A 54,766-nucleotide genomic window follows, 5' to 3' on the forward strand; every position below is an offset into this window, starting at 1 on the left:
GGGCAACGCCGACGTGGAAGCGGCGGTGCGCGCCAAAGTGGCGGACCTCTGCGCCCGGTTCCCGCTTTACCCGAACCTGTAAGCCCTTCCGGGACTGACATTGAACCGCCGCGGCCTCAAAGCCGCGGCGGTTTTGCTTTGGCAGGGCAATGCGGATCGCGGTCCGCGGGGGCAGCGTTACCGAAAAGGGGTTTCGCTGCGAAACCTTGTTTGTTAACAGCAAATTACGCGGAATCTCGCAGCATTAACMATCCCGGCSCGRCGCCTAAGGGCCTGCCGCAGCCAGGCCGGAAAGCGGCGGGGGCGGCTCGTACTGCAATGCGCTCCTGGCGAGGCACCCGCAGCGAAAAGAAGCCGCCCGCAAATGCAGCGGGCGGCTTGCGACCAGGGTCACCCTGGCTGAACTCAGAAGTCCTTCTTGGTATCCATCAGCGCGTCTTCCAGCAGCTTTTCATTGCGGGCGTCCTCGATCTTGCGGATGCGGTCCTCGCTGGAGCGGTGGTCGAAGCGGTATTTCACCACGTTGATCAGGCTCAGCGTCAGCAGCAGAACCGCCATGCCCCAGTAGCCCTTGGTCGCTAGCGGCACATCAGTCGAGAGCCACAGGGATATTCCAAGCATGCCATAGGCGATAGCGACGCCGGCGGTGTTCAGAAGAATGATCAGCTTGTTGTCGGTGTTGTCGGTATACATGTGTTTTCTCCGTCAAATTGAATGGGTCAGCCCGGCCCGGCCGGCTGCGCGGAAATAGAAAGGGCGGTTCAGCCTTTGGTCTTCAGGCGGTTCAGAACGTCCGCGGCAGTGCTGCGGCTGCGGGGGCCGAAACCGGCGTCGGCCAGATCGTCGGCAATCGTGGTATTGTTAAGTTCGCCGTCGATCTCGCGAAGGATCTCGCCCTGCTCGAAGGGGTCGTCGCGCTGCAGCACGTCGCGGATCAGCGCCTCGGCCTCCTCTGCCGGGCTATCGCCGCTGGTGTGGCGGCGCAGGCGGCGCTGGATGTCCTGCTCGCGCCGGGTGGCGCGGGCGGCAATGGCGCCCTGCTTGAGGTCGGTGATGCGGCGGCTGGCGGTTTCCACCGACTGGCGCAGCTGCAGGATACGGGTGTCGAGTCGGTCCAGGGTCTGACGGCGTACCGTCAGCTCGTTTTCCATATCCGCAACCGCCTGGGCGGCGTTCCTGGCCAGATCCTCGCGCCCTGCCTCCAGCGCCTCGCCTGCCCGCGCCGTCAGGTCGCGAATGCGCTCCTCCAGGGTGTCCACTTGGCGCTGTTCTGCCCGCTGGCGCTGGATCAGGCTGGCCAATGTCAGTTTAGCCGCCTTCAGGTTGGCGTCCGCCTCGCGGATCTTCTGGGTGATCAGCTCGATCGAATAGGTCTCGCGCAGCTGTTCTTCCGCGCGGGCATTGGCGCCGGTGATCAGGGTCTTCAGAGTATTGAACATCATTTCCCCCGCAAAGTGAACATCGTTCACGGAGAATCATGTAGCAAAAATGTGAACACTGTTCAAGAGTTTTCTTGAACAGTGTTCATAGCTCACCTGCTGCCGATTTGCTCCAGCACCTGGGCGATCATCTGCTCGATGCGCTCCGGCGGCACGCCGGAGATGCGCTGCTCCAGCCCCAAGAGCACGATGCCGTGGACGGCAGAGAACAGCGCCCGCACCATCAGGGCCGCCTCGCCTGGGTCCTTGTCCGGGAACAGTTCCCCCACCGGGCGGGCAATATTGGCAAACAGGTCATCGAGTGCGGTCATATACCACTCCGGCACTGCATCTCCGGCAGCCATCCGCAGGTCGAACATCGCCCGCCACAGCTTGGTGTTTTCCACAGCGAAATGAAGGTAAGCGTTGCTCATCAGGATCAGGCGGCGGCTGGGCGGCTCCGCCTCTGCTCCCGCAACCGAAGCCTCGACCGCGGCGCCGAGCTTCTGGAACGTGCGCCCGTTCACTGCCATGATGATGGCAGTGAGATCGTCGAAAACGTTGTAGATCGCTCCGACCGCGCAGCCCGCATCCTGCGCTAGGTCGCGGGCGCGCAGCGCCCCGGCCCCGTCGCGTGCGATGCGGATCTCTGCCGCTTCCACCAGTTTCTGCCGCAGCGCGGCCTTGCGCGCCTCCACCTTGCCTGCCATGGCTCCCTGCCCTTTGTCTTGAACCGCGTTCAAAATACAGCGGGCAGACGGGGCGTAAAGCAGGAAATCAGATCAGGCCGCGCCAGCGCAGCACCACCACCAACAGGATCAGTACGCAGAGAATGGAAAACGCCATACTGCCAAGGACACCGAGCCAGAAGCCCTTCCGGCGGTCGGCAAGGTCGATCTTCTGAAGATGCGCTTTCACCTCACGCGCCGCGCCCTGCAGCGGTTTCTCGTTCACCGTCATTCGCAGTTTGGGATGCGACAGCAGAGGCATCGCAGTGGCGAGGCGCATGCCCTGTTTGTAAACCCGCCGCGGAATGCGGCGGCGGACGTGTTTCAGCGCGGCGGCCAGGTCGCCGGAGGCGTGCTCGCGCTCCTTCAGGAGGGTGCGGATCTCTTCAATATCCTGGTCCAGGCTGGCGGCCATTCCGGCACTCTCCCCTTGCTGTGCTTTGGCGCTACCCTAGCCCGCTGCCGCGGCTGCCTCAATGGGGGTGGCAAGGCTCCGCCTGCGCGGCTATCAAGTGCTCATGCTGAACACGATCATTCATGGCTCTGCCACCGCAAACACCCCGCTTTTGATTGCCCATGGCCTTTACGGATCCGCCCGAAACTGGGGCGTCATCGCCAAGCGCCTGTCGGATGAGCGGCAGGTAATTGCGGTGGACATGCGCAACCACGGCGACAGCCCGCGCGAGGACAGCCACACCTATCCGGAGCTGGCGGAGGACCTTGCCGGGGTGATTGCGTCGCATGGCGGGCGGATGGATGTGATCGGCCATTCGATGGGCGGCAAGGCCGCGATGATGCTGGCGCTGAACCACCCGCAAGCGGTGCGCAAGCTGGTGGTCGCCGACATCGCGCCGGTCGCCTATGGCCACACGCAGATCCAGTATATCCACGCAATGAAGTCGCTGGACCTGAAGTCCATTGAGCGCCGCCCCGAGGCCGCCGCAAGGCTAGCCGAGGCCGGGGTGGAGCCTGCGCTGCAGAGCTTCTTCACCCAGTCGCTTGACCTGCCGAACAAGCGCTGGAAGCTGAACCTCGACACGCTGGCGGATCAGATGCCGAACATCATGTCGTTCCCGCAGACGGACGCCGCCTGGGATGGGCCTGTCCTGTTCCTGTCAGGATCGGAATCGGACTACGTGCTGCCGGAGCACCGTGAGGAGATCCGCGCGCGCTTCCCCAATGCCCGCTTTGCCAAACTGCCCGGCGCGGGCCATTGGCTGCACGCCGAGAAACCGCGGGAGTTCGAGGCCGCCGCGCGGGTGTTCCTGAACGCGTGACGCGTCAGGCTCCGCGTGCGTAGAGCTGTTTTGCCACCAGCCAGGCCACTGGCAGTGCCAGCACTGCACCAGCAGCTGCGGCCGCAAGAATTGCCTGTGTGTTAACCAGCCCGGCTGCCAGAACCGCAATCACAGCGACCCCGGCCAGGCTGCTGCCGATCAGCGAATAGAGGATGGATGCAAGGCGCAACATGGGCTTTCTCCTATGCCTTTGACTGTCCTGCGGTCAGGCATAGGGAATCGCGAATATGTACGCCTTGATCCTGATCAGAATCTGAAAACCTCAATTCTAGCGGGTGTACATCTGCTTCTTGAAAGCCCGGGTCCGCTCTGTCGCTGAGGCAGAGCCGTCGTGGTAGGTGCCGAACCACTTGTCAAAGGGGATTTCAGAGGTGCCGTAGTTGCACTCGAAATAGCGATGGTGCAGCTGGTGGAAGAAATCGCCGGCCTTCGCGGCCTCTGTTTCCTTGGCAATCACCCGCTCGAAGCCGGAGTGCGAGAGTACCGGGCTGATCTGCTGGAACATCGCATGGAAGGTCAGATGCAGCGGGTGCGACGGCACGATCAGGTGGATGAAATAGGTGGTGAAGTAGAGCAGGTTTTCATACCAGTGGTTTGAAATCCCTGACCACGGCCCGATGTTGACGTTGCGGTGATGCACCGCGTGCACATGTTTGTAGAGCCGCGGGTGATGCTCCAGCCGGTGCACCCAATAGAAATGCAGGCCGGACCACATCGGGATGAACAGCATCCAGACCACGCACCAGACCGGCGCTTCGGCAAAGGTCACGGTGGGAACCCAGCCGTTGGCCATCCCCCAATAGATGCCCCACTGATAGACGGTGGCCACGGTGATGGCGCTGCCCAGCGTCCACCAGATATTGTCCAGCACCTGATTCTTGAAGGTGAAGGTGCCGTTGCCGCGCGAGAGGTCGCGTTTGTCGAACTTCTTTTGCATCCCCTGGCCCTTGCGCATGTAGAGCCACCAGTGCAGCCCCCCGGCCACCGCGGCCTGCGGCAGCAGGTTGGCCAGCCAGACCTGAAGCATCCAGCCGGGGCGGAATTCACCCATCTCTGCCAGCGGCGGCAGCATCCAGGCATAGATCGCCAGCGCCAGCAGGAAACAGAGCGTCAGCGATGTGATCTCCATCCAGGCACCGCGGTACCATCTGAGGACCGCTGCCGGGCGCGGCGGCCAGCTGAACAGCGGGTTGAGCGGCACCGGCCCCTTGGGGTGGTAGTGCCAGCGCTCGGCCTCTCGGTCGCGTTCCGCGGAGTGCAAAGTTCCGTCCATTGTGCCGCCTCCCTTGCTGGCGCTCAGCTTGCGTAGTTGGAGCCTTCGTCGTCGAGAATCGCCTTCAGCTCCGCCAGGTGTCGCTCAGCCTGGTCCGGGTAATCCTCCAGCTCCTGCGCGGTCTTCTCGGCGATCTCATCGCTCAGCACACGCAGCTTCTGGCCGGTTTGCAGAGCGCGGATATAGGTCTCTGCGGCGCGTTCGAAATAGTAGAGGCGGTTGAAAGTGTCCGCGACGCTGTCGCCGATCACCAGCACGCCGTGGTTGCCCATGATCATGGTCTTGACCTTGGGATCGGTCAGCATCGACGCGCAGCGGGCGCTCTCGTCCTCAAACGCCAGACCGCCGAAATCGCCGTCGACCACATAGCGGTTGTAGAAGGTGGCGGTGTTCTGCTCGATCGGCGGCAGGGTGCTGTCGGCCAGGCAGGCCAGGACGGTGGCGTGGATCGAATGCACATGCATCACGCAGCGTGCGTGCGGGCACAGCCGGTGGATGGAGCCGTGCAGGCCCCAGGCCGTCGGGTCCGGCGCATCGGGGCGGTCCATGGTCTTGGGGTCGTTTGCATCCAGCAGCAAGAGATCCGAGGCTTTGACACGCCGGAAATGCGCCTGATTGGGGTTCATCAGGAACTGGGTTCCGTCATCGTTGACCGCCAGGCTGAAGTGGTTTGCGACGCCTTCGTGCATGTCCAGCCGCTCGGTCCAGCGGAAGGCCGCGGCCATGTCGACGCGCTCCTGCCAATAGGTGAGGTTCGGGCTCAGTTCCGCTTGCTTGTTCATCTTGGGCCTCCAAATCCGCTTTTCCTAGTGGTGCCAGCCGAAATTCCTGCTGACAAACGATGGATTCAGCCGCTATGCATTAATTCAACTAATGCATAGGTCTTGCATCCATGCCGTCACCCGGATCACCCTCCTCTTCCCTGCCACCGCTCACCTGGCTGCGCGCCTTTGAGGCCAGCGCCCGGCACCTGTCCTTCACCCGCGCCGCGGCGGAGCTGAACCTGACCCAATCGGCAATCAGCCAGCATGTGCGCAGCCTGGAGAACTTTCTGGGCCGGGAGCTGTTCATCCGCAAAACCCGGGCGCTGGAGCTCAGCGAGGCCGGGGCCAACTACATGCCTATCGTGCGGGAGGCCTTTGAGCTGATTGCTGCGGGCACCCAGGCCTTTACTGGCGGCGATCAGGGGCGGCATCTGGTGCTTCAGTGCAATATGGCGTTCTCAGTCTTCTGGCTGTCGCCGCGTCTGCCGCGATTGTACCAGAAGTTTCCATGGCTGGTGCTGAACATCGTGACGCCGATCTGGGACCCGGAGCGCCATGCAGCCTTTGCCGGGACCGAGATCCGCTTTGGCCGCCCGAACGACATGTCGGCAGCAGCGGTGCGGCTGACCTACGACCGGTTCTACCCGGTCTGCGCGCCGGGATTTCAGGATGGCAAAGCGGACTTCCGCACCGCCACACTGCTGGATTGTGCCGGTGTGACAGGGTCTTGGGGGGCGTGGTTCAAGTCGCAGGATCTGCCGTTTGAGCGCAATCACGAGATCAACCTGGCCTCCACTTATGTGATTGCCATGACCGCAGCACTGAACGGGGCTGGGATCTCCATGTCCCATGACACGCTGGCGGGCGGGCTGCTGGAGAGCGGCCAGCTGGTCCGGGCCAGCGATCACTCGGCGGAACTTCTGGAGAACTACTTTCTGATGCCGCCACCCAGCCATGCCAGCACCCCGGCATCGCGGGCGTTTCTGGAGTGGCTGGAAGGAGAGCTGCCGCCGGTTTAGACTGCACCGCCCGTCGGCACGCCGGGCAGCGCCCTTCCGCCCCATGGGCGGGCGCTACGCTTCCGCCCCCGGACAAGCACTGCCCTCACAAAGTGCCCTCCAACGCCAAACTTTCAAATTTCCCCAACAAGTCCTGCCGAATGTTCGCAATACGCCCGCGGCTTGCGCCATTTGCTGCTTGCTGCTAAACGCGCGGCACCGGTCGCAGCCTACCCGGTCACCAAAACAAGGGTTCAAAAATGAAAACTATCGTTATCTGCTCGGGCGGGCTGGATTCCGTTTCGCTTGCCCATATGGTCGCTGAAGAGCATCAGCTGACCCGTCTTGTCTCCTTCGATTACGGCCAGCGCCACAAGAAGGAACTCGACTATGCCGCCGCCGCTGCCAAACGTCTGGGCGTGCCGCATGACATCATCGACATGAGGGGCATCGGCGCCGCGCTTTCCGGCTCGGCCCTGACCGATGACATCGACGTGCCGGACGGCCACTACGAGGAAGAGACCATGAAGGTCACCGTGGTGCCGAACCGGAACGCCATCATGCTGACCGTCGCCTATGGCATCGCCGCTGCAAACGGCGACGACGCCGTGGCCACGGCGGTGCATGGCGGCGACCATTTCATCTATCCGGACTGCCGCCCGGCCTTCACCGAGGCCTTTGATGCGATGCAGCGTGCGGCGTTGGACGGCTATGCGGACGTGCGGCTGTATACGCCGTTTGTGCACCGCACCAAGGGCGACATCGTCGCCGCGGGCGCCAGGCACAACACCCCCTTTGCCGAGACCTGGTCCTGCTACAAGGGCGGCGAGAAGCACTGCGGCCGCTGCGGCACCTGCGTGGAGCGGCGCGAGGCCTTCCACCTGGCAGGCGTCGAAGACCCGACAGACTATGCCGACCCGGATTTCTGGAAAGCCGCCATTGCCGGGAAGGACGGCGGCTGATGTTCCGGATCACCAAGGAGTTCCACTTCTCCGCCTCGCATCAGCTAACCCATCTGCCGCCGGACCACCAATGCGCCCGGATGCATGGGCACAACTACATCGTTGTGGTGGAACTGGCAGCCAAAGAGCTGAACGCGGACGGCTTTGTGCGCGACTATCACGAGCTAAAACCGCTGAAGGACTACATCGACGGCACCTTCGACCACCGGCACCTGAACGACGTGCTGGAGGGTCATTCGACGGCGGAGAACATGGCCAGGCATTTCTACGACTGGTGTCATGCGCGCTGGCCGGAAGTGACCGCTGTGAAAGTCTCGGAGACGCCCAAGACCTGGGCGGAGTACCGGCCATGACCCTGCGCATTGCAGAAATCTTCGGCCCCACGATCCAGGGCGAAGGCGCCCTGATCGGGGAGCCCACGGTGTTTGTGCGCGCCGGCGGCTGCGATTACCGCTGCTCCTGGTGCGACAGCATGCATGCGGTCGACAGCGCCTACCGGCACAACTGGGCGGTGATGGCGCCAGAGGAAGTCATGGCAGAGGTGCGCCGCCTGTCGGGCGGCAAGCCGTTGACGGTGTCGATTTCCGGCGGCAACCCGGCGATCCAGGACTTCGCCCCGGTGATCGCCTATGGCAAGGCCGAGGGCTACCGGTTTGCCTGCGAGACTCAAGGATCGGTGAGCAAGCCCTGGTTTGCGGATCTCGACACGCTGGTGCTGAGCCCCAAGCCGCCCTCCAGCGGCGAAACCGTGGACTGGAAGGCCTTTGACCAATGCCTTCAAGCGGCCAAGGGCTGCGGCCAGGCGGTGATGAAGATCGTGATCTTCGACGACAAAGATTACGCCTGGGCCAAGGCCGCTGCCGAACGCCACCCGGAGCTGCCGCTGTACCTGCAGCCCGGCAACCCTGAGGTCGACCCGGAGCTGCCGGTCGATCTGAACCAGGCCACCGAGCGCCTCCTGTGGCTCATCAAAAAAGTGACCGGCGACGGCTGGTTCACCCCCCGCGTCCTGCCCCAGCTGCATGTGCTGGTCTGGGGCAACAAGCGCGGCGTCTGACAACAAGGAACCCTGACATGTCCGACAGCATCTACAGCAACCTGAAACAGCTGGGCGGCGACACCATCGTGCCGCAAAACCCGGAAGAGGCGGAACTGGAGCGGGTGCAGAACCCGCAGTCCGACGTTGCCTACAACGTGCGTTTCACCGCGCCGGAATTCACCTCGCTCTGCCCGATGACCGGCCAGCCGGACTTTGCCCATCTGGTGATCGACTATGTGCCGGGCGAGTGGCTGGTGGAAAGCAAATCGCTGAAGCTGTTCCTCACCTCCTTCCGCAACCACGGCGCCTTCCACGAGGACTGCACCGTCTCCATCGCCCGCCGCCTGGCGGATTTCCTGGAGCCCAAATGGCTGCGCATCGGCGGCTACTGGTACCCGCGCGGCGGCATCCCGATCGACGTGTTCTGGCAGACCGGCCCGATGCCGGAGGGCGTCTGGATCCCGGACCAGGGCGTGCCGCCCTACCGCGGCCGCGGCTGATACAACCCTGAGCAATCTTTCAACAGAGTGCCCGGCAGCCCGGCTGCCGGGCTTTTTCTTTGCAAAACAAACCCTGACCGCCGAACCCGACCTGCCGCAGCAAGTTGCGGCACGTCCGATAGAAACAAACAATTTACCGCAAAAGTGGTTTTAAGTTTAGTTGATCTGAACTCTCCGGAGACACCGGGAGGGGTCCGGCAGGACCGGACGGACAACAATGAAACAGGGGAGCTTCATGAACTCTTTGGACTTGGGGAAAACGCTTTCGGGCTACTTACAGGCGCTGTCGCAGGCCGGACTGCAGGTCGAAATGTTCACGGATTTCGAGAAAGTGCCTGAGACAGCTGTCGCAACAGGACGTCAATTCCAGATGCCGGGATTCGCCATCGAACGGGCCGACCACACCGAAAACTCCGCCTTCTGGCTGTTCCTGAAGGACGGCGACAGCTACATCGGCGGCGCGGCCTCAATGCTGCAGGACCTGGGCCGGGAGACGCTGGCCGAGTACCTGCTGCGCACATCGCGCCACCAGTTCCCCAATGATGCCGGCGGCGGGGTTGAAAGCGTTGCCGAGCCGCTGGCACGCGAGGTGCGCGGGCGGCTGGCCTATGTCGGCGAGCTGACCTTCCTGCCCGGCCACCGCGGGAGGCGGTCGGAACGGCTGGCACCCTTCATGCGGATCTTCCAGATTCTTGCGATCCAAAAATGGGATGTGGACTGGATCTATGCCTTCATCCCCGACCGCCACATGCAGGCGCGGCTGGATCTGGTCTATGGCTTCACCCGCGCCATCCCCCGGGCGCAGAAATGGCGCGCCCCGGAACCGGAGGTACGCAGCAGCACCGAATGGTTTGTCGGCGCACCCCGGCTGGAGATGGAGCATATGCTGCAGAGCGACCTAGCTGGTTTTGATGTCCTGTGAGAAGTTGACCACCAGCAGCTTTCCGTCCGGCAGATAGACTGGTGCCAGCACCCGGCGGTACTGGCGGGTGAACCGGCGCCCGTTCAGCAGTTTCACGTCCAGCGAGGGATGGGTGATCACCGGCTCGCCCCGGCTGATGGCTTCGCTGTGGGCCATCACCAGATCCGCGTTCACCTGTTCGCTGAACCCGTTTAGCGTGCTGCGCAGCTGGTTGCTATCGGACACTTCAAAACAGATAGAGGCGAGGCTGGCCGGACCGGAGCGGATCGGCTGAATGCGGTTCTGTTCCGAATCCGGCGGGTCGAACATGTCGACCGCATGCTGCAGCCGGTCAAAGCCCTCCAGGCGGCCGCTGTTGGCGAACCACCAGTCCAGGAAGTCCTGCAGCGACACGTCGCAGCCACTGTACTGGCGGGTTCTTGCAGCGGCCTGCAGCCGTGCATTGAGAATCTCGAATGCCTTCGCAGCTGCCGCGTCAGCGCGGATATCCGGCAGCAGCTCCAGCCCGGCCGTGTCCGAGGAAAAATACTGGAACGACACCCCCAGACCGCGCGCCAGCGCATCCAGCGTGCTCCAGCCGATCTCGCGCTCGTGCTTCAGCGCGCTGTTGAAGGTGCCATAGGGGATGCCGCACTTCAGCGCCGCCTGCCGGTTGGACAGGTTCATGTCGTTTAGAAGAGCCGTGATTTTCTCGTGGATGAGCGCCATATGTGCTGGATCTTTCACATTTCGCGAAACATCTTGCACAAAATCATCGTCGCAGCAACGCAGTCTCAGCGCGATCCCTGGAAGCGCCACCAAAGTGGCGGGCAGCCCCCTGCTTTGCCCGGCGCCAGGGGCCGTGCAGAAGGCTGCCATCAAGACAGCGCCGTAATTGAATTGAGAGAGCTGGTGCCCGCGGCCGGACTCGAACCGGCACGGCCATACGGCCAGGAGATTTTAAGTCTCCGGTGTCTACCATTCCACCACGCGGGCACGGGGTGCCATAACCGGGCACCTAAAACGCAGGTCTAGCCGCCTGATTTCACGCGGACAATGTGTTTTCGGCCAGATCGGCTAAAATTTCCCGCAGCGCGGGCAAAGCTACAACTCCACATCGCCGGCTCCGGGCGGCGCCAGCGGCCCGCCGGGCTCCGCCAGATAGCGCTCCGGCAGCCACGGGTTCAGCGCCAGCGCCTCCGCCAGCGCGGTGCGGGCTTCCTCCAGCCGGGACAGGCCGTAAAGCGACAGCGCCCGCCCGCTCATCGCGGCGATATGGCGGGGCGACAGCTCCAACGCGCGGTCCAGGTCCGTCAGGGCAGACGCGAAATCCCGGCGCAGGTAATGCACAAAGGCGCGCTGGTTGTAGCCCTCGGCATAGTCCGGGCAATAGGCGATCAGCTGGTCGAAGTCCGCCAGCGCGCCGAGGAAATCGAAGGCGGAGCGTTTGGTCATGCCGCGGTCGAGAATGGCCTGCGCCTGCGCATTTGGCGCATCGGCCCAGTATTCCCACATGCGATTGGCGATTTCCCGTGCATGGGATTCCGTTTCAGCTTCCTGCACCTCGGTCAGCAGCGCTTCCAATGGTGTGCTGTGGTCGGGGGCGTCGGGGCATTCCGACGCCAACACCGGGAAAGAAGCGGCAGCAAGAACCGCAGCACAGGCGGCGAAGGAAAACGGGGCGCGACGAAAGGCAAACAACATGCCCCATGCTCGCACAATTCCGGTTTCAATCAAGTCAACTGGGCGTGCGCCGCCCCTGCCCCTCCTAAAGCGGACCCAGGGCGCCGTCTTCCTTGACCGCCTGCATCGCCACATAGGTCGAGGTGGAGGCGACATGCGGCAGCGAGGAAATCTTCTCCCCCAGCACCGCCCGGTAATCGGTCATCGAGCGGGTGCGCACCTTCAGCAGGTAGTCGAAATGCGAGGCCATCATATGCGCCTGCTCGATCTCAGGCAGCCGCGCCACGGCTGCGTTGAACTTGGCCAGCGCAGCCTCGCGGGTGTCGTCCAGCTTCACCTCGACAAAGGCCACATGGTCCAGCCCCAGCCGGATCGGATCCACCAGCGCCCGGTAGCCGGTGATGATGCCCTCCGCCTCCAGCCGCTTGAGCCGGGTCTGGGTCGGGGTTTTCGACAGTCCGATCCGCCGCGCGAGGTCGGCGATGGAGATGCGGCCGTCCTCGCTCAGCACATTCAGAATCGCCCGGTCGAAGCGGTCAAGATCTATGGAGTTCATTTGGACTACCTGAGGGTCAATAATTCACTCATCTAAACTAGCCTTATCACATCTTTAGGCGATTGTCCTTCTGGAAAGGGTGTATTCTCAACAAAAGCCCTGCACACCTTTTGTGGAGTTCCCCGCATGACCGCTCAAACCAAGCTGCGCTACCGGATCGACGCCGGCACCTATGCCGATCAGACCGCGATGCGCGACCAGCTGGTGGCCCAGGCCGCCCTCACCGAAGCAGACCGCGAAAAAATCTGCGCCAACGCCGCTGCGCTGGTGCGTGACATCCGCGGCCATTCCGCGCCGGGGCTGATGGAGGTGTTCCTCGCCGAATACGGCCTCTCCACCGATGAGGGCGTTGCCTTGATGTGCCTGGCCGAAGCGCTGCTGCGGGTGCCGGATGCCGACACCATCGACGCGCTGATCGAGGACAAGATCGCACCGTCCGACTGGGGCAAGCACCTGGGCAAATCGACCTCCTCTCTGGTCAACGCCTCCACTTGGGCGCTGATGCTGACCGGCAAGGTTCTGGACGAGGAGCGCAGCCCGATCGGCGCCCTGCGCGGTGCCATCAAGCGTCTGGGCGAGCCGGTGATCCGCACCGCCGTCAGCCGCGCGATGAAGGAAATGGGCCGCCAGTTCGTGCTGGGCGAAACCATCGAAAGCGCCATGAACCGCGCCGCCGGGATGGAGGCCAAGGGCTACACCTATTCCTACGATATGTTGGGCGAGGCCGCCCGGACCGAGGCCGATGCGTCGCGCTATCATCTGGCCTATTCCAAGGCGATCTCCGCCATTGCTGCCGCTTGCAACAGCGATGACATCCGCAAGAACCCCGGCATCTCGGTCAAACTGTCGGCGCTGCATCCGCGCTATGAGCTGGCGCATGAGCACAGCGTGATGGAAGCGCTGGTGCCGCGCCTGAAGGCGCTGGCGCTGCTCGCCAAGGCCGCCAAGATGGGCCTCAACGTCGATGCCGAAGAAGCCGACCGCCTGTCACTGTCGCTGGAAGTGATCGAAGCCGTGGTCTCTGACCCCGCACTGGCGGGCTGGGACGGATTTGGCGTGGTGGTGCAGGCCTATGGGCCGCGCACCGGGCTGGCGATTGATGCGCTGCATGGGATGGCGGAGAAATACGACCGCCGCTTCATGGTGCGGCTGGTCAAGGGCGCCTATTGGGACACCGAGATCAAACGCGCCCAAGTCGAGGGCGTCGACGGTTTCCCGGTATTTACCTCCAAGCCGCTGACCGATGTGTCCTACATCTCCAACGCCCGCAAGCTGCTGGGCATGACGGACCGGATCTATCCGCAGTTCGCCACACACAACGCCCATACCGTCGCCGCCATCCTGCATATGGCCGAAGGCGTCGGCAATGAGCGCTATGAATTCCAGCGCCTGCACGGCATGGGCGAAACCCTGCACCAGATGGTGCTGGAGCAGAACAAGACCAACTGCCGGATCTACGCGCCCGTCGGCGCCCACCGCGACCTGCTGGCCTATCTGGTGCGCCGCCTGCTGGAAAACGGCGCCAACTCCTCCTTCGTGAACCAGATCGTCGATGAAAACGTGCCGCCGGAAGTGGTCGCCGCGGACCCGTTTGCTGCCGTCGCAGATGTGACCCGCAAGATCCCGACCGGGCCGGAGCTGTACGCGCCGGAGCGCCCCAACTCCAAGGGATTCGATCTGGGCCACGCGCCGACGCTGGCAAGGATCGAAGAGGCCCGCGCGCCCTGGCGCAGCCACCAGTGGCAGGCTGCGCCGCTGCTGGCGGGCGACGCCCAGCCGGAAGCTGCCAAGGATGTGACCAGCCCCACCGACCAGAGCGTGGTTGGCACCGTCGCCCAGTGCAGCCCAGAGGATATTGAACTGGCGCTGGCATTGGCAGATCCCTGGGACGCCCCGGCAGCGGAGCGGGCTGCTGTGCTGAACAAAGCCGCCGACCTCTATGAGGAAAACTTCGGCGAGCTGTTCGCCATCCTCGCCCGCGAGGCCGGCAAGACCATTCCCGACGCAGTGGCCGAACTGCGCGAGGCAGTGGATTTCCTGCGCTACTATGCGGCGCGTATTCCCGATGCGCCGCCTGCCGGCATCTTCTCCTGCATCTCGCCCTGGAACTTCCCTTTGGCGATCTTCACCGGCCAGGTCTCGGCCGCTCTGGCTGCGGGCAACGCGGTTCTGGCAAAACCCGCCGACCAGACGCCGCTGATTGCCCACCGCGCCGTGCAGCTGTTGCATGAGGCCGGTGTGCCGCGCAGCGCCCTGCAGCTGGTACCGGGCCGCGGCAGCGTGGTCGGGGCCGCCATCACCTCTGATCCGCGTGTGAACGGCGTCGCGTTCACCGGCTCCACCGCCACCGCCCTGCGCATCCGCAAGGCGATGGCCGAAAACCTGCAGCCGGGCGCGCCGCTGATTGCGGAAACCGGAGGGCTGAACGCGATGATCGTCGACTCCACTGCGCTGCCGGAACAGGCCGTGCAGGCGGTGATCGAAAGCGCCTTCCAGTCGGCCGGCCAGCGCTGCTCGGCGCTGCGCTGCCTGTATCTGCAGGACGACGTTGCCGATAACGTGCTGAAAATGCTGAAGGGCGCGATGGACTGCCTGCAGCTGGACGACCCCTGGCACCTGTCCACCGACAGCGGGCCGGTTATTGACGAAGGCGCCCGCGCAGGCATCCTGACGCATGTCGGCAAGGCCCGCGCCGAGGGCCGGGTGCTGAAGGAAATGCGCGCGCCGCAGGGCGGCACCTTCGTGGCGCCGACAATGATCGAGGTTCCCGGCATCAGTGCGCTGGAAGAAGAAATCTTCGGCCCGGTGCTGCATGTCGCGCGGTTCAAGTCACAGGATCTCGACAAGGTGATCTCCGACATCAACGCCACTGGCTACGGCCTCACCTTCGGTCTGCACACCCGCATCGACGACCGGGTGCAGCATGTCTGCGACCGGGTGCATGCGGGCAACATCTATGTGAACCGCAACCAGATCGGCGCCATCGTCGGCAGCCAGCCGTTCGGCGGCGAGGGATTGTCGGGCACCGGCCCCAAGGCAGGCGGCCCGCTCTACCTCAGCCGGTTCTGCGCCCCGGACCGCCAGTCCAGCGCCAGCGGCTGGGAGCAGAATATCACTGAGCTGAAAGCACCCAGCGGCGTGCCCAGCCAGCCGGTCACCACCTCCCTGCCCGGCCCGACCGGCGAGTCGAACCGCCTGACCGTCTCTGCCCGCCCGCCGCTGCTGTGCATGGGTCCGGGGGCCGAGGCCGCTGCTGCGCAGGCCAAGGAGGTGATCAGCCTCGGCGGCACCGCAATTGAGGCGCATGGCCTGCTGGACCTAAGCCAGCTGGAGAGCATCCACGGCATCGCAGGCGTCCTGTGGTGGGGTGACGAAGCCACCGGCCGCGAGATCGAACAGAGCCTGGCCAAGCGCGACGGTGCGATTGTGCCGCTGATCCCGGGCAAGCCGGACCGCGCCCGGGTGCTGGCGGAGCGCCATGTCTGCGTCGACACCACCGCCTCCGGCGGCAACGCGCAATTGCTGGGCGGCATGGCCTGAGCTTTCCGCGCTAAGCACTTGACGCTGGGCCGTTTCCGGCCCAGCGTTCCCCCATGTTTCCGATCCGCGACCACAACCCGTCCGGCCGCCGGCCCTATGTCGTCTATGCGCTGATTGCCGTAAATGTCCTGGCCTATATCTATTACACGGCCAGCTACGCCTCCCCCCGGGCGCTGGCCTATTTCTATGACGCCTATGCGGTGGTGCCTGCCGAGATCAGCCACGGCTACGGGTACGGGACGCTGTTCACCTCCCTGTTCATCCACGGCGGGCTGATGCACCTGGGCGGCAACATGCTGTTCCTGTGGATCTTCGGCGACAATCTGGAGGAGGAGATGGGCCACCTCCTCTTCCTCCTGTTCTACCTCCTCAGCGGGTTTGGCGCCGGGCTGATCCATGTGATGTCGGCGCCGGGGTCGATGGTGCCTACCGTCGGTGCCTCCGGCGCCATCGCCGGGGTGATGGGCGGCTACCTGCTGATGTTCCCCAAGGCGCGGGTCGATATCCTGCTGGTGCTGATCATCTACTTCCGCATCTTCACCATCCCGGCCTTTGTGATGCTGGGCGTATGGCTGGCGATGCAGTTCTTCGGCGGCCTCGGTTCTGACCCCAACCAGGGCGGCGTCGCCTACTGGGCCCATGCCGGCGGCTTTGCGGTCGGTCTGATCCTGTGCCTACCCCTGTGGCTGCGCCGCGGCGGCCCGGCATTCTGGAACCGGACGCATGGCACTCCGCCACATCCTGAGAATGAGTACGAATACTCCGCCAGCCGCATCCCGAAACTGCCGCGAAAGAAGCGTAATCCGGGGCCGTGGGGGAAATGAAGCGCCCCGCAGTCCGGTGTTCGTTTGCAGGAAGGAAGTATCAAGACGGCCTGCGGAACCATGGGAACAGGCTACTGATTAAAACGCAGGCCGCCGCCCCGACGGACATCGGGGTAAGGGAATGGTAGATCCGCTCCGGAGAAATTTACGGGGAATTATCGAAGGTTTTACTCAATGTTTGCCAAGCAAGGGGAATAGCCGTGACACTTTTGAAAGCCACCTGCCACTGCGGCGCCGTTGAGATCGAGGCGGAGTTTCCCGAAGGCCTCGCCTCGGCTGCGCGCTGCGACTGTTCCTTCTGCCGCCGCCGCGGGGCGGCGGCCGTCACCGCTCTTACCGCCAGCCTGAAAGTGCTGAAGGGAGCGGAGAACCTCAGTCTCTACACCTGGGGCACCCATACGGCGAAGCACTACTTCTGCAAGACCTGCGGCATCTACACCCACCATCAGCGCCGGTCCGATCCCAAGGATTGCGGCGTCAATCTGGGCTGTATCGAGGGCGCCAATCCGCGGACTCACCCGGAGACCTATGGCGAGATCCCGTGGAATGACGGGGTGAACCATCCGTCGGATCAGTGATCCTGCCGACAGCCCTCACTATGCAACACCTCCCTTAAAATCAAAAAACGCGGCTCAATGGCCGCGTTTCCGATGCTCAAAGTTCCGGGCAAATTCAGCCGCGGATCACTTTGGCGAAGTTCTCGAAGATCGGCTCGTTGGAGCAGACCACCGAGCCGCTGTCGATGATGCCCGCTTCCGGGTCGATCGCCTCGGCTAGGCCGCCGGCCTCCTTCACGATGATGATGCCCGCGGCCAGGTCCCACGGGTTCAGGCGGCGCTCCCAGAAGCCTTCATAGCGGCCCGCAGCCACATAGGCCATGTCCAGCGCGGCAGAGCCCCAGCGGCGCACGCCGGCGCAGGCGGGCATCAGGCGGGCCAGATCCTGCAGCGTCAGCGGCAGGTCGGCGCGGCCGCCAAACGGCACGCCGGTGGCAAAGATCGATTCAATCATCCGATGACGGCCCGAGACGCGGATACGGGTGTCGTTCATCCAGGCACCGGCGCCCTTCTCGGCAAAGAACATCTCATCCTTGGCAGCGTCATAGACCACGCCTGCAACGATCTTGCCCTTGTGCTCCAGCGCGATGGAGATCGCCCAGTGCGGCAGCCCGTGCAGGAAGTTGGTGGTGCCGTCCAGCGGGTCGACGATCCAGCGGCGGGTGGGGKCTTCGCCCTCGATCTCGCCGCCCTCTTCCGCGATCCAGCCATAAGTCGGGCGGGCGTTGCGCAGCTCTTCCTTGATGATCTTCTCGGCGGCGATGTCGGCCTTGGAGACGAAGTCGCCCGCGCCTTTCATCGAGACCTGCAGGTTTTCCACCTCGCGGAAGTCCTTCACCAGGGAACGGCCTGCCTTGCGGGCGGCCTTTATCATCACATTGAGGTTTGCGCTGCCAATCATGTCTGCAGAATCCTGTCACGTCGGGGAGATGCCGGGTCAATGCGTGCCTATACGCGCCCTGCCCCCGAATGCCAAGGGGTTATGCCGCAAACTGCACATCCCGCCTGACGCCGCGGCGCGGGGCACGCGGGCGGTTGAAATCCGCCGCCGTCGCACCCAGACTTCGCTGCAAACAGAACAAGGAGTGCCCCCATGCCCGACCAGATGCAGCGTATCGTGCTGGCCAGCCGCCCCGAAGGCCAGGCCAGCGAGGAGAACTTCCGCCTGGAGACCGTGGACCCGCCCCAGCCCGGCGAAGGCGAAGTGGTTGTAAAGGTTCATTATATGTCGCTGGACCCCTATATGCGCGGGCGCATGAACGCAGGCAAATCCTATGCCCCGCCAGTGGAGATCGGCGAGACCATGACGGCGGGCGGCGTCGGGGAAGTGATCGCCTCGAACAGCCCGGACTACCAACCCGGCGACTTCGCTCTGGGCATGTTCGGCTGGGCCAGCCATGCCTGCGCCAAGGCCTCCGAGATCCGCAAGCTGGACCCGGACATGGCACCGCTCACCACGGCGCTTGGCGTTCTCGGCATGCCGGGGTTTACCGCATGGCATGGCTTGGACGCCTATGGCCGCCCGCAGGCGGGCGAAACCCTGGTGGTTGCCGCGGCCACCGGCCCGGTCGGCTCCATGGTGGGGCAGCTAGCCAAGCAAAAAGGCCTGCGCGTGGTTGGCATCGCGGGCGGCGAGGACAAGTGCAAGCTGGCGGTGGAGACTTTTGGTTTTGACGCCTGTCTCGACCACCGGGCCCTGGGATCGGCCGAGGCGTTGAGCGCGGCACTAGCGGCTGCCTGCCCGGACGGCATCGACATCTATTATGAAAACGTCGGCGGAAAGGTGCTGGAGGCGGTGCTGCCGCTGATGAACAACTTCGGCCGCATCCCGGTCTGCGGCATGATCGCCTGGTACAACAGCGCTGAGACGGACCTGACAGCTCCGGCGATCTGGCGCGCGGTGCTGACCAGGTTCCTGTCGGTCAATGGCTTCATCATCTTCAACCACTACGACCGCTACCCGGCCTTCCTGCAGGAAGTAGCCCCCAAGATCGCCAGCGGCGGGATCAAGTACCTGGAGGACATTGCCGAGGGGCTGGAAAATGCACCTTCGACCTTCCTGTCGATGATGCAGGGCGGCAATACCGGCAAGCAGATCGTCAAGCTGGTCTGAGCCAAGCGCCGGCATCTGCCGGATTATGCAACCGCGCGGAGCGGGCACAGGCGCCGGAACGGCGCAGGCCGCTCCGTGCCTCTCCGGCGGCAGCATCTATTGATGCTGCAGCTTGCGCGCCTCGACCTTGGCCAATCGGATCAGCTCCTGCATGAAAGGCTTCTCGCGGTCCTCGGTCCGGATTGCCGCATAGAGGCTGCGGGTGATGCCGGATTTGGTCAGCGGCCGGGTCACATAGTCGGAGGAGTATTTCACCTCCCGCACCACCCAGTCCGGCAGCACCGACACGCCGCGGTTGGAGGCAACCAGCAAGAGGATCACCGCCGTCAGCTCCACCTGCCGGATCGAGGCGGGCTCCACACCGGCGGGGATCAGCAGCTGGCTGAACACATCCAGCCGGGTCTTGTCCACCGGGTAAGTGATCAGATTCTGGCCGATGAAATCCTCGGCCTCGACATAGGGTTTCTCTGCTAGCGGATGCTGCGCCGAGGCGACAAACACGGCGTTGTAGTCAAACAGCTCGATGAAATCGACGCCGTTGATGTCTTCCGGATCGGAAGAGACCACCAGGTCCACCTCCTCCTTCAGCAGCGCGGGCAGCGCGTCAAAGGCCAGCCCTGGGCGGATATCCACGTCCACATCGCCCCAGTTCTTGCGGAACCCCTCCAGCACCGGGAACAGCCATTCGAAACAAGCGTGGCATTCGATGGCAATATGCATCCGGCCTGTGTTGCCGTCGCGCAGAGAGGAGAATTCTGCTTGCGCAGCCTCGACTTGCGGCAGGACTTGCTCTGCCAGCCGCAACAGACGCAGCCCCGCCGGCGACAGCTTCATCGGCTTGGAGCGGCGGATGAACAGCTCCACGCCTGCCTGATCCTCCAGCCCCTTCACCTGATGACTCAGTGCGCTTTGGGTGATGTTCAGCTGCTCGGCAGCACGGGCCAGACCGCCGGCCTCATGGATGGCCTTGATGGTGCGGAGATGGCGGAATTCGATATGCATCCTATCAGATCGCTCATGTTAATCTTGAGTATTATGAAATTGTCTCACATTGCTGCGCGTGCAACAAGAGCTGACATCAACCTAGCGAGAGACCCTGAGATGACGACGCCCAAGATTTCCTTCGAATTCTTCCCGCCGCAAAATCTCGAAGCCTCCTTCCGGCTTTGGGACACCGTGCAGGTCCTCGCCCCGATGGGTCCGCGCTTTGTTTCCGTCACCTATGGCGCCGGCGGCACCACCCGCAGCCTTACCCGCGACGCGGTGGCCACGCTGCACAATTCCTCCGGCCTCAATGTGGCGGCGCATCTGACTTGCGTGAATGCCTCCAAGGCGGAAACGCTGGAAATCGCCGATCAGTTCGCCGAGGCCGGCGTGACCGAGATCGTCGCCCTGCGCGGCGACCCGCCCAAGGGCGAAGGCAAGTTCACCCCGCACCCCGAAGGCTTTGCCAATTCGGTTGAGCTGATTGAAGGACTGAAGGCGCGCGGCGATTTCAGCATCAAGGTGGGCGCTTACCCGGACCGCCACCCGGAAGCCGCCGATCAGGCCGCCGACGTCGAGTGGCTGAAGCGCAAGCTGGATGCCGGCGCCGATGAGGCGCTGACCCAGTTCTTCTTCGAGGCCGAGACCTTCTTCCGCTTCCGCGATGCCTGCGAGAAGGCCGGGATCGACGGAACAAAGCTGACGCCCGGCATCCTGCCGATCGAGAACTGGAAAGGCGCGCGCAATTTTGCCAAGCGCTGCGGCACCGTCATTCCCGACTGGGTCGAGGACGCCTTTGACAAGGCGCTGCGCGACGGCCGCGAGGAACTGCTGGCGACCGCGCTGTGCACCGAACTGTGCTCAGACCTGCTGGAGGGCGGCGTGGAAAAGCTGCACTTCTACACGCTTAACCGGCCGGAGCTGACGCGCGACGTCTGCTTTGCTCTGGGTGTCACGCCCAAGGTTGCGCTGCAGAACGTGGCGTAAGCGTTGCGCAAATCGGCGCGCGGTTTCTAATGGCAGGGATTTCCCGCCAAGGACCCGCGCGCCATGTTTTATGCCAAACAGCCCTCCGACCTGCTGACGATCGATCAGATCACCAGGATTTCCGGTCTTGATTTCATGCAGGGCATTCTCGACGGCCATCTGCCCGGCCCGCCGATTGCGGAGACTCTCGGCTATCACCTGCACAGCGTCGAAGACGGTGAGGTGGTGTTTCGCGGCACGCCGGAATTCTCTGTCTGCAACCCGATGGGCACGGTGCATGGCGGCTGGTACGGAACACTTCTGGACAGCGCTATGGCCTGCGCTGTGATGACCAAAGTTCCGGTGGGCGCGGTCTACACAACGCTGGAATACAAGATCAACATCCTTAGGCCTATTCCGCTGGGCACCACGATCGACTGCACCGGCAGCATCGACCACGTGGGCCGTTCAACAGGCGTGGCGCATGGCGAGATCCGCGGGCTGGAGGACGGCAAACTCTACGCCACCGGCTCCACCACCTGTATCGTGATGCAGATCGCTCCGCGCTGAGGACACGGCAGGCGGACGCGGGCTTGCCACCTGCGGCTTTTCACCTAAGTCTGTGCAGGCATATGAAAAACAGCAGAAAGGCAGGCCATGCCGCCAAACAGCCTAGCCCGCGCCGCAACTGCCCGCATCCAGGTTCTGGCCCCTGTTGACGAGCTGGATTTCCTGGACACCCAATCGCTGGTTCTGCCGGTTCAGGTCACGCCGCTGGAAGCCTGGAACATCATGCACGCCACGCCGCTGCCCGGCCTGAAGCTGGCCTTCCGGCTGCGCGATGCCGTTTCCGCCTTGTTCGGGGTCAAGCGCATCGGCGGCTTCTCCGGCCGGGCGCGGCTGAATGTGGAGGCCGGGGAGAAGCTCGATTTCTTTCTGGTTGAGGCTGTATCAGACGACGTTTTGACACTCACGGTCCGGGACCGGCATCTGGACGTGATGACCTGCGTCACCAGCAATAGCGGTGTGCTGAGCATCACCTCGTCTGTGAAAACCAATAACCTGTTCGGCCGGATCTACATGCTGCCGGTCCGCCCGGCGCACAAGCTGATCGTCGCGCTGTCTCTGAAACGGCTGCAGAAAGAGCTGGAACAGCGCAATGCGGCCAGACAGTAGCACCGCGGGCTCCCGCTGCTGCTGGCCGGGCCTGCCTGACTTGTCCGGCCATGGCCCGGCCGCCTTCAAGTCTTAGAAAACCTTGCCAGCCAGCCTTCCGCTACGGAGGCCTTTTGCCTTCCTGCATCGACGCTGCTGTGAAGACGTTCGCTGGCGTCCAGACCAACCCGGCGGCGGCTGCGCAGCAGAAAGATCTTGGCCCAGCCCTGCCAGGTGCCGACAGAGGGCGCCTGGGGATCAACCGGGAACCGCACCCGCCAGTCCAGCGGCAGCGGCAGCCCGCGTTCCTCAGCCTTCTCCAGCATCCAGATCAGCGACACATTGGCCAGCGGCCGCGCGTCTTCAAAGCCGCCAAGCTGACCGCCCACATCGCCGTGCGCGCCGCGGAACCAGACCTGCTCGACATGGCCGTTCCAGCCCTTCGGGCAGTCCCAAAGAACCGGTTTGAACACATCTCGTGTCTCATCCAGAGCCAAGGCGTGATAGCCGCTCTTGATATGCGGCCCCAGTGTATGGTTGTGGAAATTGTGCTGCTTCTCCGCCCAGCGCCACAGAAGCGGCAGGCGAAGGCCCAGCGCCTTCACCGTGTCCCAGGCGCCGACCATCTCGATTCCGACCTCTTCATGGCAATACGCCTTGCTGAACGCCGCACCTGTCTTGGACCGCCCGTTCAGCCGGTAGTGGCGGTAGGCAGTGCGGATGTGGCGCACGGTGGCATGTTCGGGTTTCAGCAGGCCGATCCGGTCGATCACCCCGGCCAGTGACCGCACCGCATAGGCGCCGCGGGAATACCCGAACAAATAGATCCTGTCGCCGGGGCGGTACCGGGAGGCAAGGTAGCCGTAGGCGCGGCGGATCTGCCGGTTGATGCCGCGCCCCATCATCACATCCGGTGCGCTGCCCCACCCTTTCCACTGCACCCCGGATTCATAGAAGACAGACACCTGGCCACCCATTTCCCGGCACAGGCGGTAAAGCTGGCCGGCATGGGTTTCACGGCCCGTTTCCAGTGTCGACATGGTGCCATCCAGGATGATCACATGGGCCTGCGGTCCGCGCAGCTTGGTTTCGCCGGAATGCTCCGATCGAAGCGGCCGTCCCAGCCATTCTAAAACCCGTCTACTCAGCTGCCTCAGTAACATCCTTAAGCACTTCCCAAATCCTCAGCGGGGTGAACGGCATGTCCACTTGCCGCACGCCGCGGTCCCAGACCGCGTCCTGCACCGCGTTTGCAACTGCTGCCAGCGCGCCGACGGTGCCCGCCTCGCCGCAGCCTTTCATCCCCATCGGGTTTTGTGTCGAAGGCACCGGCTCGGAGGTGAATCCAATCATGGGAACGCCGCTTGCCCGCGGCAAGGCATAGTCCATGAACGAAGCTGTGAGCAGCTGTCCGTCCTCATCGTAGACAACGCGCTCCAGCATGGCCTGTCCCAGCCCCTGCGCCACCCCGCCATGCACTTGACCTTCGGCCAGCCGCGGGTTGATCAGATTACCGAAATCGTCAACTACAGTGTAGCGCTCCACATCTGCTTGCCCAGTCTCCGGATCGATAACAATTTCGGCAATATGTGCGCCGTTCGGAAACGAGCGCCCCGGCAGCCGGGCCCGTGCCGCGTGACGCTGCAGATCGGTGCGGCCTTGCGCGCGGGCCATCTTTGCCGCTTCCAGCATGGTGGGTGTCAGGTTGGATCCTGGCGCGCGGAAGGTATTGCCGTCGAAATGCACAGCGCCTTCTTCCACCCCCATTTCCTGCGCGAGGAATGGGGTGAAGGCGGCAATCATGGTCTCCACCGCGGCCAGCGTCGCATTGGCCTGGGTGGTGACCGAGCGCGAGCCGCCAGTGCCGCCGCCTTGGGCAATGCGGTCGCTGTCGCCTTGGATCACCTGAATGTTTTCCGCCGGGATACCGCTCTGGTCGGCAAGGAACTGGGCATAGACGGTCTCATGCCCCTGTCCGTTGCTTTGCGTGCCGACATAGATGTTCACCCGGCCATCCTCCAGAAACTCCACTTCCGCGCCTTCTGAAGGATCGCCCAAAATGCTTTCGATATAGTAACAGACCCCAACGCCCCGGTACTTGCCGCGTTTACCATTTTCCGCGCGGCGGGCGGCGAATCCCTTCAGATCCGCCTCCTCGGCGGCGCGGCTCAGCACTTTATCGAAGTCGCCCACGTCATAGGTCTCCCCGGTCACGGTGCCATAGGGAAACGCGGCGGGCTTAATGAAGTTCCGCCGCCGCAGATCAAGCGGATCAACCCCCAGCTCCCGCGCAGCGCGGTCCATCACCCGTTCCAGCACATAAATCGCTTCGGGCCGCCCGGCGCCCCGGTAGGCGTCGACCTGGGTGGTGTTGGTATAGATCCCCTCCACCTGCAGCCAGGCGGTCTGGATGTCATAGACACCGGCCAGCACCCGGCTGAACAGCTGGGTTTGGATCGGCTGCCCGAAATGCGCGTTGTAAGCGCCAAGGTTGCATCGGGTGCTGACGCGGTAGGCGGTGATCTTCAAGTCCGCATCAAAGGCCAGCTCCGCCAGCGAGGTCAGATCGCGCCCGCCATTATCGCTCAGCATTGCCTCGCTGCGGTCCGACATCCAGAACACCGGGCGGCTCAGCACGGTGGCGGCATGGGCCACCGCAAAATACTCCGGATAGGCAAAGGCCTTCATTCCGAAGCCGCCGCCGACATCCGGCGTGGTGACCCTGATGTCCTCCTCGTTCAGCCCCAGCTTGGCGGCCAGCTGGCTTTTCATGCCCCAGACCCCCTGACCGCCAAAGGTGAAATGCAGCCGCCCCTCCTGCCATTCGGCAAAGCAGCCGCGTGGCTCCATGGTGCTGACCATGATCCGGTTGTCCTCAACCTGCAGCGCCACCGTATGAGCGGCGGTGCGGAATGCCTCGGCCGTTGCCGCCTCATCCCCCATGCCCCAGTCGAAGGCCTTGTTGTCCGGCACGCCGTCATGCAGCGGCTCGCCGCCGGGCATCAGGTCCAGCTTGACCGGCAGGTCGTCGATTTCCAGCTCGATCAGCTCACCCGCATCGCGGGCCTGCTCCAGCGTTTCGGCGACAACAACGGCCACGGGTTCGCCGACATAGCGCACCCGGTCGCGCGCCAGCATCGGCCGTTCCGGCGACGCCCCGTCTGAGCCGTCGCGGTTCTTCACCGTGGTGCTGTCCATCGAGACGTCTATACCCGCCGCCTCCAGCTCTGCCAGTGTGATCACCGCATGGACACCGTCGGCTTCCAGCGCATCTTCGGTGTGCAGCGCTGTGATCACCCCATGCGCCACCGGGCTGCGCAGCACCCAGACGCGCAGGGCGCCTGCCGGGGCAGCGTCTTCGATGTAGTTGCCATGCCCGGTCAGGAACCTGACATCCTCGACCCGCTTTACCGGCTGGCTTTTCCCGAATTTGTCCATGCTCGCCCCCTGTCCGTGCTGACTGATCTCAAGGGGGCGAGAGTACCCTTAGCTGGCCGGTTGTCCAGCCAGCTCTATCACCGTCGCCACGTCACTGAGGCCGTAGCCGTTGAACTGCGTGCTCATGGCGGAAGAATAGGCGCCCAGTCCCGGGAACAGAACATAGTCGCCTGTCGCCGCATCACAAGGTAGCGGCAGCCCGTCCGGCAGCCGATCCAGGCTGTCGCAAGTTGGGCCGAACACCACCCGCGGCTTGCGCTCGCCCCCGCGGTGCTTGCCGTCAGTACCGACGACTTCAACCCGGCCCGGCAGACCCATGTCACGGATATCGACCAAGCCGCCATAGATGCCATCATTGAGAAACACCACCTCGCCTTCCTTGCGCATCCCCTTGATGCGGGCGGCCAGGGTAAAGCACTCAGAAACCATGGCGCGCCCGGGTTCGCAGATCAGCTCCGGCTTGTCTCCGCCAAAGGCCTGATCTGCCGCATTGCCGATGGCGGCAAAGACCTTCTCCAGATCCGGTGCCACGCCGTCGCGGTTGGCTGCAAAGCCACCGCCGACGTTCAGCCGCGCGATCTGCACGCCGGCCTGATCAATGATCCGCTTGGCGGCGTGGACATATTCGACCCAGGCGCTTTCATCCTCGCATTGGGTGCCGGGGTGGAAACACAGCGCCGGGGTCCAGCCGCGGGTAGCCACCTGTTTCAGCAGGTCAACGGCCTCCTCCGGCGCAGCGCCGAACTTGCTGCCGAAGTCATAGGCCGCACCCGCCACGGGCAGGGCAAAGCGCACGGCGATTTCACAGGAGCGCGGCACCGCGTCCAGTTTTTCCAGTTCGCTCAGCTCATCCACCGACCAGCTGGCAACGCCGTGTTCGATAGCGGCGGCAATCTCCGCCTCGGAGCGCATCGGGTTGTTGTAATGCATGACCGCATCAGGGCTGGCGGCGCGCACTGCTTCCATCTCAGCGGGCGAGGCCACGTCAAACGCCGTGATCCCGGCAGCCACCAGATTGGACAGAACCGCCGGGTGCGGGTTTGCCTTCACCGCGTATGTCACCAGCCCCGGAAACCCCTCGCGGAACCGCCGCGCCACCTCATGCAGGACTCGCGGCGAGAAATACAGGATCGGATGATCCGGCGCGCTGCGGGAGAGGTGGGATTCAGGCGAAAGCCATAGCGGGGGAATCTGCTGCATCGTGTAACCCTCATTCGTTTTACACATTTTCCGCGAATATTACGTCGATTCCGGTTGGCACATTGTCTATAGTGACGAAAACTAACGTCACATCGTAGGCAGAACATGCAAACCGACGACACTGATCAACGCCTTGTCACTCTGCTACGGGAGAACGCGCGCCGCCCGGTGGCCGAACTTGCCCGCCACCTGGGCCTGGCCCGCACCACCGTGCAGGCACGGATCGAGCGGCTGGAGGCGACCGGTGTGATCACAGGCTACACGCTGAAAACCTCCGCCGCTGCCCGCCCGCCGCTGCAGGCCACGGTGCTGATGTCGATTGAACCGCGGTCAGGGCCTGAGGTGCTGGCCCGCCTGCGCAGCCTGCCCGGGGTTGAGGTGGTGCACACGACATCCGGCCGGTTCGATCTGCTGGCGCAGGTGGTTGCGCAAAGCACTGCGGAACTGGACGATACCATCGACAGCATCGCAGAAGCCCGCGGCGTGCGATCTTCCGAGAGCCTGATCCACCTGGCCACCAAGCTGGACCGGACCGGGCAATAAGGGTCATACCGTTTTCACGTAATCCAGCAGCCAGTCCCGGAACAGTTTTGCTGCGGGACGCAGGGCGCCGCGGTCGGGATAGATCAGGTGATAAGCCTCCTGCCCCGGCACGTCGGCGTCCGGCAGGCAGCGCACCAGCCCGCTGGCCCTGACGACCGCATCCGACGCAGGTGCCCGCGCCAATGCAATCCCTATCCCCTGCGCCGACAGTTCCGCCGCCATCAGCGAGTTGTCGGCAAAGAAATAGCGCGCCTGCCCGTGGGACAGGCGCAGGGTTTCGAACAGCTGCACCCAGCTGGCCCGGTGGGTCGAGACTTCGATCAGGGGGAAGCGGAACAGATCCTGCGGAGACTGGATCTGTGCAGCAATCTCCAGCGGCGCAACCGGATAGAGCACTTCCCGCAGAATCTCATCCCCCTCGGTCCCGAACAGCGACGGGTTGCCAAAGACGATCTGCAAGTCGGTGAACTGGTTGGCGAAGTCCGCTGCCATATTGCCGGTGCTGAGCGCCAGGCTGACCTGCGGATGCGCGGCTTGGAACTGCGGCAGCCCGCGCGCAAGCACCCCGTGGGCAAACAGCAATACAGACTGCACAAACAGCCGCTGCTCGCGGCTTTCGCCGAACAGGCCGGTGGTGGCAGTTTCCAGCCTCAGCAGCGACTGCTGCACCGAGGGCAGATAGGCCCGCCCGGCCTCTGTCAGCGTCACCGCGTGGGCGTGGCGGTGAAACAGCGGTGTGCCGAGCTGCGTCTCCAATGCCTTCACCTGCTGGCTGACGGCTGCGGCCGACATGTTCAGCTGGGCTGCTGCACGGGCAAAACTTTCGGTACGCGCCGCAGCCTCGAACACGCGCAGCCAATTCAGGGAGGGGATCCGGGTCGCCATGAGAGAGGCTAAGCAGAACTAAGCCTGACCGGCAAGACATACCGTGCTGTGATTTTCCGCCCCTCCCCTAGGGTTCATGGCAGCGATCACCCCGCTGCAACAGCGGCAAACCCACCAGCCAATTGAGAGACGAGACATGACCGGTCCCGCCAATGCCCCGCGCCCCAAACGCAAGATTTGGAACTTCACCCCCCAGCTCCCAATCCAGACCTCGCCCTATTGGGACTGGCCGATGAAGCCGCTGGCCTCGGTCAGATACCTGCTGCAAAGCTGGAACCCGCTGGCCCTGCGGGCGCTGCTGCTGGTCTTTGCCATCATCACCTGGAATTTCTTCACCCCGTCCCTGGACCGCATCGCAACCTTCAGCTGGGACTGGGTGGCCGAGATCTGGTTCCGCAACTTCTGCATCCTGATGGTGGTGGCCGGCGGGCTGCACCTGGCGCTGTGGAAGTTCCGGACCCAAGCGGATGAGTACCGCTATGACATGCGCCCGATGATGAAAGGCGCCAAGGTGTTCACCTTCAAAAACCAGGTCTGGGACAACATGTTCTGGACCCTTGGCCCGGCGCTCACCTTCTGGACCTTCTGGGAGAGCTTCATTCTTTACGCCTATGCCAATGGCTGGGTCACAATGATCACGCTGGAGGACAACCCCGTCACCTTCATTCTGATGACCATTTTCATCCCAATCTGGGCGGGCTTCCACTTCTACTGGCTGCACCGGCTGCTGCACGTGGGCGTGCTCTATACCAAGGTGCACGCCTGGCATCACCGCAACATCAACACCGGCCCCTGGTCCGGCCTGGCGATGCATCCGGTGGAGAGCTTCTTCCTGATGTTCGACACGATGATTTTCTTCCTGCTTCCCGGGCATCCGGTGCTGGCGATCTTCCTGCTGTTCCACCACGGGATCGGCGCCCCGACCTCGCATGCCGGGTTCGAGCATGTGAAGTTCAGCAACACGGCCAAGTTCCTGGTCGGCGATTTCTTCCACCAACTGCACCACCGGTTCTTCGACTGCAACTACGGCACCTGGGAAACCCCCTGGGACGAGTGGTTCAACACCTTCCACGACGGCACCGAAGAGGGCAACGAGATGGTCAAGGAGCGCCGCCGCAAGATCTGGAACACCGGCTGAGCCTGCACCGGAGCGCCTGCTGTGATCCTGATCCATTGGGTATCTGGAACCAGAAAGAAGCGGAAAGATTCTGTTAACCAGAATCGCCGCACTCTCCTTATGCGGTACAGGCTGGGGAGCCGATGACCGCATCAGGAAGAAGCTGCCCCCTGTTCCTGGCATTGCGTATTCCCTGGCGAATGGACGGCCGGTTTCAGGGAGAGCTTCGGACCTGCTTCTTTCTGGTCCGAAATACCCAATGTGCCGCCGCCGGCCCTTTGCGGACCGCTGGCGGGCAAAGAAATAACCACATCCTGCTTCCCCTTCCAGCCGCCATTGGGTAATTGATCGCCCAACTGCATGAGGGATCGAGACGCATGGCGATGGAAAAGACATTCAACGCGGCTGAGGCCGAGAGCCGCCTTTACAAAGCCTGGGAAGAAGCGGGCTGTTTCAAGGCAGGTGCAAATGCCAAGCCGGAGGCTTCCACCTATTGCATCATGATCCCGCCGCCGAACGTCACCGGCGTGCTGCACATGGGCCATGCCTTCAACAACACCCTGCAGGACATCCTGATCCGCTGGAAGCGGATGCAGGGCTATGACACCCTGTGGCAGCCGGGCACCGACCACGCGGGCATCGCCACCCAGATGGTGGTGGAGCGCGAGCTGGCCAAGACCCAGCAGCCGTCGCGCCGCGAATTGGGCCGTGAGAAATTCCTGGAGAAAGTCTGGGAGTGGAAAGAGAAATCCGGCGGCACCATCGTCGAGCAGCTGAAACGCCTCGGCGCCTCCTGCGACTTCTCCCGCACCGCCTTCACCATGGCGGGTGCCCATGGCGACACCCGCGTGGGCCACGAGAACTCTCCCAACTTCCACGACGCCGTGATCAAGGTGTTTGTGGAGATGTACAACAAGGGCCTGATCTACCGCGGCAAGCGGCTGGTCAACTGGGACCCGCATTTCGAGACCGCGATTTCCGACCTGGAGGTGGAGAACATCGAGGTCGCGGGCCACATGTGGCACTTCAAGTACCCGCTCGCGAACGGCGCCACCTACACCTATGTGGAGAAGGACGCCGACGGCAACGTGATCCTCGAGGAGGAGCGCGACTATATCTCCATCGCCACCACCCGGCCCGAGACCATGCTGGGCGACGGTGCGGTGGCGGTGCACCCCTCGGATGAGCGTTACGCCCCCATCGTCGGCAAGCTGTGCGAAATCCCGGTCGGTCCCAAGGAGCACCGCCGCCTGATCCCGATCATCACCGATGAATACCCGGACAAGGACTTCGGCTCCGGTGCGGTGAAGATCACCGGCGCGCATGACTTCAACGACTACCAGGTCGCCAAGCGCGGCGGCATTCCGATGTACCGCCTGATGGACACCAAGGGCCAGATGCGGGCCGACGGCGCGCCTTATGACGAGGCCGCAGGCATTGCCATGGCGGTGGCCAAGGGCGAGCAGACCCTGAGTGAGAACGAGGCCGATGCCGTCAACCTGGTGCCGGACGACCTGCGCGGTCTGGACCGGTTTGAGGCGCGTAAACTGGTGGTCGAGCAGATCACCAGCGAAGGCCTGGCAGTGATGGTCAGCGAGACCAAGACCGTCAAGGGCGAGGACGGCGAAGAGACGCAGGTCACCGAGACCGTGCCGTATGTCGAGAACAAGCCGATCATGCAGCCCTTTGGCGACCGCTCCAAGGTTGTGATTGAGCCGATGCTGACCGACCAGTGGTTTGTGGACGCGGAAAAGGTGGTCGGCCCGGCGCTGGACGCTGTACGCAACGGCGATGTGAAGATCCTCCCGGAATCCGGTGAGAAGACCTATTACCACTGGTTGGAGAACATCGAGCCCTGGTGCATCTCGCGCCAGCTGTGGTGGGGCCACCAGATTCCGGTTTGGTTCGACCTCTATGGAAATGAGTTTTGTGCGCCTACCGAATCTGAAGCTAAGAAATTGGCGCAAGAATTTCATGAGAAAGCCAATCCTGGCGTTTCTGTGAATGTCGTTATCGATGACGGGTTTGTGCTTTCGAAGCCAGATAGCGCGGGTCGCCCTCAAACCAACCCACCTGCAGTAGGCTCTGGTTGGGTTGGGGCACCGGAAACTGATCAATTGAAGATTGGCCTTTCCCGCGATCCCGACGTCCTCGACACTTGGTTCTCCTCCGGCCTCTGGCCGATCGGCACCCTGGGCTGGCCGGAATGGACCGAAGAGACGAAGAAATACTTCCCGACCTCGACCCTCGTCACCGGTCAGGACATTCTTTTCTTCTGGGTTGCCCGGATGATGATGATGCAACTGGCGGTGCTGGACGAAAGCCTGCCGGTCAAGGAACGCATCCCCTTCGACACTGTCTACCTGCATGGCCTGGTGCGCGACGCCAAGGGAAAGAAGATGTCGAAATCCACCGGCAACGTGGTGGACCCGCTGGAGATCATCGAGGAATTCGGCGCCGACGCGCTGCGCTTCTCCTCCGCGGCGATGGCGGCGCTTGGCGGCGTGCTGAAGCTGGATATGGAGCGCCTGAAAGGCTACCGGAACTTTGGCACCAAGCTGTGGAATGCGGTGAACTTTGCCCATTTCAACAACGTCTATGACGAAGCCGTCCCGGCCTATGCCTGCCCGGATGCCAAGGCCGCAGTGAACCAGTGGATCATCGGCGAGACCGCCAAGGTGCGCGTGGAAGTGGACGCGGCACTGGAAGCCTACCGATTCAACGATGCGGCCAATGCGCTCTATGCCTTTGTCTGGGGCAAGGTCTGCGACTGGTACATTGAGCTCAGCAAGCCGCTGTTCAACTCCGACGACGAGGCAGTGATCGCCGAGACCCGCCAGACGCTGGGCTGGGTGCTGGACCAGTGCATGATCCTACTGCATCCGATCATGCCCTTCATCACCGAGGAGCTGTGGAGCAACACCGCCAAGCGCGAGAAGATGCTGGTGCATGCTGAGTGGCCCACCTACGGCACCGAGCTGGTCAATGCGGATGCGGACGCCGAGATGAACTGGGTGATCACCGCGATTGAAAACATCCGCTCCACCCGGGCGCAGATGCATGTGCCGGCCGGTGCCAAGATCCCGATGGTGGTGACCGAGTTCTCCGATCAGGCCCGCACGGCCTGGGAGAAGAACGAGGCGATGATCCAGAAGCTTGCCCGCATCACCTCATTGGAGCAGGTGGAGAGCTTCCCCAAGGGCTGCGCGTCGGTCGCCGCCCCCGGCGCCTCATTCGGCCTGCCGCTGGCGGATGTGATCGACGTGGACGCCGAAAAAGCCCGCCTGGAGAAGACCCTGGGCAAGCTGGCCAAAGAGCTGGGCGGCCTGCGCGGGCGGCTGAACAACCCGAAATTCGCGGCCTCCGCGCCGGAAGAGGTGGTGGCGGAAGCCCGTGAGAACCTTGCTGCGCGCGAGGAGGAGGAAGCCAAGGTCAAGGAAGCGCTGGCGCGCCTGGCCGAGATCGCCTGACCCTGCTGCAGAGCATTTTCTAAACGCCCGCCCCTCCCGGCGGGCGTTTTGCTTTCTGCCGCAGCATATTGAAACCATTGGGCTTTCGTACAATACGGGGAATTTCCTTGTATCCGCCCCATTGTCTTTGCAGCCCTTTTGTATCAGCCTGCCCGCAACTAAAATAAGATCGGAGGCTGCAGCCCATGCCCAATGACTCCCGGCCCAAAGGATACTGGGTGGCCCATGTGGATGTGCACGACATGGAGCGTTACAAGGATTATATCAACGCAAACGGGCCTGTCTTTGCCGAATACGGGGCTAAATTCCTGATCCGCGGCGGCGGCCGCGAAGTGCGCGAAGGCCAGTTCCGTGCCCGCACAGTGGTGATCGAATTCAAGGATTTCGAAACCGCAAAAGCCTGCTATGATTCAATGGCCTATCAGGACGCCAAGGCGCTTCGCGATCCGGTTTCGGCGGGTGATATGCAAATCATTGAGGGCTATGGCGGCTGAGCCCGCCTGCCCTGCCGCTCTGCCTGAGGTTTGCCGATGCCCTTGCTCAAGAAATTCTTCCAAGCTTTCCGCCCCTCCGAACCGCCTGCCCTGCCGGACCCGGATGCCGAACTGGCGCTGGGGGCGTTGCTGGTGCGGGTTGCGAAGTCGGACCGGGACTACAAGCTGGAGGAGATCAGCCTGATCGACCGGATCCTGGCGCGCCTCTACCAGCACAATGCGATCGAGGCCGCCAAGGTCCGCGCCACCTGCGAAAAACTGCATGCCGCCGCGCCGGAGACCGACACCTTCGGGCGGCTGATCCGCGAGACCACCGGTCTTGAGGAACGGCTGGCGGCGCTGGATGCGCTGTGGGAGGTCGTGCTGGCGGACGGCAATGAGCATGAAGGCGAAATCACCATCATCGAAGATGCACGCAAGGCCATGGGCCTGTCTTATGCCGACAGCCAGAAAGCCCGCGCTCGCGCCGTCGAGAAATTCAGCCCCACGGCGGAGGACAGCTGATGTTCAAGGAACTGCTGAACCGGCTGCTGGAGCCTGCCCCGGCACAGCTGGACGACGAAGGCGCGAAACTGGCGCTGACGGCGCTGCTGGTGCGGATTGCCCGCTCCGACCACAACTATTCCGAGGTGGAGAAGGACCGCATCGACCGCATCCTGACCACCCGCTACGGGCTGGACACCGGCGGCGCGCTGATCCTGCGCGAACAGGCAGAGGCGATGGAGGCGGAGGCGCCCGATACCGTGCGCTTTACCCGCGCGATCAAGGACGCAGTGGCCTATGAGGACCGCACCGGCGTGATCGAGGCCCTGTGGCAGGTGGCGCTGGCCGACGGCCGCCGGGACGCCAACGAGGATGCGCTGCTGCGGCTTTCCTCCAGCCTGCTAGGGGTTTCAGACGTGGACAGCGCCATGGCGCGCAAACGGGCAGAGGCTGCGAAATGATTGCTCATCTTGGGATGTACGACCGCCCGGAAACCGCGGTGGCCAATGACACGTTCTGGGCTCAGATCCGCAAAAACCTGAGCGGCGGGCCCGAACAGCTGACCCGCGGTGCCGATTTCTGGGAAGTGTGGAAATCCCCGGACCTCTTGCTGTCGCAAACCTGCGGCTGCCCCTACCGTACCCGGCTGTATGGCGAAGTGGAACTGGTGGGGACCCCCGATTACGGCCTGCCCGGCTGCGCCCCCGGCTACTACAACAGCGTAATTGTCACCCGCAAGGCGGACGCAGGCCAGCCGCTCTCTGCCTTTGGCGGCCGCCGCTTTGCCTACAACGAAGCGCTGTCGCAGTCGGGCTGGGCCGCGCCGATGGTGCATCTGCATGAGCGCTCCATCCTGCCCGGCGCACTGGTGGAGACCGGCGGTCACCGGCTGTCTGCCGAAGCCGTCGCAGAGGGCCGCGCTGACTTTGCCTCCCTTGACGCTCTGACCTGGGAAATGATCAAGCAGTATGATGGTTTCGCCGCCGGATTGTGCGAAATCGAGCGCACCGTGCCGACCCCCACCCTGCCCTACATCACTGCTCTCGGCAGGGATGCGGATGAGCTTTTCACAGCCATTGAGGCGGCCATCCGCAGCCTGGATGAGGACACCAGAGCCCGCCTGCATCTGAAAGGACTGGTACGGTTCGCCCCCAGTGATTATCTGGCGGTGCCGACCCCGCCTGGCCCGGTGCTGACCGAACAACGCATCCGCGCAACGGAGCTGACGTAACGCCCTCTTCCGATTTGGGCCTCTTACCCCGCCATTTTGACGCCTGAGGTGCCAGCTTATGCGGTTTGAACGTTGCATTCGTTCTTTTTTTCGGTCCAATAAGAACGAATTTCCACTCACAGGGACAAAGACACCTTGACCGATACTACGCCCGTTCTGCAAATCCGCGGCCTGCATAAATCCTATGGCGAGCTGGAAGTGATCAAAGGCGTCGACATCACCGCCAAGAAGGGCGATGTGGTGTCGCTGATCGGATCTTCGGGGTCGGGCAAGTCCACGCTGCTGCGCTGCTGCAACCTTCTGGAGGACAGCCAGCAGGGGGAAATCCTATTCAAGGGCGAGCCGATCACCTGGACCGGCCAGGGGCTGGCGCGCCGCCCTGCAGACGCCAAACAGGTGCTGCGCATCCGCACCAATCTGTCGATGGTGTTCCAGCAGTTCAACCTGTGGGCCCATATGACCATCCTGCAGAATGTGATGGAGGCGCCGGTCACCGTGCTGGGCCGCGACAAGGCTGAGGTCGAGGAGAAGGCCCGCTATTACCTGACCAAGGTCGGCATCGGCGACAAGTGCGATGTCTACCCGGCACAGCTGTCCGGCGGCCAGCAGCAGCGCGCGGCCATTGCCCGCGGCCTGTGCATGGAGCCGGAAGCGCTGCTGTTCGACGAACCCACCTCCGCGCTGGATCCTGAATTGGAGCAGGAAGTGGTCAAGGTGATCAAGGATCTGGCCGCCGAAGGCCGCACCATGCTGATCGTGACGCACGACATGAAAATGGCGGCCGATGTGTCCAGCCATGTGGTCTTCCTGCACCAGGGCCTGATCGAAGAAGAGGGCACCCCGGACGAAGTCTTTGGCGGCACCCGCTCCGAACGGCTGCGGGCGTTCTTGTCATCGACCCGCCACGAGCAATAATAATGAAATCAATAACCAACCAAAATGGGAGTAACCTGATGAAATCACTGATCCTTGGCACCGCCGCCCTGGCGCTGACCGCGGGCATGGGCCTGGCGGACACCGTGCGTCTGGGCACCGAGGGCGCCTACGCGCCGTGGAACTTCGTCAACGACGCCGGCGAGATCGACGGCTTCGAGCGCGAACTGGGCGATGAGCTGTGCAAGCGCGCCGAGCTGACCTGCGAGTGGGTCAAGAACGACTGGGATTCGATCATTCCGAACCTGGTCTCCGGCAACTACGACACCATCATCGCCGGGATGTCGATCACCGACGAGCGTGACGAGGTCATCGACTTCACCCAGCCCTACACGCCGCCGGATCCTTCGGCCTATGTGGCGCAGTCGGCTGACGTCGACCTCGAAGGCGGCGTGATCGCAGCCCAGGCCACCACCATCCAGGCGGCCTTCATCGCTGAGCAGGGCTGGACCCTGGTCGAATTCGCCACCCCGGAAGAAACCGTCGCTGCCGTGCGCAACGGCGAAGCTGACGCGGTTCTGGCCGACAAGAGCTTTCTCGACACCGTGGTCGGCGACGATCTGGTGATGCTGGAAAAAACCGAATCCCTGGGCGGCGGCGTTGGCATGGGCTTCCGCGAGTCGGATGCCGAGCTGCGCGGCAAATTCGACGCGGCCATCCAGTCGATGAAAGACGACGGCTCGCTGAACGAACTGATTGCCAAGTGGGAAGTGTCCTCCCAGTGGTAATCTGATCCTGTATCAGGATCCAGCAGGCCCGCCGCTGCGGCGCGCGGGCCTCATTCATTCTCTTCCGGTGCGAATTGCACCGGGCACGACCGGAGAAAGACAGGCTCAAACATGTTTTCCTACTGCACGGACCCATCCACGCTTGAGGGGCTGAGCTGGCTCAGCTGCTATCTGACCACCGGCAAGCATGTGAACCTCTACATCTCGGTCTTCGTGGTGCTGGCCCTGCTGGCGATCACCGCCCCCGTGGCACTGCTGTTCGGCTTCGGTGCTGCCAGCGCCGCCCGCTCCAAATTCTTGCCGCTGCGCTGGTTCGGCAAGGGCTACACCAGCATCGTGCGTGGTGTGCCGGACATTGCTTTCTTCCTGTTTTTCGTCATCGCACTCGATCAGGCGTTTGAATGGATGCGCCACAAGGTGAAATGCCCGGACTGGGATCAGCCGATCCGCCAGGGTATCGACTTTGTGGTCTGCGACGTGGCCAAGCTGCCGCTCTCGACCTCGCCGCAGTGGGTGCATGAAACCTACGGTTTCTTTCTGGCGGTGCTGACCTTCTCCATCGTCTTCGGGGCTTTTGCCGCCAACGTCCTCTATGGCGCCATGCGGGCAGTCCCGCGCGCCCAGATCGAAACCGCCGAGGCCTATGGCATGACCCACCGCCAGGCGTTCTGGCGCATCCTGGTGCCGCAGATGTGGGTCTATGCGCTGCCCGGCCTGTCGAACCTGTGGATGGTGCTGATCAAGTCCACGCCGCTGCTGTTCCTTCTGGGGGTCGAGGACATCGTCTATTGGGCGCGTGAACTGGGCGGCACTAAGACCGCGCGCTTCACCGACTATCCGCACCCGAACTGGCATGTCTGGTACTTTGCCGCGCTGCTGGTGTTCTACCTCTGTTTCACCAAAGTGTCCGAAGTGGTGCTGGATCGGGTCATGAAGCGCCTGACCAAAGGCCAGGCCACCGCGGGTGGCGAAGCACAAAGAAAGGCAGCGGCATGAGTTGCGTCGAAACCATCCAGGCCTATGCCCTCCGCTCCCTCGGCTTTGGCGAACGGCTGCTGCCGCGCGGTGAATATACCCTGTGCGAGCATTTCACCCTGATCGGCTCCGGCCTGATCTGGAACGTCTATTTCGGCGCGCTGGCGCTGATGACCGGCTTCTTCCTGGCGGTGGCGCTGGCGGTGGGCAAATCCAGCACCAACCCGCTGTGGCGCAAGCCGGCCGAGTGGTTCATCTTCGTGTTCCGCGGCAGCCCGCTGTTCATCCAGTTCTTCTTTGCTTACGCCTGTTTCCTCAGCCTGAAAGGCGTGTCCAGCTTCTTCGATCCGTTCACCTCCGCCTGGCTGGGGGCGCTGATCGTGCTGTTCTGCAACACCGCAGCCTACTCGGGTGAGATCTTCTATGGCGCGCTGCTGTCGATCCCCAAAGGCGACATCGAAGCCGCCGATGCCTATGGCATGACCGGCTGGAACCGCTTCCGCCGCATCACTTTCCCGACTATGCTGCGGCTGGCCTGGCCTGCCTACACCAACGAGGCGATCTTCCTCTTCCACGCCACCACGCTGGTCTTCTTCTCCGGCTTTCCGGCGTGGCGCCAGCAGGGCGATGCGCTCTATTACGCCAGCTATTTCGCGGACAAGACCTTCAACCCGTTTGTCCCCTACCCGATCCTGGCCTTCTACTTCATCCTGCTGACGCTGGTGATCATTTCCCTGTTCGGCTTTGTGAACCGGCGGCTGAACAGGCATTTGCCGCAGGAGCGGCGCAAGAAGTTCCGCTGGCGTCCGAACCTGATCCGCTAACGGCAGAATGGCTCCTTCGGGAGCCATTTTCGTTGAGGGAGCAGACCGCCAGAAAGCATGCCCTGGCCTGATGTGCCGGCCCTCCCCCTCGGAAAACCGCTCACGCAGCCGCCACCTCAAACTTTTGATCAAATTATCTTGGCGAATGGATTTCCTTAGGCTAGGGTTGGCGCAACGCACTTATGGAGCCTCAAATGGACCTGCCCGGACTGAAGACAATCCGCATTGCTGCCTGTGACATGAACGGCCAGATGCGCGGCAAGCGGCTGCCCGCGAGCCAGGCCGGCAAGCTGGAGAGCGGCGGCGCACGGATGCCGGTATCTGCCCTCAACGTTGATCTGTGGGGCCGCGACGTCGAAGACAGCCCACTGGTTTTTGAGACCGGCGATGCCGACGGCGTGATGCTGCCCACCGAACGCGGTCCGGTGCCAATGCCCTGGCTCAAAACTGCCTCGGCGCTGGTGCCGATGGCGATGTACTGGGAGGATGGCTCCCCTTTCCTGGGCGACCCCCGCCATGTGCTGGCTGATGTGCTGTCGCGCTACACTGCGCGCGGCTGGACTGTGGTTGCCGCCACCGAGATGGAATTCAGCCTGCTGGACGACAGCGGCACCCGCCCTGCGCCGCCGATCGATCCGCTCACGGGGCGCGAACTGGATCAGCAATCGGTGCTGTCGATCGCCGAACTGGACGCCTTTGACGAGTTCTTTTCCGATCTCTACGACGGCGCCGAGGCGATGGGCATCCCTGCCCAGGACGCCATTTCAGAGGCCGGCCTCGGCCAGTTCGAAATCAACCTCCTCCACCAGGAGGCCATGCGCGCCGCAGATGATGCATGGCTGTTCAAGGCCTTGGTCAAAGGGCTTGCGCGCAAACACGGATTTGCCGCGACCTTCATGGCCAAGCCGTATGCCGAAGATGCCGGTAACGGCATGCATGTGCATTTTTCGGTCGAAGACCAGGACGGAAACAACGTCTTTGATGACGGCAGCGAAAAGGGATCCGACCTGCTGATGCACGCGGTGGCCGGCTGTCTGGCAGCAATGCCTGCCAGCTCGCTGATCTTTGCGCCGCATGGCAATTCCTATGACCGGCTGGTGCCTGGCGCCCATGCGCCAGTCAGTGCCGCCTGGGCTTATGAAAACCGCACTGCCGCCATCCGCATCCCTGGCGGCAGCCCCAAGGCGCGGCGGATCGAACACCGGGTCGCAGGCGGCGACATCAACCCCTACCTGATGCTTGCCACAGTGCTGGGCGCGGCCTTGGCCGGGATTGAGGAAAGGATGCAGCCGCCCGCTCCCTCCGCCGGCAACATCTACGAGATCGAGGGCCTGCCGCAGCTGGCCTCCGACTGGGAGACCGCGATCAACTGGTTCGACACCGACCCGCTGATCGCCCGCATTCTGCCCGATCTGGCCATCCGGAACCTGGTGATGACCAAGCGGCAGGAGCTGAAAGGCTTTGCGGAGCGCCCCAAGGAGAGCCATTGGCTGTCCTGGCTGGAAGCGGTATAAAACCGCTTTGCCCGAGGCGCCTGGCAAGGCTCTTGCCCGCTCAGGCAACCTCGGCTAGGCTTAATTTGATCAAATTTGGTGACTCATGAAAATCGGCATCCTGCAAACCGGCCACTCCCCCGAAGACCTGTTCGGCCCGTTCGGCGACTACGACGCTATGTTCCGCGACATGCTGGACGGCCACGGGTTTGAGTTTCAGACCTGGCCGGTGGTGGACGGCATCCTGCCCGGCGGGCCTCAGGACGCCGACGCCTGGCTGATCACCGGCTCCAAGCACGGCGCCTATGAGGATCACGCCTGGATCCCGCCGCTGGAGGAACTGATCCGCGCCATCCATGCGCGCAAGCAGCCGCTGGCCGGGATCTGCTTCGGCCATCAGATCATCGCGCAGGCGCTCGGCGGCAAGGTCGAGAAGTTCGAAGGCGGCTGGGCAGTGGGTCCCGTCACCTATCAGGTGGGCGGCAAGGATCTGACCCTGAACGCCTGGCATCAGGACCAGATTGTTAAGCTGCCCGAAGACGCACGGGTGCTGGGCGGCAATGATTTCTGCCGGAACGGCGTCCTCGCCTATGGCGACCACATCATCTCCTGGCAGCCCCACCCGGAATTCCCCAATGCCTTTGTCGGCGGCCTGATTGAAAAACGCGGCCGCGGCGTGGTGCCCGACGACCTGCTGGACCGTGCAGCCGAACAGCTGGACGCTCCCGTGGACAACCAAGAGATCGCAACCTTCCTCGCAGAATTTTACAGGAAAGAGAGGACCTAATGTCAGCCTGGCTCGACACCCTTCCCGAAGCAGCAAAAGCCTATCTGGAGGGGCGTCGTCTCGACGAAGTCGAATGCGTTATCTCGGACCTTCCCGGTATCGCCCGCGGCAAGGCGGTACCGGCATCGAAATTCGCAAAGACCGATTACTTTCATCTGCCCGACAGCATCTTTTACCAGACCATCACCGGGGACTGGGCTGATGCCGCGGATGAGGACGGCTGGATCGAAAAGGACATGACCCTGAAGCCGGACATGTCGACGGCCACGGCTGCGCCCTGGACTGGCGACTGGACGCTGCAGGTGATCCACGACGCCTATGACCGGCACGATCAGCCGATCCCCTACAGCCCGCGCAACGTGCTGAAACGCGTGGTGCAGCTGTACCGCGACAAGGGCTGGAAACCGGTTGTGGCGCCGGAGATGGAATTCTTCCTGGTTGCCCGCAACATCGACCCGGCCAAGGAGATCGAGCCGATGATGGGCCGCTCCGGCCGCCCGGCAGCGGCGCGGCAGGCCTATTCGATGACCGCGGTGGACGAGTTCGGACCCGTCATCGACGATATCTACGACTTTGCCGAAGCGCAGGGGTTCGAGATCGACGGCATCACCCAGGAGGGCGGCGCCGGCCAGCTGGAGATCAACCTGCGCCACGGCGATCCGGTCAAGCTGGCGGATGAGGTGTTCTACTTCAAGCGCCTGATCCGCGAGGCGGCACTGCGCCACGACTGTTTTGCCACCTTCATGGCCAAGCCGATCGAGGATGAGCCGGGTTCGGCCATGCATATCCACCATTCCATCCTGGATGTGGAAACCGGCCAGAACATCTTCTCCGGCCCGCAGGGCGGCGAGACGGATGCGTTCTACAACTTCATCGCCGGTTTGCAGAACCACCTGCCTGCCGGTCTGGCTGTGATGGCGCCCTATGTGAACTCCTACCGCCGCTACGTGAAGGACCACGCCGCGCCGATCAACCTGGAATGGGCGCGCGACAACCGCACCACCGGCATCCGCGTGCCGCTTTCTGGACCCGAGGCCCGGCGCGTGGAGAACCGCATCGCCGGCATGGACTGCAACCCCTACCTGGGCATCGCTCTGTCGCTGGCCTGCGGCTATCTCGGCCTGATCAACGAGGAACGCCCGCGCAAGCAGTTCAAGGGCGACGCCTATGAGGGCGAAGGCGATATCCCGCAGGTGATGGGCCAGGCGCTGGACCTGTTTGACGAGGCCAAGGAGCTGCACGAGGTGCTGGGCCCGGACTTTGCCCGCGTCTACTCAATCGTGAAGCGCGCGGAGTATGAGGAGTTCCTGCAGGTTATCTCCCCCTGGGAGCGCGAACATCTGCTGATGAACGTCTAAAGCCTCTGGCGCTGCGCCCCGGTGCAGCGCCAGTGCAATTGAGTACTTGGGCAAAGAAGAACAGCGGGACTCTGAGCGAGCCTCCCGCCAACAGGTGAGGTGCGGGATGGCGATGAACCTGCTCTATTCCAATGACCGCAAGGGCGAGTATCCAAACAGTTGGTATGCGGCGACCGCCGCACCGCTGGAGCGGTTTCCGGCGCTGAAAAGCGATGTAAAGGCGGACGTCTGCATCGTCGGCGGCGGCTACACGGGCCTGTCTGCCGCCCTGCATCTGGCAGAGGCAGGCCTGTCCGTCGTTCTGCTGGAAGCGCAGCGGGTGGGCTTTGGCGCCTCTGGCCGCAACGGCGGCCAGCTGGGCAGCGGCCAGCGGATGGAGCAGGACGGGCTGGAAAAGCTGGTCGGCCTCGATGATGCCCGCAAGCTCTGGGATCTGGCCGAAGGCGCCAAGGACCTGGTGAAGGGCCTGGTCGCCCGCCATTCCATCGACTGCCACCTGAAGCTTGGCTTGGCCCACGCCTGTTTCTCCAAGGGCGAAACAGCGCATGAGCATGCCTATGCCGAGCATCTTCAAAACCGTTACGGTTATAGCCAGATCGAACCGCTGAACGAGGAGCAAATGCAAGCCCTCTGCCCGTCGCCGGCCTATGTGGGGGGTTCCTTGGACAAGAGGGCGGGCCATCTTCACCCGCTCGCCTATGTGCTGGGCCTGGCCCGCGCAGCAGCCACTGCCGGAACCGTAATCCACGAGGGCAGCGAGGTTCTGGATATTGAGGAAGGCGCCAGGCTGCGTATCCGCACTGCAGGCGGCACCGTCACCGCGGATCACCTGATCCTTGCCTGCAACGGCTACCTCGGCGGGCTGAACGGCCAGGTCGCTGCGCGGGTGATGCCGATCAACAACTTCGTTGTGGCCACCGAACCGCTGGGTGAGGACGCCGCCCGGGTGCTGACCCGCGACGTTGCTGTTGCGGACACCAAATTCGTGGTGAACTACTTCCGCCTCAGCCACGACAAGCGGCTGCTGTTCGGTGGCGGCGAAAGCTATGGCTACCGGTTCCCGGCAGACATCTCCGCCACCGTGCGCAAGCCGATGACGGAGATCTTCCCGCACTTGAAAGACGTGAAGATCGATTACGCCTGGGGCGGCACCCTGGGCATCACCATGAAGCGGATGCCGTACCTGGCGCGGCTGGCGCCCAATGTGCTGACCGCCTCCGGCTACTCCGGCCACGGCGTCGGCACCGCCACCCATGCGGGCCAGCTGATGGCGCAGGCCATTCAGGGGCAGGCCGAAGGGTTTGATACTATGGCCCGCGTCCCCGCCCCGCGCTTCCCCGGCGGGCCGCGGATGCGTTCTCCGCTTCTGGTGCTGGCCATGACCTGGTTTGCCATGCGCGACCGGCTGGGGGTCTGACGCCCCCGCCGGGCCGGCTGGTTTCCGCGCAACTCCGCAACAGTTCTGTGAAATTTCGCCGGGCGCGGCAAATTCCGCCGCGCCCGGGCTTGGCATCCCGGAAACTTAGTTTTAAATTTCCCAAAGAAACTATTCAGGATTTTGAAATATGGCCCTGCCGCCCAACGTTCATGACGCTGAACCCATCCCCGCAGCCGCCCGCGATGCCATCGACGCCCTGATGCAATCGGGCGACCTGTTCCGCTACACAGCGCCGGAAGATGCGCCAGTGACGCTGCTGGAACAGGAATACGCGGCGCTCCTGGGCAGCAAATACGCGCTGGCGGTCTCTTCCTGCTCGGCGGCGCTGTTCCTGTCTCTGAAGGCGCTTGGCCTGCCCCGCGACGCGCGGGTTCTGATCCCGGCCTTCACCTTTGCCGCAGTGCCTTCTTCGGTGGTGCATGCAGACTGCGTGCCGGTGCTGTGCGAGGTGGGCGAGAATTACCGCATCGACATGGACGATTTCGAGGCCAAGCTGGACAGCGTGCAGGCTGTGATCATCAGCCATATGCGCGGCCATACCTCCGACATGGACGCGATCATGGCGCTGTGCGACGCCCGCGGCATCCCGGTGGTCGAAGACGCGGCCCATTCGCTGGGCACCACCTGGCACGGCCGGAACATCGGCACCATCGGCAAGGTGGGCTGCTTCTCGTTCCAGTCCTACAAGATGGTCAACGCCGGCGAAGGCGGCATCCTGATCACCGACGACGCCGACCTGATCGCCCGCGCCGTGATTATGTCCGGCGCCTATGAGCACAACTGGAAAAAGCACAAGGGCCCGCACGGGGAAAACACTCCGGACCTGGAGCAGGCCTTTGCCAAGTGGCAGAACCAGCTGCCGCTGTATAACCTGCGGATGAGCAACCTGTCCGCCGCCGTGATCCGCCCGCAGCTGCCGGAGCTGGCGCGCCGGGTGCGAGACGGGCTTGCCAACCACGACTATGTGGCCGAACGGCTGAACGCCTCGCCCTATTTTGACGTTCCGGCACCGCTGGCCCCGGAACGCCGGGCGCCGGATTCGATCCAGTTCAACCTGGTGGATCTCAGCGAGGCGCAGACCCGTGCTTTTGCCGCCGCGGCTGAGGTCAAGGGCGTCAAGGTGCAGGTCTTCGGCCTCTCCACCGACAACGCACGCGCCTTCTGGAACTGGCAGTTCCTGCGCGATCAGCCCGACCTGCCGCAGACCCGCGCGATGCTGATGAAAGCCTGCGACGTGCGCCTGCCGGTGCGCCTGACCCGGGCGGAGCTGGACGTGATCGCGGACATACTGCTGGCCGCGGCCGAGGAAACCATGGGCAGGGCAGCTGCCTGAGGACCACTGGCGCTTTAGCGCGTTATCGCCCTGGCCCTGCGCCGGGGCTTTTTCATGATTGCAATCCAGGCTTGTGCCGTCCACGTTGCCGCCCATGAAAGGCCCGATGAAATTCAAACGGCGCCCGGCCACCGCGCTGGTTGCCATGGCAAATTCCCTGAGCATGGGGGATGCCGTCCCCGAGGACGAACTGAGCCAGATCATTGGCGCGGTTGTGTCCGGCCGAGCGGAGCGGGCCGCGCTGCTCGCTGCCCTCCGGGCGTCGAACGACCCGGACTGCGGGCTGGCCGTAGCCGACCTGCTGATCGCCTTTGCCACGGAAGCCGCCGGGGCTGAGGCGCAGGCCAGAGACGCAGACCAAGTCATCGGCCAATGGGCGCAGCGGCTGGCCGCAGGCGCGCTGCTGGCGAGCTTTGGCGCAGCCATTGCCGGCACCGTCACCGGCGGGCTGGCCTTTGGCCTCACACTACTGTCCTTTTCAGGCTTCATTTTCGCCACCGCCTCCAGGATCGGCGGGCGGGGGAAAATGCGCCGCCGCGCGCAAGACCGGGAAAGCGCCGACTCGCTGGCCCGCCACGTGCTCGAGGCAGGCAAACTTAAGCAAGACGGGAAGTGATATGGAATTTTCAGCTTTCTTCCCCTATATTGGCAGCACAACCGGAGAACCACATGTTCGAAGCCATGGGACTTGAGACTGTCATCGTCAGCACGATCATTGGCGCCTGCGCCCTTTCCTTTGGCGCCAGCGCCTATCTTTTCATGCGCGCGCGTCCGCAACCGGCGGCAAAAGATTTGGACAAAATCGTGAAAAACGCCCCCTATCACCGCCTGCACAACGTGCTGAAGGTCGAGGCCGGGTCCTGATCCGCACACGCAACTAACTGACCGCGCATTAAAAAGCCCCCGCCGAACCGGACAGGGGGCTTATCTGTAAGTACTGCTGTCAGCGCCGGGCGCTGCGCGTCACTTCATCTTCGACAGTTTTTCCTGCAGCGCCGCCAGCTGTTTCTTGATGTCGTCCAGATCCTCGCCGCTGCCTTCGGATTTCTCTTCGTCAGCCGCGCCGCCGGTCCATCCGCCGGCACCGAACCCGCCGGTCATCGCCTTCAGGAACGCTTCCTGTTGCGCCTTCATCGCCTCGAACCCAGGCATCTTGGACATCGGGTTCATGGCGTTCATGTTCTCCATCATCTTCGACTGGCTCTCGCGCAGCATGTCAAAGGAGGTCTGCAGGAACTGCGGCATCACCCCGCCGCCCGGCACCATGTAGCTGCGCACCAGGTCGTTCAGCACATTGACAGGCAGCACGTTCTCGCCGCGACTCTCATGCTCGGCAATAATCTGCAGCAGATACTGGCGGGTCAGGTCGTCACCGGTCTTCAGGTCGACGATCTGCACTTCGCGGCCTTCCCGGATGAACCCGGCGATATCCTCCAGCGTTACATAATCGCTGGTCTCGGTGTTATAGAGCCGCCGGCTCGCATACCGTTTGATCAGCAAGGGTTTGTCCTGTTCTGCCATGTGTTCCCTCCCCGGTCATGACGCATTGCAGCGAAGCCTATGCCACTGCAGAACAAAAGGGAAGCCTTGGCGTGTTTTCCGCAACAATTGTTCTGTACAGCCCTGCTGCATCTGCATCGAAAGCGCTTGACCTGAACCTGGCTTGAGCTTTTATCAGTACCCCCGCACCAGAATTTTAGAGCGGGAGCACACAGCTATGAACATCCTGATCCTGGGCGGAACCGGCTCCATCGGCACCGCAGTCACCCAAGAACTTATCCGCCACGGCCACGGCGTCACCGGCCTCAGCCGGTCGCAGGCTTCGGACCGCAAGCTGGAAGCGATGGGCGCCCGCACCCTGCGCGGCGATCTGCGCAGCCCCGGCGCCTGGATCCGCGAAGCGGCCCGCGCGGACGGGCTGATCCAGCTCGCCGCAACCTTCGATGATGACATGGCCGAGGCCGATACCACGGCCATTGCCGCCATCCTGCAGCAAGCCGCCCTGCGCCCGGAGCCGCTGCGGATGATCTACACCGGCGGCTGCTGGCTCTATGGCGCGACCGGCAGCCGCATCGCGGATGAGGCCAGCCCGATGCGGCCGATCAAACCCTTTGCCTGGATGGAGAGGAACGCCCGCACGGTTCTGTCCTCGCCCGCCGTCTCAGCCGCGGTGATCCACCCGGCGATGGTCTACCACGCCGGGGGCGGCGCGTTTTCAAGCTACCTCGACGCCGCCCGCAACGGGCAGCCGTTCGAGATCTGGGGCAGCATCTCTACCCGCTGGCCGCTGATCCAGCGTGATGACCTGGCCCGCGCCTACCGCCTGCTGCTGGAAAATCCGGAACTCACCGGCCATTTCAACGCCAGCGCCCAGGACGGCGTGTCGGTGGCGGAGATCACCGGCGAGATCGCCCGCCGCCACGGCCACGACAGCGGCTATGTGGTGCGCAGCCTGAAGCACGTGCTGTTCGAATACGGCGCCTGGGCCGAAGGCCCTGTATTGGACCAGCAGATGGGCTCCTCCAAACTGCGCCGCCTGACCGGCTGGCAGCCGCAATATGCCAGCTTCCGCGATGCGCAGTTCTGAAGGAAAGTCATAAACCGCTGAAAAAGGGCGCGCTTTCCCACCCCATAAAACCACTAAAAAATCCTCAATATGATATAATACAGGCTAGGTCTTTGAGTCTGTGGTGCAGGAGAATGGCTGACCAAGGGGACAGACAAAGACAAGCTGCCATATTGATTGCTGACGTTGCCGGTTTTTCCGCGCTTGTGGAAACAGGGGAATCCGAGGCCGTTGCGGCCGTGCGCAAACTGGCCGACCAGATCATCGTGCCCGCAGCGCGTCAGTATTCGGGCCAGCTTGTCAAAACACTGGGGGACGGTTTTCTTCTGGAATTTCCCTCCTCCTTGCAGGCTGTGAAAGCTGCCCTGCTGATATCCCGGAGGGCAACAGGCCAGGCGGCCAGCCCGGACCATAAGCGTCTGGCATTACGCATGGGCATCCACACGGGAAGTGTGATCTCATCCGGAGACGACCTGTTCGGAAACTGCGTCAACATTGCTGCCCGGCTTGAAAGCCTGGCCGGGCCTGGCGAAATCTGTGTCTCAGGCACCGTGCAGGAACAGGTCCGGGGGCGGATCAATGCCGCCTTCGACGACCTGGGCCTGCAGGTCATCCGCAACATTTCCGATCCTGTGCGGATTTTCCGCATTGCTGAAAACACCATGCCGCAGCTGGATCCTGAAGGCCCGGCCTACGAAATCTCCATTGCGGTTCTGCCTTTCACCGGCAAACCTGCCGATGCGGACAGCGCAAGCAACCTGGCGGAATCGCTGACCGAGGACATCACCATCGGCCTCTCCCGCTTTCGCGACCTGCGGGTGATATCCCGAACGACCGCGCTGCGCTATGCCAGCAGCGCCTCGGAGACTTCCCTGGCCGCGGTTGAACTGGGTGTACGCTACCTGGCCGAAGGCACTGTACGGCATTTGCCGGACAGACTACGGGTCGCCATCACTCTGGCCGATGGGATCAGCGGCACTACGCTGCTCAGCGAACAATTCCATCTGGAGGCCGACGCCGGCATTGGCCAGCAGGACGCTCTGGCCCGGCAGATCACGCAAACCCTGGCGGGACAGCTGCAAGCCACTGCAAAACGGAAAGCGGCCGCGATATCCGCAAGCGGCGCTCCGATGACCGCGAGGGAACTTGTCCTGAAAGCAAAGGCACTGATCCTGGACACTCGCGACGCGCTGTTCCAATGCCGCAGCCTGTACCAGCAGGCCAGCGACGCCGACCCTGGTAACGCCACTGCCTGTTCAGGTCTGGCGCTGACTTACTTGGTGGAATGGATGAGCGGCTGGGGCAAGTCGCCTGCCGAAACCCTGGACCGGGCCTTCCCGCTGCTGCGCCGCGCCGCCCGCATCGACCCCTTGGACAGCGTGGCGCAGCGCCGCCTGGCAGTCATGCATCTGTTCAAGGGCGAGTATTCCCTGGCAGAGGATCATTTCCAGCGCGCTCTGGCGCTCAACCCGAATGACACAGACGCCATGGCCTTTCGCGGCTTGGCCATGATCTATCAGGGCAAGCCGGAAAAAGCGCTTGCCGAGCTTGAGGAGGCCACCGCACGCAACCCGTTCCATCCAACATATTTCCATTGGTTCAAAGGCCTGGCGCTGTACATGTGCCGGGAATACAAGCCCGGCATTTCAGAGGTGAACAAGGCGGTCGGGCTGTTTCCGGGTTTCCCCGCGCCGCGCCGCCACCTGGCGGCCTGCTACGGCCAGCTGGGCGACCGATCTGCCGCAGCCCAGGAATGCGAGCGCATTCTGCAGCTGGAACCCGGATTTTCAGTCAACCGCATCCGCGGCACGCTGCCCTTCGCAAAAGCGGAAGACCTGGAGCATTACTGCGACGGTTTGCGCCTCGCCGGGCTGCCGGACTGACCTCCCGAAATGCAAAAGGACAGGCCTTGCGGCCTGCCCTTCTTCACGGTCCGGCTCCGTCAGGGAGGAGAGCGAGGGCCGGATCGTGGACGTTCTTACTTGGCAGCTGCCGAAGCTTTCTTCGCTGCGGAGGTCACCTCTTCGGTGGCCTTTTTCACGGCAGCGGTTGCTTCTTCGGTTGCGTCTTTGCCAGCAGCCATCAGCAGCTCAACGGTGTCCATCTGGACTTTCTTTGCCACTTCGGCGAAGGCAGCCATGTTTTCGGCAGCCACTTCAGCGGAAGCGGACGCGAAGTCGGTTGCGGCTTTGGCGTAGTCGGCCGGCTCTGCCTTGACTTTGGAAACGTCGCCCAGCTTGGCGATGGTTTCTTTGGTCCACTTGTTGGAGATCTCGGCGGATTTGCCGGCAGCGTCCAGCGCAACGGCGGACAGCTTCTCGTTCAGGGCTGCGGTGTTCTTGAATGCGTCTTCCATCGCTTTGGTGTCGACCGGGAAGGCGCCCATGAAGTCTTTCATCATCGCGGTGAAGTCTTGGGTCTTTGCCATAGTTCTAATTCCTCAGAAAGCTGCAGCAGGACCATCCTGCGCTCTTAGCATGAGAGGAATATGCTTTCTGCACCGCAGCATTTCAAGGGTTTTCTGCTGCGGTGCAGAAAAATTCTTTCTGCACTTGCAAAATCAACGGTTTGCCTTCACCTTCACATAGGATCCGGGCGCCGGCATCAAAGAGGGATAGCCCGAATCCCCCACCTCGCGGGCGGGAACCTGCTTGCCGGAGCGCTTCTTCAGCCAGTCGTTCCAGCGCGGCCACCAGGAACCCTCGTGGTATTCTGCGCCCTCCATCCAGGCCTCGCAGTCGCCCTTGAGGTCATCGTTGGTGTAATGGCCGTACTTCTTCTTGCTCGGCGGGTTGACGATGCCGGCGATGTGGCCGGACTCCGACACGATGAAGCTCTTGCTGCGCGAGCCCATCTGCTGCACGCCGTGATAGCAATCCTTCCAGCGGGCAATGTGATCGGTCTCGCAGGTGATCGCCATCAGCGGCACATCCACTTCCTTAATATGCAGCTTATGGCCCATCAGCTCGAACCCGTCGCCGACAAACTCGTTGTTCTGGCACAGGCCGCGCAGATACTGCACCGCCATCCGGCCCGGCAGGTTGGCGCCGTCGCCGTTCCAGTAGAGCAGATCGAAGGCCGGCGGCGTCTCGCCCATCATGTAGCTTTTGACGGCGGGGCCATAAATCAGGTCCTTGGAGCGCAGGAATGACATGGTCCGCGCAATCACCCAGGACCGCAGCAGCCCCTCCTCTTCCACCTGCGCCTCGATCCCGTCGACGAAATCGTTCTGCAGGAACGGCGTGAACTCGCCCTGGTCGCCGAAATCCGTCAGCGTGGTAAAGAAGGTGGCCGACTTCACCGACTTGTCGCCGCGCTGTTTCAAAAGCGACAGGGTCAAGCTGAGTGTGGTGCCGGCGATGCAATAGCCGACCGCATTGACCTGCTTCACCTTGCAGATCTCCTTGGCGGTCTCGATCGCGGTCAGGAAACCTTCCTGGATGTAGTCCTCCATCCCCACATCCGCGTGGCTGGCATCGGCATTGACCCAGGACACCACAAACAGGGTGTAGCCCTGCTCGGTCACCCATTTGATCAGGCTGTTCTGCGCCTTCAGGTCGAGAATGTAGAACTTGTTGATCCAGGGCGGGAACAGCACAATCGGGGTTTCATGCACTGTGTCCGTCACCGGCTTATATTGGATCAGCTCCATCATCCGGTTGCGGTAGACCACGTCGCCCGGCGTGGTGGCGATGTTGCCGCCTAGCTCAAAGGCGCTCTCATCCGCCAGCCGCACCACCAGCTCACCGTTGTTGGCCTCCAGATCGGTAACCAGGTTCTCCAGCCCGTCGATCAGCGACTGGCCTTCGGTCTCCACCGCCTTCTCCAGCGCGTCCGGATTGGTTGGCAGGAAGTTGGTCGGCGCCATCATCTCGATGATCTGATCGGCAAAGTAGGTCAGCCGCTGCTTGTCCCTGCGGTCCAGGTCCACCGCCTCATGCACCGCCTTGCGGATCGCATCGGCGTTGGTCATGTACTGCTGCTTCACGAAGTTGAAGTAGGGGCTGGTCTCCCACAGCGGATTCGAAAAACGGCGGTCCTTCGGGCCGCCGTCATCCGTGCTCTCCTGTTTTCCAGCCAGGGCTTTCTGCGCTTCGGCGAAATTCAGCACAGACTTGCTCCAGTATTCGACCTGTTGCTCCAGGATCTTGGCCGGGTTCTGCATCGCCTCCGCCCAATAGGCGGTTGCTGCGCGCGCATAAAGCTCTTGATTCGGACCGTCCAAAGCCGGGTTGTGCGGCACCTTCCGGGACATGACATCGGCCAGACGCTTGCTCAGCTCCTCCACACGGGTCATGTTTTCCTTAAGCTTTTCAATGCTCTCGGAATTGGGTGCTGCGGATAATTCGTCACTAGTTGTCATATAAAAGAATCCCTCATAGGCTTTCTGCTATGCAGAATACTCTTCTGCAATTTTCAGGGCAAAGCGGCGATTGGTCCAATGTTCCGGAAGTGATGGTCCGTTGACGCTGGGGCAGAGCCCGAAGGAGACGCGCATGCGATACATGATGACCTACGACCTGATGGAGACCGTCCGGAACACCAACCAATGGTTGGGTGCCACCGCCCTCTCCATGGCATCTTACCCGGTCTTTTCCGCCTTGCCAAATCCTGCGCTCAGCTGGATGGCCGCCTGGGGCGAAGTGACGGAACGTACTTACCAGCGCATGGTGGTAAAACCGGCCTGGGGCATCCGCACCTTCACCTGCGAGGACGGCAAGGACCACCTGGTGGACATCACCACGGTGGTGGAGCGCCCATTCGGCGACCTCATCCATTTCAAGGTCAACGGACGCGAGGAGCAGCCGCGCAAGGTGCTGCTGGTTGCCCCGATGTCCGGCCATTACGCCACCCTTCTCCGCTCTACCGTCAAGAGCTTGCTGGTGAACTGTGAAGTCTATGTGACGGACTGGCACAACGCCCGCGACATTCCTGTTTCCGCAGGGAAATTCGACGTCGAGGACTACACGCTCTACCTCGTGGATTTCATGCGCGAGCTGGGACCCGACACCCATGTTGTCGCGGTCTGCCAGCCGGTGCCGCTGACGCTGGCCGCCACCGCCTATCTGGCGGAGCAGGATCCCAAGGCGCAGCCCTCCTCGCTGACCCTCATCGGCGGCCCGGTGGACCCCGACGCCACCCCGACCGAAGTCACCGACTTCGGCCGCCGCGTCACCATGGGCCAGCTGGAGGAAACCATGATCCAGCGTGTCGGCTTCAAGTATCCCGGTGTGGGCCGCAAGGTCTACCCGGGCCTGCTGCAGCTCGCTTCTTTCATGTCGATGAACGGCGAACGCCACTCCAAGGCCTTCATGGACCAGATCCAGCGGGTCTCCCGCGGCGAAGCCTCGGATCACGATGCCCACAATCGCTTCTATGATGAATACCTAGCGGTGATGGATATGACCGCGGAATTCTACCTGTCCACGGTGGAACGCATCTTCAAGAAGCGCGAGATCGCCCGCAACGAGTTCGTCGTGAACGGCCACAAGGTCGACTTCTCGAAGATCACCGACGTGGCGGTCAAAACCGTCGAAGGCGCCAAGGATGACATCTCTGCCCCCGGCCAATGCATCGCCGCGCTGGATCTCTGCACCGGCCTGCCGGAAGAGAAGAAGGCCAGCCATGTGGAGCCCGGCGCCGGTCACTACGGCATCTTTGCGGGCCGCAGCTGGCGCAACAATATCCGGCCGCTGGTGATCGACTTCATGAACGCCAACAGCCGCCGCACCCCGGCGGCCCGCAAGCCCGCCAACAAAAACACGGCTGCCTGACCGCATGGCGGACGGGCTGGCGTTTTCCTGCAATTGCGGGGCCTTGCGCGGCGAAGTTGCCGTGCAAGGCATCAAGACCGGCACACGTGTCGTCTGCCATTGCAAGGACTGCCGCGCCAATGAGCTCTACCACGGCCAGCCCGACCCGGCGCCCGATCCGGTCGACCTGTTCCAGCTGTCGCCCGATGCCATCACCATCACCCAGGGCGCCGAGCACCTGAAGGCGCTCCGCCTCGGCCCCCGCGGCCCGTTGCGCTGGTACGCATCCTGCTGCGGCACCCCGTTCGCCAATACGCTAGCCAAGCCCGGCCTGCCCTTTGCCGGGATGCGCTCCGATCTGTTTCAGGACAAATCCGCCCTGGGCAAGATCCGCGCCAGGGCCTTCATCCCCGCCCCGGGCAAGCAAGCCCGCACCAAGGGCGGCGGCGCCATGGCCTGGGGCATCGTCAGCCGGATGATCACCGCGCGGCTGTCAGGCCGCTGGAAGGACACCCCGTTCTTTGATCCTGAAACCGGCAAGCCGGTGGCGGAGCCTCATCTGATCAGCAAAGCCGAGCGCGCCCGGCTTTACCCCTGAGCGCACAGCGCAGGCGAAGGAGCATGTTCAGCAGCAGGCGCTGCCAGCCAGTGCAGCAGCGCCCGGTTCACTGCGTCCGGCTGCTCCAGCACGGGAAAATGCCCGGCATCCGGCAAGATTGCCAGCCGCGCCTCAGGAATCAGCTGCGCCAGCAGGTCCAGCTTTGCCGGCGGCACGATCGTGTCATGCTCACCGCCCAGAACCAGAGTGGGCACATGCACCCGCCGCATCGTCGCCTGCTGATCCGGCCGCCGCTGCAGGGCACGCGCCTGCGCCACATACATCTCCGGCCCCAGTTCCATCCCCATCCGGCAGAACAGCTTGTGCACCTCCAGCCGCAAGGGGCCGGGTGCGAGCGCTTCCATCGGCAGCGTCTCGCGCAGCACGTCCTCCAGCCGCCCGGCGCGCGCCGCGACGATCTGCGGCTCCCGGCCGGCGGCTTGGTCCGGAGTGTCGGCCAGCGGGCCGGCCCCGATGATGCACAGGCGGCTGATCCGCTCCGGCGCCCGGCGCATCAGTTCCATCGCCAGGATGCCGCCCATCGAGAACCCCGCCAGGGCAAAGCGCGGCGGCAGATGGCTCAGCATCCGGGCGGCGATCTTCTCCACCGTGTCGCCGCCTGCCAGCGGCAGCACCATCACCGGCATGCTGCCGGAAAACGTCCTGACCTGAGCGTAAAATATCCGACCGTCGCACATCATGCCCGGCAGCAGAACCAGGGGTTCGCGGCACGGTTGCTGATCATAAGGCATGTCCTGCCCTCGCGGTTTGCCTCCCACCCGTTTTTCAATTCTGCGGACGGCAAACTCCTGGATCAAGAAAAACCTTCCGGTGGCGGCAATTTACGGAGAAGCTGCCGC

At 63.2% G+C, this 54,766-nt stretch carries 56 protein-coding genes and 1 tRNA gene; 36 read left to right on the forward strand and 21 right to left on the reverse strand.

Features of this window, described 5'->3' with window-relative positions; translation table 11 throughout:
• Positions 1 to 405: 405 nt before the first annotated feature.
• The 4 genes from GKC28_RS09265 to GKC28_RS09280 form a co-directional block, all read right to left on the reverse strand.
• On the reverse strand, positions 406 to 693 hold the full coding sequence (locus GKC28_RS09265; RefSeq protein WP_174146623.1) for a hypothetical protein: 288 nt from the start codon (positions 691 to 693) through the stop codon (positions 406 to 408).
• A 68-nt stretch (positions 694 to 761) separates the two neighbouring features.
• Positions 762 to 1,439, reverse strand: coding sequence for a PspA/IM30 family protein (locus GKC28_RS09270; RefSeq protein WP_174146624.1), 678 nt, complete (start codon positions 1,437 to 1,439; stop codon positions 762 to 764).
• Positions 1,440 to 1,531: 92 nt separating this feature from the next.
• Positions 1,532 to 2,128, reverse strand: coding sequence for a TetR/AcrR family transcriptional regulator (locus GKC28_RS09275; protein WP_174146625.1), 597 nt, complete (start codon positions 2,126 to 2,128; stop codon positions 1,532 to 1,534).
• Between the two features lie 67 nt (positions 2,129 to 2,195).
• Entirely contained in the window at positions 2,196 to 2,561 is a 366-nt protein-coding gene (locus GKC28_RS09280; protein WP_174146626.1) for a hypothetical protein, read from the reverse strand.
• A 103-nt stretch (positions 2,562 to 2,664) separates the two neighbouring features.
• Here GKC28_RS09280 and GKC28_RS09285 point away from each other — a divergent pair, with 103 nt between their 5' ends.
• Positions 2,665 to 3,423, forward strand: coding sequence for an alpha/beta fold hydrolase (locus GKC28_RS09285; RefSeq protein WP_174146627.1), 759 nt, complete (start codon positions 2,665 to 2,667; stop codon positions 3,421 to 3,423).
• Positions 3,424 to 3,427: 4 nt separating this feature from the next.
• Here the strand turns inward: GKC28_RS09285 and GKC28_RS09290 are convergent, their stop codons facing one another.
• From GKC28_RS09290 to GKC28_RS09300, 3 genes are all read right to left on the reverse strand, one after another.
• On the reverse strand, positions 3,428 to 3,616 hold the full coding sequence (locus GKC28_RS09290) for a hypothetical protein (RefSeq protein ID WP_174146628.1): 189 nt from the start codon (positions 3,614 to 3,616) through the stop codon (positions 3,428 to 3,430).
• Between the two features lie 96 nt (positions 3,617 to 3,712).
• Positions 3,713 to 4,717: a sterol desaturase family protein gene (locus GKC28_RS09295; RefSeq protein WP_174146629.1), complete on the reverse strand. Its 1,005-nt coding sequence runs from the start codon at positions 4,715 to 4,717 to the stop codon at positions 3,713 to 3,715.
• A gap of 23 nt (positions 4,718 to 4,740) precedes the next feature.
• Positions 4,741 to 5,499: a class II aldolase and adducin N-terminal domain-containing protein gene (locus GKC28_RS09300; protein WP_174146630.1), complete on the reverse strand. Its 759-nt coding sequence runs from the start codon at positions 5,497 to 5,499 to the stop codon at positions 4,741 to 4,743.
• Positions 5,500 to 5,609: 110 nt separating this feature from the next.
• On the opposite strand from GKC28_RS09300, the gene GKC28_RS09305 reads away from it, so the two are divergent.
• From GKC28_RS09305 to GKC28_RS09330, 6 genes are all read left to right on the forward strand, one after another.
• Positions 5,610 to 6,500 carry a LysR family transcriptional regulator gene (locus tag GKC28_RS09305; protein WP_174146631.1) on the forward strand — a complete coding sequence of 297 codons (891 nt, stop codon included), beginning with the start codon at positions 5,610 to 5,612 and terminating at the stop codon, positions 6,498 to 6,500.
• A gap of 239 nt (positions 6,501 to 6,739) precedes the next feature.
• Entirely contained in the window at positions 6,740 to 7,441 is a 702-nt protein-coding gene (gene queC, locus GKC28_RS09310; RefSeq protein WP_174146632.1) for a 7-cyano-7-deazaguanine synthase QueC, read from the forward strand.
• On the forward strand, positions 7,441 to 7,794 hold the full coding sequence (queD, locus tag GKC28_RS09315; RefSeq protein ID WP_174146633.1) for a 6-carboxytetrahydropterin synthase QueD: 354 nt from the start codon (positions 7,441 to 7,443) through the stop codon (positions 7,792 to 7,794). The genes queC and queD overlap by 1 nt, the downstream gene beginning before the upstream one ends.
• The gene (gene queE / locus GKC28_RS09320) at positions 7,791 to 8,498 is read left to right on the forward strand and encodes a 7-carboxy-7-deazaguanine synthase QueE (protein ID WP_174146634.1); all 708 of its coding nucleotides are present in this window, start codon (positions 7,791 to 7,793) and stop codon (positions 8,496 to 8,498) included. The genes queD and queE overlap by 4 nt, the downstream gene beginning before the upstream one ends.
• A gap of 17 nt (positions 8,499 to 8,515) precedes the next feature.
• Complete coding sequence (gene queF / locus GKC28_RS09325; protein WP_174146635.1) at positions 8,516 to 8,980, forward strand: preQ(1) synthase; 465 nt, start codon at positions 8,516 to 8,518, stop codon at positions 8,978 to 8,980.
• A 235-nt stretch (positions 8,981 to 9,215) separates the two neighbouring features.
• Entirely contained in the window at positions 9,216 to 9,902 is a 687-nt protein-coding gene (locus GKC28_RS09330) for a hypothetical protein (protein ID WP_174146636.1), read from the forward strand.
• Here GKC28_RS09330 and GKC28_RS09335 read toward each other — a convergent pair.
• The 4 genes from GKC28_RS09335 to GKC28_RS09350 form a co-directional block, all read right to left on the reverse strand.
• Positions 9,879 to 10,610 carry a helix-turn-helix transcriptional regulator gene (locus GKC28_RS09335; RefSeq protein WP_174146637.1) on the reverse strand — a complete coding sequence of 244 codons (732 nt, stop codon included), beginning with the start codon at positions 10,608 to 10,610 and terminating at the stop codon, positions 9,879 to 9,881. The two genes, GKC28_RS09330 and GKC28_RS09335, sit on opposite strands and share 24 nt — an antisense overlap.
• Positions 10,611 to 10,791: 181 nt before the next feature.
• A tRNA-Leu gene (locus GKC28_RS09340) sits at positions 10,792 to 10,877 on the reverse strand.
• Between the two features lie 108 nt (positions 10,878 to 10,985).
• Positions 10,986 to 11,585 (reverse strand): tetratricopeptide repeat protein, encoded by a 600-nt coding sequence (locus GKC28_RS09345; protein ID WP_174146638.1) that lies wholly within the window; start codon positions 11,583 to 11,585, stop codon positions 10,986 to 10,988.
• A gap of 64 nt (positions 11,586 to 11,649) precedes the next feature.
• Complete coding sequence (locus GKC28_RS09350; RefSeq protein ID WP_039186370.1) at positions 11,650 to 12,120, reverse strand: Lrp/AsnC family transcriptional regulator; 471 nt, start codon at positions 12,118 to 12,120, stop codon at positions 11,650 to 11,652.
• A gap of 126 nt (positions 12,121 to 12,246) precedes the next feature.
• Between GKC28_RS09350 and putA the strand changes: the two genes are divergently transcribed.
• The 3 genes from putA (at position 12,247) to GKC28_RS09365 (ending at position 17,062) form a co-directional block, all read left to right on the forward strand.
• On the forward strand, positions 12,247 to 15,660 hold the full coding sequence (putA, locus tag GKC28_RS09355; protein WP_174146639.1) for a bifunctional proline dehydrogenase/L-glutamate gamma-semialdehyde dehydrogenase PutA: 3,414 nt from the start codon (positions 12,247 to 12,249) through the stop codon (positions 15,658 to 15,660).
• 53 nt (positions 15,661 to 15,713) lie between these two features.
• The gene (locus GKC28_RS09360) at positions 15,714 to 16,484 is read left to right on the forward strand and encodes a rhomboid family intramembrane serine protease (protein WP_174146640.1); all 771 of its coding nucleotides are present in this window, start codon (positions 15,714 to 15,716) and stop codon (positions 16,482 to 16,484) included.
• 209 nt (positions 16,485 to 16,693) lie between these two features.
• Positions 16,694 to 17,062, forward strand: coding sequence for a GFA family protein (locus GKC28_RS09365; RefSeq protein ID WP_174146789.1), 369 nt, complete (start codon positions 16,694 to 16,696; stop codon positions 17,060 to 17,062).
• Positions 17,063 to 17,156: 94 nt separating this feature from the next.
• Here the strand turns inward: GKC28_RS09365 and GKC28_RS09370 are convergent, their stop codons facing one another.
• Positions 17,157 to 17,942 carry an inositol monophosphatase family protein gene (locus GKC28_RS09370; protein WP_174146641.1) on the reverse strand — a complete coding sequence of 262 codons (786 nt, stop codon included), beginning with the start codon at positions 17,940 to 17,942 and terminating at the stop codon, positions 17,157 to 17,159.
• A 192-nt stretch (positions 17,943 to 18,134) separates the two neighbouring features.
• Between GKC28_RS09370 and GKC28_RS09375 the strand changes: the two genes are divergently transcribed.
• Complete coding sequence (locus tag GKC28_RS09375) at positions 18,135 to 19,154, forward strand: NADP-dependent oxidoreductase (protein WP_174146642.1); 1,020 nt, start codon at positions 18,135 to 18,137, stop codon at positions 19,152 to 19,154.
• A gap of 96 nt (positions 19,155 to 19,250) precedes the next feature.
• On the opposite strand, the gene GKC28_RS09380 is transcribed toward GKC28_RS09375, so the two are convergent.
• A complete protein-coding gene (locus GKC28_RS09380) occupies positions 19,251 to 20,156 on the reverse strand; it encodes a LysR family transcriptional regulator (RefSeq protein WP_174146643.1) in 906 nt (301 codons plus the stop codon).
• Positions 20,157 to 20,255: 99 nt separating this feature from the next.
• Between GKC28_RS09380 and metF the strand changes: the two genes are divergently transcribed.
• The 3 genes from metF (at position 20,256) to GKC28_RS09395 (ending at position 22,280) form a co-directional block, all read left to right on the forward strand.
• Positions 20,256 to 21,125 (forward strand): methylenetetrahydrofolate reductase [NAD(P)H], encoded by an 870-nt coding sequence (gene metF, locus GKC28_RS09385; protein WP_174146644.1) that lies wholly within the window; start codon positions 20,256 to 20,258, stop codon positions 21,123 to 21,125.
• Positions 21,126 to 21,188: 63 nt separating this feature from the next.
• Positions 21,189 to 21,674 (forward strand): PaaI family thioesterase, encoded by a 486-nt coding sequence (locus GKC28_RS09390; protein WP_174146645.1) that lies wholly within the window; start codon positions 21,189 to 21,191, stop codon positions 21,672 to 21,674.
• Positions 21,675 to 21,761: 87 nt separating this feature from the next.
• Positions 21,762 to 22,280, forward strand: coding sequence for a DUF2867 domain-containing protein (locus GKC28_RS09395; RefSeq protein ID WP_174146646.1), 519 nt, complete (start codon positions 21,762 to 21,764; stop codon positions 22,278 to 22,280).
• Between the two features lie 65 nt (positions 22,281 to 22,345).
• On the opposite strand, the gene GKC28_RS09400 is transcribed toward GKC28_RS09395, so the two are convergent.
• Genes GKC28_RS09400 through GKC28_RS09410 form a run of 3 tightly spaced genes read right to left on the reverse strand, consistent with a single transcriptional unit; the run spans position 22,346 to position 26,897 of the window.
• Entirely contained in the window at positions 22,346 to 23,422 is a 1,077-nt protein-coding gene (locus GKC28_RS09400) for a DUF2235 domain-containing protein (RefSeq protein WP_174146647.1), read from the reverse strand.
• A complete protein-coding gene (locus tag GKC28_RS09405; RefSeq protein WP_174146648.1) occupies positions 23,400 to 25,697 on the reverse strand; it encodes a xanthine dehydrogenase family protein molybdopterin-binding subunit in 2,298 nt (765 codons plus the stop codon). Before GKC28_RS09405 ends, GKC28_RS09400 begins: the two co-directional genes overlap by 23 nt.
• 48 nt (positions 25,698 to 25,745) lie before the next feature.
• A complete protein-coding gene (locus tag GKC28_RS09410) occupies positions 25,746 to 26,897 on the reverse strand; it encodes a type III PLP-dependent enzyme (protein WP_174146649.1) in 1,152 nt (383 codons plus the stop codon).
• Positions 26,898 to 27,002: 105 nt separating this feature from the next.
• Here GKC28_RS09410 and GKC28_RS09415 point away from each other — a divergent pair, with 105 nt between their 5' ends.
• Positions 27,003 to 27,440, forward strand: a complete 438-nt coding sequence (locus GKC28_RS09415; RefSeq protein WP_174146650.1) for an Lrp/AsnC family transcriptional regulator — start codon at positions 27,003 to 27,005, stop codon at positions 27,438 to 27,440.
• Between the two features lie 3 nt (positions 27,441 to 27,443).
• Here the strand turns inward: GKC28_RS09415 and GKC28_RS09420 are convergent, their stop codons facing one another.
• Positions 27,444 to 28,325, reverse strand: a complete 882-nt coding sequence (locus GKC28_RS09420; RefSeq protein ID WP_174146651.1) for a LysR family transcriptional regulator — start codon at positions 28,323 to 28,325, stop codon at positions 27,444 to 27,446.
• A gap of 136 nt (positions 28,326 to 28,461) precedes the next feature.
• Between GKC28_RS09420 and GKC28_RS09425 the strand changes: the two genes are divergently transcribed.
• From GKC28_RS09425 to GKC28_RS09505, 17 genes are all read left to right on the forward strand, one after another.
• Positions 28,462 to 29,463 (forward strand): sterol desaturase family protein, encoded by a 1,002-nt coding sequence (locus tag GKC28_RS09425; RefSeq protein WP_174146652.1) that lies wholly within the window; start codon positions 28,462 to 28,464, stop codon positions 29,461 to 29,463.
• A 356-nt stretch (positions 29,464 to 29,819) separates the two neighbouring features.
• On the forward strand, positions 29,820 to 32,912 hold the full coding sequence (locus tag GKC28_RS09430; RefSeq protein WP_174146653.1) for a valine--tRNA ligase: 3,093 nt from the start codon (positions 29,820 to 29,822) through the stop codon (positions 32,910 to 32,912).
• 185 nt (positions 32,913 to 33,097) lie between these two features.
• Positions 33,098 to 33,406, forward strand: a complete 309-nt coding sequence (locus tag GKC28_RS09435) for a DUF1330 domain-containing protein (protein WP_174146654.1) — start codon at positions 33,098 to 33,100, stop codon at positions 33,404 to 33,406.
• A 42-nt stretch (positions 33,407 to 33,448) separates the two neighbouring features.
• Positions 33,449 to 33,910 carry a TerB family tellurite resistance protein gene (locus tag GKC28_RS09440; protein WP_174146790.1) on the forward strand — a complete coding sequence of 154 codons (462 nt, stop codon included), beginning with the start codon at positions 33,449 to 33,451 and terminating at the stop codon, positions 33,908 to 33,910.
• Positions 33,910 to 34,350: a TerB family tellurite resistance protein gene (locus tag GKC28_RS09445; RefSeq protein ID WP_174146655.1), complete on the forward strand. Its 441-nt coding sequence runs from the start codon at positions 33,910 to 33,912 to the stop codon at positions 34,348 to 34,350. The genes GKC28_RS09440 and GKC28_RS09445 overlap by 1 nt, the downstream gene beginning before the upstream one ends.
• A complete protein-coding gene (locus GKC28_RS09450; RefSeq protein WP_174146656.1) occupies positions 34,347 to 35,120 on the forward strand; it encodes a phosphate/phosphite/phosphonate ABC transporter substrate-binding protein in 774 nt (257 codons plus the stop codon). The genes GKC28_RS09445 and GKC28_RS09450 overlap by 4 nt, the downstream gene beginning before the upstream one ends.
• 135 nt (positions 35,121 to 35,255) lie before the next feature.
• A complete protein-coding gene (locus GKC28_RS09455; protein ID WP_174146657.1) occupies positions 35,256 to 36,035 on the forward strand; it encodes an ABC transporter ATP-binding protein in 780 nt (259 codons plus the stop codon).
• Positions 36,036 to 36,073: 38 nt separating this feature from the next.
• Entirely contained in the window at positions 36,074 to 36,781 is a 708-nt protein-coding gene (locus tag GKC28_RS09460; protein WP_174146658.1) for a transporter substrate-binding domain-containing protein, read from the forward strand.
• Positions 36,782 to 36,892: 111 nt separating this feature from the next.
• Positions 36,893 to 37,777, forward strand: coding sequence for an ABC transporter permease (locus tag GKC28_RS09465; RefSeq protein ID WP_174146659.1), 885 nt, complete (start codon positions 36,893 to 36,895; stop codon positions 37,775 to 37,777).
• Positions 37,774 to 38,580, forward strand: a complete 807-nt coding sequence (locus tag GKC28_RS09470; protein ID WP_174146660.1) for an ABC transporter permease — start codon at positions 37,774 to 37,776, stop codon at positions 38,578 to 38,580. The genes GKC28_RS09465 and GKC28_RS09470 overlap by 4 nt, the downstream gene beginning before the upstream one ends.
• A gap of 194 nt (positions 38,581 to 38,774) precedes the next feature.
• A complete protein-coding gene (locus tag GKC28_RS09475; protein ID WP_174146661.1) occupies positions 38,775 to 40,094 on the forward strand; it encodes a glutamine synthetase family protein in 1,320 nt (439 codons plus the stop codon).
• A gap of 85 nt (positions 40,095 to 40,179) precedes the next feature.
• Positions 40,180 to 40,860, forward strand: coding sequence for a type 1 glutamine amidotransferase (locus GKC28_RS09480; protein ID WP_174146662.1), 681 nt, complete (start codon positions 40,180 to 40,182; stop codon positions 40,858 to 40,860).
• Entirely contained in the window at positions 40,860 to 42,218 is a 1,359-nt protein-coding gene (locus GKC28_RS09485; RefSeq protein ID WP_174146663.1) for a glutamine synthetase family protein, read from the forward strand. The genes GKC28_RS09480 and GKC28_RS09485 overlap by 1 nt, the downstream gene beginning before the upstream one ends.
• Before the next feature lie 106 nt (positions 42,219 to 42,324).
• Positions 42,325 to 43,635 carry an FAD-binding oxidoreductase gene (locus tag GKC28_RS09490; protein ID WP_174146664.1) on the forward strand — a complete coding sequence of 437 codons (1,311 nt, stop codon included), beginning with the start codon at positions 42,325 to 42,327 and terminating at the stop codon, positions 43,633 to 43,635.
• Positions 43,636 to 43,783: 148 nt separating this feature from the next.
• Positions 43,784 to 44,989 carry a DegT/DnrJ/EryC1/StrS aminotransferase family protein gene (locus GKC28_RS09495; RefSeq protein WP_174146665.1) on the forward strand — a complete coding sequence of 402 codons (1,206 nt, stop codon included), beginning with the start codon at positions 43,784 to 43,786 and terminating at the stop codon, positions 44,987 to 44,989.
• Between the two features lie 106 nt (positions 44,990 to 45,095).
• Positions 45,096 to 45,605, forward strand: coding sequence for a hypothetical protein (locus GKC28_RS09500; protein ID WP_174146666.1), 510 nt, complete (start codon positions 45,096 to 45,098; stop codon positions 45,603 to 45,605).
• A gap of 53 nt (positions 45,606 to 45,658) precedes the next feature.
• Positions 45,659 to 45,853 (forward strand): hypothetical protein, encoded by a 195-nt coding sequence (locus GKC28_RS09505; protein WP_065266616.1) that lies wholly within the window; start codon positions 45,659 to 45,661, stop codon positions 45,851 to 45,853.
• A 99-nt stretch (positions 45,854 to 45,952) separates the two neighbouring features.
• Here the strand turns inward: GKC28_RS09505 and phaR are convergent, their stop codons facing one another.
• The gene (gene phaR, locus GKC28_RS09510; protein ID WP_174146667.1) at positions 45,953 to 46,510 is read right to left on the reverse strand and encodes a polyhydroxyalkanoate synthesis repressor PhaR; all 558 of its coding nucleotides are present in this window, start codon (positions 46,508 to 46,510) and stop codon (positions 45,953 to 45,955) included.
• 196 nt (positions 46,511 to 46,706) lie between these two features.
• On the opposite strand from phaR, the gene GKC28_RS09515 reads away from it, so the two are divergent.
• Positions 46,707 to 47,576 (forward strand): NAD-dependent epimerase/dehydratase family protein, encoded by an 870-nt coding sequence (locus GKC28_RS09515; RefSeq protein WP_174146668.1) that lies wholly within the window; start codon positions 46,707 to 46,709, stop codon positions 47,574 to 47,576.
• A 113-nt stretch (positions 47,577 to 47,689) separates the two neighbouring features.
• Entirely contained in the window at positions 47,690 to 49,438 is a 1,749-nt protein-coding gene (locus GKC28_RS09520) for an adenylate/guanylate cyclase domain-containing protein (RefSeq protein ID WP_174146669.1), read from the forward strand.
• Between the two features lie 95 nt (positions 49,439 to 49,533).
• Here GKC28_RS09520 and GKC28_RS09525 read toward each other — a convergent pair whose 3' ends face one another.
• Together GKC28_RS09525 and phaC are read right to left on the reverse strand one after the other, a co-directional pair.
• On the reverse strand, positions 49,534 to 49,983 hold the full coding sequence (locus GKC28_RS09525) for a phasin family protein (protein WP_039190717.1): 450 nt from the start codon (positions 49,981 to 49,983) through the stop codon (positions 49,534 to 49,536).
• A gap of 132 nt (positions 49,984 to 50,115) precedes the next feature.
• The gene (phaC, locus tag GKC28_RS09530) at positions 50,116 to 51,918 is read right to left on the reverse strand and encodes an alpha/beta hydrolase (RefSeq protein WP_174146670.1); all 1,803 of its coding nucleotides are present in this window, start codon (positions 51,916 to 51,918) and stop codon (positions 50,116 to 50,118) included.
• Between the two features lie 133 nt (positions 51,919 to 52,051).
• On the opposite strand from phaC, the gene phaZ reads away from it, so the two are divergent.
• Together phaZ and GKC28_RS09540 are read left to right on the forward strand one after the other, a co-directional pair.
• Complete coding sequence (phaZ, locus tag GKC28_RS09535) at positions 52,052 to 53,329, forward strand: polyhydroxyalkanoate depolymerase (RefSeq protein WP_174146671.1); 1,278 nt, start codon at positions 52,052 to 52,054, stop codon at positions 53,327 to 53,329.
• 4 nt (positions 53,330 to 53,333) lie between these two features.
• Positions 53,334 to 53,906 carry a DUF6151 family protein gene (locus tag GKC28_RS09540; RefSeq protein ID WP_174146672.1) on the forward strand — a complete coding sequence of 191 codons (573 nt, stop codon included), beginning with the start codon at positions 53,334 to 53,336 and terminating at the stop codon, positions 53,904 to 53,906.
• Here the strand turns inward: GKC28_RS09540 and GKC28_RS09545 are convergent.
• Positions 53,897 to 54,658, reverse strand: coding sequence for an alpha/beta fold hydrolase (locus tag GKC28_RS09545; RefSeq protein WP_174146673.1), 762 nt, complete (start codon positions 54,656 to 54,658; stop codon positions 53,897 to 53,899). The genes GKC28_RS09540 and GKC28_RS09545 overlap by 10 nt on opposite strands.
• Positions 54,659 to 54,766 lie beyond the last annotated feature (108 nt).

The sequence above is a fragment of the Leisingera sp. ANG59 genome, assembly GCF_013317235.1.
In the GTDB taxonomy this organism is placed as follows: Bacteria; Pseudomonadota; Alphaproteobacteria; order Rhodobacterales; family Rhodobacteraceae; genus Leisingera.

Bases quoted from the DNA above. Each gene is read 5' to 3' on its own strand.
- GKC28_RS09360 (WP_174146640.1), top strand. From the start codon at position 15,714: ATGTTTCCGATCCGCGACCACAACCCGTCCGGCCGCCGGCCCTATGTC.
- GKC28_RS09405 (WP_174146648.1), bottom strand. From the start codon at position 25,697: ATGGACAAATTCGGGAAAAGCCAGCCGGTAAAGCGGGTCGAGGATGTC.
- phaR (WP_174146667.1), bottom strand. From the start codon at position 46,510: ATGGCAGAACAGGACAAACCCTTGCTGATCAAACGGTATGCGAGCCGG.
- GKC28_RS09505 (WP_065266616.1), top strand. From the start codon at position 45,659: ATGTTCGAAGCCATGGGACTTGAGACTGTCATCGTCAGCACGATCATT.
- GKC28_RS09450 (WP_174146656.1), top strand. From the start codon at position 34,347: ATGATTGCTCATCTTGGGATGTACGACCGCCCGGAAACCGCGGTGGCC.
- putA (WP_174146639.1), top strand. From the start codon at position 12,247: ATGACCGCTCAAACCAAGCTGCGCTACCGGATCGACGCCGGCACCTAT.
- GKC28_RS09400 (WP_174146647.1), bottom strand. From the start codon at position 23,422: ATGTTACTGAGGCAGCTGAGTAGACGGGTTTTAGAATGGCTGGGACGG.
- GKC28_RS09390 (WP_174146645.1), top strand. From the start codon at position 21,189: ATGTTTTATGCCAAACAGCCCTCCGACCTGCTGACGATCGATCAGATC.
- GKC28_RS09515 (WP_174146668.1), top strand. From the start codon at position 46,707: ATGAACATCCTGATCCTGGGCGGAACCGGCTCCATCGGCACCGCAGTC.
- GKC28_RS09335 (WP_174146637.1), bottom strand. From the start codon at position 10,610: ATGGCGCTCATCCACGAGAAAATCACGGCTCTTCTAAACGACATGAAC.
- GKC28_RS09295 (WP_174146629.1), bottom strand. From the start codon at position 4,717: ATGGACGGAACTTTGCACTCCGCGGAACGCGACCGAGAGGCCGAGCGC.
- GKC28_RS09410 (WP_174146649.1), bottom strand. From the start codon at position 26,897: ATGCAGCAGATTCCCCCGCTATGGCTTTCGCCTGAATCCCACCTCTCC.
- GKC28_RS09425 (WP_174146652.1), top strand. From the start codon at position 28,462: ATGACCGGTCCCGCCAATGCCCCGCGCCCCAAACGCAAGATTTGGAAC.
- GKC28_RS09330 (WP_174146636.1), top strand. From the start codon at position 9,216: ATGAACTCTTTGGACTTGGGGAAAACGCTTTCGGGCTACTTACAGGCG.
- GKC28_RS09495 (WP_174146665.1), top strand. From the start codon at position 43,784: ATGGCCCTGCCGCCCAACGTTCATGACGCTGAACCCATCCCCGCAGCC.
- GKC28_RS09420 (WP_174146651.1), bottom strand. From the start codon at position 28,325: ATGGCGACCCGGATCCCCTCCCTGAATTGGCTGCGCGTGTTCGAGGCT.
- queC (WP_174146632.1), top strand. From the start codon at position 6,740: ATGAAAACTATCGTTATCTGCTCGGGCGGGCTGGATTCCGTTTCGCTT.
- GKC28_RS09435 (WP_174146654.1), top strand. From the start codon at position 33,098: ATGCCCAATGACTCCCGGCCCAAAGGATACTGGGTGGCCCATGTGGAT.
- GKC28_RS09540 (WP_174146672.1), top strand. From the start codon at position 53,334: ATGGCGGACGGGCTGGCGTTTTCCTGCAATTGCGGGGCCTTGCGCGGC.
- GKC28_RS09475 (WP_174146661.1), top strand. From the start codon at position 38,775: ATGGACCTGCCCGGACTGAAGACAATCCGCATTGCTGCCTGTGACATG.
- GKC28_RS09270 (WP_174146624.1), bottom strand. From the start codon at position 1,439: ATGTTCAATACTCTGAAGACCCTGATCACCGGCGCCAATGCCCGCGCG.
- GKC28_RS09445 (WP_174146655.1), top strand. From the start codon at position 33,910: ATGTTCAAGGAACTGCTGAACCGGCTGCTGGAGCCTGCCCCGGCACAG.
- GKC28_RS09525 (WP_039190717.1), bottom strand. From the start codon at position 49,983: ATGGCAAAGACCCAAGACTTCACCGCGATGATGAAAGACTTCATGGGC.
- GKC28_RS09430 (WP_174146653.1), top strand. From the start codon at position 29,820: ATGGCGATGGAAAAGACATTCAACGCGGCTGAGGCCGAGAGCCGCCTT.
- GKC28_RS09290 (WP_174146628.1), bottom strand. From the start codon at position 3,616: ATGTTGCGCCTTGCATCCATCCTCTATTCGCTGATCGGCAGCAGCCTG.
- queF (WP_174146635.1), top strand. From the start codon at position 8,516: ATGTCCGACAGCATCTACAGCAACCTGAAACAGCTGGGCGGCGACACC.
- GKC28_RS09275 (WP_174146625.1), bottom strand. From the start codon at position 2,128: ATGGCAGGCAAGGTGGAGGCGCGCAAGGCCGCGCTGCGGCAGAAACTG.
- queE (WP_174146634.1), top strand. From the start codon at position 7,791: ATGACCCTGCGCATTGCAGAAATCTTCGGCCCCACGATCCAGGGCGAA.
- phaC (WP_174146670.1), bottom strand. From the start codon at position 51,918: ATGACAACTAGTGACGAATTATCCGCAGCACCCAATTCCGAGAGCATT.
- GKC28_RS09345 (WP_174146638.1), bottom strand. From the start codon at position 11,585: ATGTTGTTTGCCTTTCGTCGCGCCCCGTTTTCCTTCGCCGCCTGTGCT.
- GKC28_RS09285 (WP_174146627.1), top strand. From the start codon at position 2,665: ATGCTGAACACGATCATTCATGGCTCTGCCACCGCAAACACCCCGCTT.
- metF (WP_174146644.1), top strand. From the start codon at position 20,256: ATGACGACGCCCAAGATTTCCTTCGAATTCTTCCCGCCGCAAAATCTC.
- GKC28_RS09300 (WP_174146630.1), bottom strand. From the start codon at position 5,499: ATGAACAAGCAAGCGGAACTGAGCCCGAACCTCACCTATTGGCAGGAG.
- GKC28_RS09500 (WP_174146666.1), top strand. From the start codon at position 45,096: ATGAAATTCAAACGGCGCCCGGCCACCGCGCTGGTTGCCATGGCAAAT.
- GKC28_RS09265 (WP_174146623.1), bottom strand. From the start codon at position 693: ATGTATACCGACAACACCGACAACAAGCTGATCATTCTTCTGAACACC.
- GKC28_RS09395 (WP_174146646.1), top strand. From the start codon at position 21,762: ATGCCGCCAAACAGCCTAGCCCGCGCCGCAACTGCCCGCATCCAGGTT.
- GKC28_RS09480 (WP_174146662.1), top strand. From the start codon at position 40,180: ATGAAAATCGGCATCCTGCAAACCGGCCACTCCCCCGAAGACCTGTTC.
- GKC28_RS09545 (WP_174146673.1), bottom strand. From the start codon at position 54,658: ATGCCTTATGATCAGCAACCGTGCCGCGAACCCCTGGTTCTGCTGCCG.
- GKC28_RS09490 (WP_174146664.1), top strand. From the start codon at position 42,325: ATGGCGATGAACCTGCTCTATTCCAATGACCGCAAGGGCGAGTATCCA.
- GKC28_RS09460 (WP_174146658.1), top strand. From the start codon at position 36,074: ATGAAATCACTGATCCTTGGCACCGCCGCCCTGGCGCTGACCGCGGGC.
- GKC28_RS09280 (WP_174146626.1), bottom strand. From the start codon at position 2,561: ATGGCCGCCAGCCTGGACCAGGATATTGAAGAGATCCGCACCCTCCTG.
- queD (WP_174146633.1), top strand. From the start codon at position 7,441: ATGTTCCGGATCACCAAGGAGTTCCACTTCTCCGCCTCGCATCAGCTA.
- GKC28_RS09470 (WP_174146660.1), top strand. From the start codon at position 37,774: ATGAGTTGCGTCGAAACCATCCAGGCCTATGCCCTCCGCTCCCTCGGC.
- GKC28_RS09350 (WP_039186370.1), bottom strand. From the start codon at position 12,120: ATGAACTCCATAGATCTTGACCGCTTCGACCGGGCGATTCTGAATGTG.
- GKC28_RS09305 (WP_174146631.1), top strand. From the start codon at position 5,610: ATGCCGTCACCCGGATCACCCTCCTCTTCCCTGCCACCGCTCACCTGG.
- phaZ (WP_174146671.1), top strand. From the start codon at position 52,052: ATGCGATACATGATGACCTACGACCTGATGGAGACCGTCCGGAACACC.
- GKC28_RS09380 (WP_174146643.1), bottom strand. From the start codon at position 20,156: ATGCATATCGAATTCCGCCATCTCCGCACCATCAAGGCCATCCATGAG.
- GKC28_RS09415 (WP_174146650.1), top strand. From the start codon at position 27,003: ATGCAAACCGACGACACTGATCAACGCCTTGTCACTCTGCTACGGGAG.
- GKC28_RS09520 (WP_174146669.1), top strand. From the start codon at position 47,690: ATGGCTGACCAAGGGGACAGACAAAGACAAGCTGCCATATTGATTGCT.
- GKC28_RS09375 (WP_174146642.1), top strand. From the start codon at position 18,135: ATGCCCGACCAGATGCAGCGTATCGTGCTGGCCAGCCGCCCCGAAGGC.
- GKC28_RS09465 (WP_174146659.1), top strand. From the start codon at position 36,893: ATGTTTTCCTACTGCACGGACCCATCCACGCTTGAGGGGCTGAGCTGG.
- GKC28_RS09485 (WP_174146663.1), top strand. From the start codon at position 40,860: ATGTCAGCCTGGCTCGACACCCTTCCCGAAGCAGCAAAAGCCTATCTG.